Origin of the sequence: Propionispira raffinosivorans DSM 20765, from assembly GCF_000381065.1 — a bacterium.
Classification (GTDB): Bacteria; Bacillota; Negativicutes; order Selenomonadales; family Selenomonadaceae; genus Propionispira; species Propionispira raffinosivorans.
Genome location: NZ_KB905851.1, coordinates 57,672 through 104,758 on the forward strand (window position 1 = coordinate 57,672; position 47,087 = coordinate 104,758).

A 47,087-nucleotide genomic window follows, 5' to 3' on the forward strand; every position below is an offset into this window, starting at 1 on the left:
GGCAGTATATCAAATGCGATTGTTGTTTTAATTGTTTTGGCGGCAATTTATGTAAAAATGAACGATGCTGGTGCGGATGCAATTTTTCGAGGTTCGGATATCTACATTGTGGTAGGAGCCGTACTGGCACTTGTAGTACTTAAGATTTTTTACAGTCATAGAAATAAAAAATAGGCTAAAACAAAATAATAGAGAAAATTAAAAAAAAGTCAAGTGGATAACTTTGCATTATTACAAAGTTATCCACTTTTTTATCCACAAATAACCTCTGATTGTGGATAACTATGTGAGAATAGTAAAAAAACTGCAATAAAACAGATATATAAGCTGTGGATAAGGAGTTATCCACAGCTTATATATCTGTTGATAACTTTAGAGATATATTTTATATTTGCGTTGTTCATAAATCAAGGCTAAAATTACAAATACATAAGTGCAGTAAATTACAAGAATTTGTTGTAAAATAAGACATATAAAATAAAATTTTAGGCATGGTGAATATATGGATGAAAAAATTGAAGAATTTAGCGAAAAAACACTGAATTGTATTTTACGTGAAACTGTAGATGCAATGGAAAACAGTAAAACACAAATTTTTGACATTTATGAAGGGGCTCGCAGTGAAGTAGAACATATTCAAATGGATATCAAAGAAGTGAAAGAAAAAGTATATGAAGTAATTGAAAAAGTAGATCGATTGGAAATTGAGGAACAAGCCGCTAAACAAAAACTGGTTCGTGTGAGCAGAAATTTTAAATCTTATACGGAGTCTGATATTCAAAATTGTTATGAAGCTGTCAAAGATGTCCAGATTCGGCTGGCTATTGCCCGCGAACAAGAAGAGCATTTACGTCATCGCCGCGATACACTGGAAATTCGGCTGCGGAAACTTGCAGCAACCGTGGAAAAGTCAAAACATCTGGTTGTTAAAATTGGGGTCGTTTTAGGTTATTTGAGTTCACAAATCAATGCGGTTGTGACACAGATTGAAATGCTGAATCAGGATAAAATGCTTGGGGTGCAAGTAATCAAAGCCCAAGAAACTGAACGGCTGCGTGTTTCCCGTGAGATTCACGATGGACCAGCTCAAACGATTGCAAATTTGATTTATCAATCCAGTATTTGTGAACGGATGATTGATATTGATTCCGATGAAGCAAAAGCCGGGCTTCAGGAAATTCGTCGTCAAATTCGTCATTGTTTAGGTGAAGTTCGCCGTATCATCTTTGATTTAAGGCCTATGTCCTTGGATGATTTGGGGCTTGTAGCGACGGTGGATCAATTTTTAGGGAAACTAAAAACACGTGGCAATTTGTCAGTGGCTTTTAATGTTGAAGGTATAGAAGTTAAAATTAATCAATATGTTGAAGTAAGCATTTTTCGGATTATTCAAGAAGCGTTAAATAATATTTATCGGCATGCGGAGTCTCCTTCAGCAGAACTTCGCTTGATTTACGGAAAAGAGTATATGTCAGTTGTCATTAAAGATATTGGCAAAGGATTTTTAGTTGATCAGCCTCATGATAACGAGGAACAAAATGGTTGTTTTGGTCTTATGGGAATGAAAGAGCGGGCTGCGATAATTCACGGGCAGCTTTTAATCGATTCAAAGCCAGGCTGTGGTACAGAAATCCGTTTGCTAGTACCGTTAAGTGAAGTTTGTGAATCGGATATTAAATAGAAAATGAGGAATCGGCGTGAATAGGCAAAGACAGAAGAATATGCCGCTTTTACAGGCAATGCGGCAGTATGCAGATTCTGGTGTAGTGGGGTTTCATACACCAGGACACAAACAGGGGAAAGGTGTCCATAGCTCATTGCGTGATCTAGTGACGCCGCTTGGCTGGAAAATGGAAGTATCACTCATGGATGAATTGGATGACCTGCATGAACCAACGATGTGCATCAAAGAAGCACAGGATCTTGCCGCCGATTTGTATGGTGCGGATGCTACGTATTTTATTATCAATGGGACAACGGGAGCTATTCAGGCTATGGTGTTGGCTGCCTTGCATCCTGGCGAAAAAATTATTGTGCCGCGTAACGCACATCGGTCGATTATTGGTGGAATAATGTTAAGCGGTGCGATACCAATTTTTATTCAGCCTGAAATCGATGCAGAACTGGGGATTGCCATGGGAATAGCGACAGAAACCGTTGACGAGGCGATTACAGCACATCCTGATGCGAAGGCAGTACTTATCATTAATCCTACCTATTATGGTGTGGCATCGGATCTCCAGGCCATAGCGACGCTGGTACATGACAATAACATGCTGCTGCTTGTAGATGAAGCACATGGACCTCATTTGAAATTTAATGTATCTTTGCCCTTGCAGGCACTTGATGCTGGGGCGGATATTGTGGCACAAAGTACGCATAAAATCATTGGATCCATGACGCAATCTTCAATGCTTCATGCTAAATATGGACGAATTCATCCGGAACGATTACGGACGATGGTGAGTTTGGTCCAGTCGACGAGTCCCAACTACCTGTTGCTGGGGTCTTTAGATGCGGCGCGTATGCAGATGGCAGAAAGCGGACCACAGCTTATTGGCCGGGCCGTAGATCTGGCGAATTGGATTCGCCGTGAGATCACACAAATTAAAGGCCTTTACTGTTTTGGACCGGAACGGCTGCACCAGTCTGGTGCTTATGCGTTAGATGTTACGAAAATTACGGTTACAGTTCGCGATCTTGGTATAAGTGGTGCCTGTGCCGAACATATTTTACGACATAAATATAAGATTCAATGTGAATTATCCGATGTATATAATGTTTTATTTATTATTTCACTCGGTGATAGTGAGGTCGAAGCGAGACTTTTAGTGAATGCCTTGCAGAATCTGGCGGCAAGTCAGCAGCACAATAGGCAGCGTTTTACACAACCAATGGCTTTGCCAAAAATCCCCAGACAAAGATTGGCACCTCGTGAGGCCTTGTTTTCTGATACGGCTGTTCAGCCTTTTGATACGAGTGAAGGGTGTGTGGCAGGTGAAGTCATTACTTTTTATCCGCCGGGAATTCCGGTTATCTGTCCAGGTGAAGAGATTACGAAAGAAATTATTAATTATATAAGGGCCATGCAAAAAATCGGGTTAAAAATAGTCGGACCGCAGGATGCAACGCTCAAAATGATAACAATAATCAAATGAAAAATTTAAGAAATAATGTGGTGAGATAGATATGAAGGGGAAATTAATTATTATTGAAGCTGGGGACGGCTGTGGTAAGGCAACTCAGACAAAAGCTTTATTTGAACATTTGCAAAAAGATGGCCAGCGGGTTCATAAAATTGAGTATCCAGATTATGCCAGCGAATCATCTGCGTTGGTTAAGATGTATTTGAATGGTGATTTTGGTAAAAAAGCGGAAGACGTTAATGCTTATGCGGCATCTACATTTTATGCGGTAGACCGTTACGCATCTTTTCGGATGAAATGGAAACAATGGTATGATGCTGGGGATATTATTATTGCAGATCGTTATACGACCTCGAATATGGTCCATCAAGCTGTTAAATTTTCCGATCTGCAGGAACGAGAAGATTTTTTGACGTGGCTTTGGGATCTGGAATTTATTAAGCTGGGCTTGCCAGTTCCATCCATGGTGATTTTTTTAGAGATGGCACCCGAGTTTAGTGAAAGGTTGATTACAATCCGTTCTGATAAAATGCATCAAGTGAAAGACATCCATGAACAAGATCAAGCCTATTTGCAGCGATGTCATGCTGCTTATTGCCAATTGGCAGAAAAATATGGCTGGTTTACGGTTTCTTGTGTCAACAATGAAAAATTAAAAAGTATTGAAGAAATTCATGGCGAAATTTATGCGTTGCTACCAACGCTATTACTAAAATAACAACGCGGTCAAGCTAAGAGGAATTCCTGTAATTTAGAACCTCTTTTATTGCTTATTTTGTTGAAAACAATTATAATTTAACTAGAGTGGGGTTTTCTGATATTTCGTAAATGGTAAAATCAGAAGAAGTGTCCACATCCCTATAGTCATTATCATGATAAAGGATGTATATTATGAAAATAGATGGTTTAGGCGCGCAACGGACAATCCCGATGGGAGACCGTGATACAGGAACAAAGGTAGCAAAAAAGAACAGTGATTTTTCATCGGAGCTTACACGTAATCAGGATGGACTTTCCTTAGAAAAAATGAATGAGCTGCTGGCGAAAATTGATGAACAGGGTGCAAAACTAACTCAAACACCAACGTATGATGAACTCAAGTCCTATCGTGATTTAGTTAAGACATTCGTAGGTGAAGCTGTTTCACGCATGTATAGCATGCAGACACAAACCGGCTGGGATCGACAAGGACGGCAAAAGGTCTACACAACGGTACGTAAGGTTGATGGTAAAATGGAAGAAATGGCAGAAGAAATACGTTTGGGGCAGTCTACCCAGCTTAGCATTGCTGCGAAACAAGATGTGATCCGTGGCATGCTTGTGGATTTATACATGTAATGGAAATTATGTGGGAGAAAATCATTGGGCATATAGAAATTATTCAGCGTTTAAAAAATTTGATTCAAGAAAATCGCATGCCGCATGCGCTGTTATTTGTGGGGCCAAAAGGGATCGGCAAATTTTTAACCGCACAGATAACAGCTGCGGCACTTTTTTGTAATGGAAAAGAAAAACCTTGCGGTTTATGTCCTTCGTGTCAGGCTCTTTTGACGGATACACATCCTGATTTTTATACAGTAGAACCGGATGGACAAATGATTAAGATTGAACAGATCCGCCACTTGCAGACGGAAGTGGCTCTAGCGCCGTATCTGGCTGACAAACGTATTGTGATCATTGATCAAGCGGAAACAATGAACGTTCAGGCGGCGAACAGCTTGCTTAAGATACTAGAAGAACCAACCGGTAATCTTGTTTTTATTTTAATTGCCAATAATCGGCAATCACTTTTAGATACGATTATTTCCCGGTGTATGATGGTGCCATTTCATGCATTGGAATTGTCTTGTTTGGCGGGGGCTTTAGAACAAAGGGGTATCGCGGCAGATGATGCAACAGCTCTGGCGGCATTGGCTGAAGGCAGCTTGGGAAAAGCAATTGATTTACAGGATAATGGTGGATTGGAGCTGCGACGTCAAGCTTTGGATCTTTTGGTGCAGCTTCAGCAAATGGATATGGATGCTGTCTGGGCCTGTGGACAGAAATTGGGAGAACTTGATCGTCAAACGCTGCAGGAATTTGTGTTGTACTTAAATATGCTGCTGCGTGATTTTCTTGTTTTACAGGTGGATGAGCAAAGCAATAAATTATACAATCAAGATGTAGCTTCAGTGCTTTTGGAGCAGAAATTATATTGGTCAGAAAATAAATTATTACGGGCGATGAAAGAAATTACTGTTGCGCAAAAGATGTTGAGCTCAAATGCGAATGCACGGCTCGTCATGGAACAGTTTTTGATTAAGTTGCGCGATTTATGATAGAGGAGGCTGCGTTGTGCAGATAGTAGTGGGAGTACGCTTCAAAGAAGCGGGAAAAATATATTATTTTGATCCAGGACAACTTGTGCTTGTACAAGATGATGATGTTATCGTTGAAACAGCACGTGGCATAGAATATGGAATGGTGGTTATTGGTCCTCGTGAAGTAAAGGATGAAGACATTGTTTTACCTTTAAAAACTGTGCAGCGTAAAGCTACACCGAGTGACCGTACGAAAGTTAAAGAAAATGAAGTTAAAGAAAAAGAAGCTTTTACGATTTGTGAAAAGAAAATTGTAACGCATGCTTTACCAATGAAACTGATTGATGTTGAGTATACGTTTGATGTGAATAAAATTATTTTTTATTTTACAGCGGATGGCCGTATTGATTTTAGAGAATTAGTAAAAGATTTAGCAGCTGTTTTTCGTACACGTATTGAACTTCGGCAGATTGGTGTACGTGATGAAGCCAAACTTATGGGCGGGATTGGTTGCTGCGGCAGATCATTATGCTGTTCAACCTTTCTTGGCGATTTTGAACCAGTTTCCATTCGTATGGCAAAAGAGCAGAATCTGTCACTGAATCCAACGAAAATTTCGGGGATTTGCGGCAGATTAATGTGCTGCTTGAAATATGAAAATGACTGTTATTGCAATAAATGTCCAAGTAAGAAAATTACGGCACCAAAGCCGGGGACTCGTGTTATTACGGTTGAGGGTGAAGGGAAAGTAATTTCGATTCACAATCAGCGTAAAACGGCAACCATTTTACTCGATGACAGTAAAACAGTAGTAGCTTCCTGGGAGGATGTAATTTCAAAAGATGAAGCTTGATCTCAAAGATAATGAACGACTAGATGACTTAGTAATCCAAGGATTGAAAATCATTCAAAATGAACGACAGTTTTGTTTTTCATTGGATGCAGTCTTATTGGCTCATTTTGCTAAAGTAAAAAAAAGAGCCCATGTTCTTGACCTTGGAACGGGAACTGGGGTTATAGCTTTATTGCTTTCGACACGGCAGACAGAAAAAATCGATGCCTTGGAGTTAAATCCGGTAATGGCAGATTTGGCAGCGCGTAATGTAGAAATCAATGCTTTACAAGAAAAAATTATAGTTCATGAAGGCGATTTGTGTAACATTCGGAATATTTTTCCAGCGGGGTTTGTCGATCTGGTTGTTTCAAATCCTCCGTATCGTCCCTTAGAACAGGGCGATTTGAACCTTTTAAGTGATGTAGCAAAAGCGCGGCACGAAGTGACAGCAACGCTGCAGGATGTTGTCAAAGCCGCGCGGTATTGTCTGAAATTTCGCGGCCGTTTTGCAATGGTACATTTGCCAGAACGAATCGGTGAAATTATTATAGCGATGCATGAGGCGGGTATTGAGCCAAAACGTTTACGTTTTGTTCACCCGAGACTTGGTAAAGCACCGAATATGGTTCTGATTGAAGGTATCGCTGGAGCAAAACCAGGCGGTATGCTTGTGGAACCGCCATTGATTGTTTATGGAAGCGATGGCAGTTACGCAAGGGAAATAGTTGAGTATTATCAGGAAAGATAAACTGGGGTGGCTGCCTAATTTCTTTGTAAGAAAGAGATTGGGCACATCCTGTTTTTTTATTAGGAGGAACTATGGAAACGAGTAATAAACCGGGAATATTATATCTATGTGCAACACCAATCGGTAATCTGGAAGATATGACATATCGGGCTGTGCGCCTTTTGGGAGAAGTGAATCGTATTGCAGCGGAAGATACGCGCCACACACGTAAACTTTTAACGCATTATGATATTCACACCGCGTTGACAAGTTATCACGAGCACAATAAATTTACAAAAGGACCGGAATTAATTGACTATTTACTGACTGGTGAAGATCTTGTATTAGTAAGTGATGCCGGACTCCCGGGAATTGCTGATCCAGGAAGCCATTTGGCCCAGCTGGCCATTGCTGAAGGTATTCAAGTTACACCGCTTCCTGGGGCAAATGCGGCACTTTCGGGGCTGATTTGTTCAGGACTGGATACGACAGTTTTCACTTTTGTCGGCTTTTTACCAAAAACAACGAAAAAAAAGCGTGAAATTTTAGCGAATTTGCCGAAACGACCGGAGACATTGCTCTTTTATGAATCACCGCATCATTTAAAAGCTACATTGAAAGAACTTACGGATGTACTGGGTCAAGATCGCCCAGCGGCGGTGGGGCGTGAGCTCACAAAAAAATTCGAAGAATTTATTCGCGGTTCGTTAGGATCTATCGCAGCATATTTTCAGGATAATCAGCCGCGGGGGGAATTTGTGATTATTGTTGATGGTTATAATAGTGAAGCCAATACAGACAAAGTTGCTGAAACAATTGAACCAGCAGACTTGGTTGTCCAGCTTATGACGGATGGTTTGGATAAAAAAATTGCGATGAAACAGGCTGCGCAGCAACTGGGAATTCGTAAACGTGATGTATATCAGGCTGTTTTAGCAGCAGAAAAAAGAAACCCAAAAGGATGATTTCCATCCTTTTGGGTTTCTTTTTTTCTGTAGTAGTACAAAGAGCAGAGTAAAGGGAACTTTATTTCTCCGATTGTAATGCATCCACGCATTCACCGCAGACATTTTTGTTTTTGAATTTTGTCACATTGTCGGCATTACCGCAAAAAATGCAGGCACATGACGGTTCATATTTGCGAAGAATAATACGATCTTGATCAACATAAATTTCCAAGGCGTCTTTTTCTTCAATTGCAAGAGTTCGACGCAATTCAATCGGGATAACGACCCTGCCTAGTTCATCTACTTTACGAACGATACCAGTTGATTTCATAGTTGCGACTCTCCTTTTTAATAAATAATTTTGACTACCTAGTATTCAAAATGTTAGGTTAAGTAAATAATACCATATATTACAAACACTTTCAACAAAATAGTTTACAGAATTTATAGACTTTAGTGAAAATAAATTGTGGTACGGCAGACGGATAGGCTGGATGTAATTTCTTTAATGCATTATATAGAGATGTGTTTTGAAATTTTTTTTATAAAATTTTTGTTCAGCGGGGCAATTTGCTTTATAATAGAAGAACGACGTTAAAAATGTTTGCGTAATTTATTGGAGGAGGACTTATTTTCGTGGAAAAAAAATCATTTTATATAACCACACCTATTTATTATCCTAGTGCCAAATTACATATTGGTCATGCATATTGTACGACCATTGCGGATTCAATTGCTCGCTACAAAAGATTGGCTGGATACGATGTCATGTTTTTGACGGGTTCCGATGAACATGGACAGAAAATTCAGCGCAAAGCCGAAGAAGAAGGTATTACGCCGCTTCAATATGTCGATAAAATTGTCGCAGGTTTTCAGGATTTATGGCGACGTCTTAATATTTCGCATGATGATTTTATTCGAACGACAGAAAAACGCCATCATAAAGTTGTTCAGGAAATTTTTAAAAAAATTTATGAAAACGGTGATATTTATAAGGGTGCTTATAAAGGTCTATACTGTACCCCTTGTGAAACATTTTGGCTGGAACGTCAATTGGTTGATGGAAAATGTCCAGACTGTGGGCGAGCTGTGGAAGAAGTGTCAGAAGAAGCTTATTTTTTTAAGATTTCAAAATATGAGGATCGTCTGCTTCAATATATAGAGGACAATCCAGAATTTATCCAACCCGTATCACGGCGCAATGAAATGATTAATTTTATCAAACAAGGGATGGAAGATCTTTGTATTTCGCGTACATCGTTTAATTGGGGAATTCCTGTACCAATGGATGAAAAGCATGTAATTTATGTGTGGTTTGATGCTTTATCAAATTATTTGACCGCAGCGGGCTATTTATCGGATGCGGAAAAATTCAAGAAATTTTGGCCGGCAGATCTGCATTTAGTGGGAAAAGAAATCGTACGTTTCCATACTATCATTTGGCCGATTATTCTTATGGCACTTGATTTACCACTGCCTAAAAAAGTCTATGGGCATGGCTGGCTTATTGTTGAAGGCGATAAGATGTCAAAGTCAAAAGGGAATGTAGTAGATCCAGTTGGCTTGATCGAAGAATTCGGACCGGATGCGATTCGATATTTCCTTTTGCGCGAAATAAACCTTGGCATGGATGGAAATTTTTCGCGGGAAGCACTTATTCAACGAATCAATTCAGATCTTGCCAATGATTTAGGAAATCTTCTGCATCGTACGTTGAGTATGATTGGTAAGTTTAATAAGGGAATCATTGAAGGACCAGGCAAGGCAGATACCATTGATCAATCGCTGATTGATATGGCTATGCTGACCGTTAAAGAATATGAAATAAGTATGGAAAAAATGGAACTGAGTCCAACGATTAAAAATGTTTGGGCTTTTATCAGTCGGACCAATAAATATATTGATGAAACGAGTCCTTGGGCGCTGGCAAAAGATCCGGGCAATAAAGAACATCTTAATACGGTTTTATATAATTTAATTGAAAGCTTACGAATTATTAGTGTTTTGATTTCACCATTTATGCCAGTTACTGCGCCTAAAATATGGAATCAACTGGGACTTGTTCAGGATTTTAAGGACGTACAGCTCCAGGACATTAAAACATGGGGACAAACGCCAAGTGGTATCCATATTGGAATGCCGGAACAAATTTTCCCCCGTATTGAAATCGAACCAGCGGCAAGTATTGCTGTGGCCGAAAAAACCGCAGATGTGCCAGTCAAAGCAAAACTGGCAACGGTTGAAAGCAAGGATATTCCTACTGAGATTACAATTGATGATTTTGCTAAAATGGATTTGCGAGTCGTTAAAGTATTAGCCGCTGAACCAGTCAAAAAAACGGAAAAATTGTTGATGCTTACGGTTGATTTAGGTGGGGAACAGCGCACGATTATATCAGGTATTGCGAAACATTATGCACCCGAAGATTTAATCGGTAAAAATGTGGTTATGATAATCAATTTGAAGCCAGCTAAAATTCGCGGCGTTATTTCGCATGGAATGGTACTTGCTGCATCAGCGGGTGATGAACTCAAAGTAATTGCCGTAGATATGCCTGTCGGCAGTAAGGTGAAGTAAATCATGTTAATTGATACACATGCACATATTGATGACGAAAAATTTGCTGAAGACCGCGCCGAAGTCATTCAACGGGCGATTGACAGTGGTGTTACACGGATGATAAATGTTGGTGCGGATATTAAATCTTCAGCTCGATCAGTTAAATTGGCAGCTGATTATAACGAAATTTATGCAGCTGTCGGTATTCATCCACAGGAAGCTAAAACGATGATCAAATCACATGATGACTTACTGGCCAGCTGGGCACAGCTCCCAAAAGTTGTGGCGATTGGCGAAATTGGACTGGATTATTATTATGAAAATTCTGAGCGTGAGGTTCAGAAAAAAGTTTTTATCCGTCAGCTTGATCTGGCCCGGCAGATGCATTTACCAGTCAGTATCCATGATCGGGATGCCCATGGTGATACGATGGCAATACTCAAAAAAGAGGGAAAAGGCATCATTGGTGTTATTCATTGTTTTTCAGGCAGCTGGGAGATGGCACATGATCTTTTACGTAAAGGCTGGTTCATTGGGGTTGACGGTCCGGTTACCTTTAAAAACGCGGCAAAATTGCCGGAAATTGTTCAGCAGGTACCGTTGGATCGTTTACTAGTCGAAACGGACAGCCCCTATCTGGCTCCCGTTCCGAAACGTGGAAAACGAAATGAACCGGCCTATGTTAGGCATGTTGCGGAAAAAATTGCTGCTTTGCGTAATATCGAATTTGAAGTTTTTGCTAAGGCAACAACCGAAAATGCCCGTCATTTATTTGGCATACAATAGGTGGCTTCAACGGTGATTTTATAGCAGAAAAGACGATTTTATCAGCTTGATATAATAGAACATATGAGCTTTTTCCCACATAAATTTGATTATAATGAAGTCATGGGGACGATGATTGTTTGTGGAAGTGCTTATTTTACAAGGTTTCCATAAATATTATATATTTCTATAATAAACAAAATATGGTAAATAGCCCATGATAAATTGATGAAATTTATCGTGGGCTATTTTATTTTTGCAAAAATCAACAGGTATTCACCTCAAAAAACTTTCAATTATTAGTTATCTGGAGCTTTTGCTTGGAATGATTCGTAATTTAGCTAATAAAAATACTATAAAAAGATAATTGTAAATTAATTACTTATAAAGTAAATTAATGGTAATAATTAGAATAAAATGTAAATTAAATGAAGATAAATACAGAAAAAATTTTACATTAATACCAAATTATAGGCTATTAATTGTAAATATATGTTAAAAAAAGGCCTGAGATTTGACATATTTAAAAAAATCATGATATAATTCACAAGTTCTTCGAAAGGGGGAATTCAATGAGTATAAAAACAATCATTTCATCTCAAAAATCAAGACAAAAACTCGCAATATGTGCGGTGTTGATTTTTGTATTAACGTTGGTAACTGGTTTCGTTGAGGGACAGAAGACGATTGAAATTCTGGCAGATGGCGATACAATTACGGTAAATACATTGATGAGCAAACCGGAAACAATTATTAAGCAGGCAGGTGTCCATTTACAGGACAAAGACGAATATCGTCTGTCAACAAATCGGATCGAAAACAATACTATTATTACTATTTATCGTGCAGTACCTGTTACTGTGGAGTATCAAAACCAAAAACAGGAACTTATTACAGGAAAACCGACAGTGGGAGAATTGCTCAGTGAACTAGGCTATACCGGAGATATGTATCGTGTAGAACCGGGTCTAAATTCGAAAATACAGAAAAATCTGCATATAAAAATTGTATCTATCTCAGAAAAAATCAGTGAACGCGAAGAATCGGAAGTCTATCAGGTCGTACGCCAGAACGACCCATCTATGGAAAAAGGAACAGAAAATATTGTTCAAAATGGTGAAAATGGCATAAAAAAAATAAAAGTCAGAGAACATTTTAATGATGGTCAAAAAGCGGGAGAAGATGTCATCGAAGAAACAGTTATAACACCTTCTCGTCCGCAGATCATTAAAGTTGGTGCGCGTGATACAGTTCCAACATCACGTGGAGCGATGCGTTTTAGCCGGGCGATTTATATGGAAGCTAGTGCATATCTTCCCGGTGATGGCGGTGGAGCTGGAATTACAGCTACGGGCCTTGCAGCACGCCATGGCGTGGTTGCCGTTGATCCGAATGTGATACCACTTGGTACGCGATTGTTTATTCCCGGCTACGGGGTGGCGATTGCTGCTGATACAGGTGGTGCCATTCAAGGTGCTAAAATTGATCTTTGTATGGATGATTATGGTGAAGCGATTAGTTTTGGCCGCCAAAGTGTTAAAGTATATATATTGGATTAATATGAATCAGGGCATATTTGATATGCCCTGTTGTTTTTTTGTCTGTACTTAGGTAAACTATAGATATAGATCAAAAACAATGTGGGGATAGTTATGATAAAAGAAGTTCTAGTAGTAGAAGGTAAAATGGATGTTGTCGCTATCAATAAAGCGGTAGAGGCAGATTGTATTATTACAGGCGGCTTTAGTTTAAAAAAGTATATGCTTGATCATATTCGCCAAGCATATGAAAAACGTGGTATTATTATTATGACGGATCCGGACTCTGCGGGAGAACGAATTCGTGCTTATTTGAGTAAACAGTTTCCTGAGGCAAAACACGCATTTGTGCCCAAAAAAGATGCAACCGCTAACGGTGATATTGGTATTGAACAGGCCTCACCGGATGCAATTCGTACGGCACTGGAAAAAGTTAGGACATTAGGTTGGAATCCAATCACGGTGTTTACTGGTGCTGATTTGATAGCAGCAAGGCTCAGTGGATCGACATGTGCTTCAGAAAGACGTGCTAAAATGGGAGAAATCCTTGGTATTGGTTATGCGAATGCTAAGACATTTTTAACAAGATTAAATCATTACGGCGTGACAGAGGCTGAGTTTGAAAAAGCTTTAGACTTATTAGACGCTCAGGATGCAAGTGAAGGGGAAAAGACTGAATGATTCAGCCAATCATCGCAAAACGCGACGTAACAAAACATATATTAAAATCATTTAATATCCATATGAGTAAAAAATTAGGTCAGAACTTTTTAATTGATGAATCAATTGTTGATGGTATTGTGGATGCTGCGGATATCCAAGAAGGGGAAACCGTGCTTGAAATCGGGGCGGGTATCGGGACTTTGACGCAAGGTCTTGCCGAAGCAAAAGCCAATGTTATTGCAGTTGAACTCGATAAACGCCTGCCTGATGTTTTAGCGCATACGCTGGATGGATATGAGAACGTCAAGATTGTGCAAGGCGATATATTAAAGGTGAATATTCCCGAAATTACGGGCGGCGGCTCCTTTAAAGTAGTAGCTAATCTGCCGTATTATATAACAACACCAATCGTAATGGCTCTTTTAGAACAGCGCCTGCCGATGACTAAACTTGTGACGATGGTGCAAAAAGAAGTTGCTTTACGTATGGTGGCAAACCCTGGTAAAAAAGACTATGGTGCCTTGTCCGTTGCTGTCCAGTATTATACGAAACCGAAAATTGTATTGGATGTACCGCCGTATTCGTTTATTCCGGCTCCGGATGTTGATTCAGTTGTTATCTGCTGTGAGGTTCGTCAAAAACCGCCAGTAGACGTAGCTGATGAAAAAATGTTCTTTCGAGTGGTAAAAGCGGCTTTTTGTCAGCGTCGCAAGACATTGAATAATGCCTTGAAGACGATGGGAATCGATAAGGAAACGGTTATGGAAATCTTGCAGCAGTCAGGAATCGATGGCGTTCGTCGCGGCGAAACTTTATCTTTAACAGAGTTTGCCGTTATCGCCAATCAAGTTTCAGCTAACCAAAAACAATAAAATAAGACATTATAACCGTGCTGAGAAGTTTATCTTTCTAGTGCGGTTTTTTATTTTACAGGAGATAAAAAATGAATTTTGATGCGAGTATGTTATAATGAAAAATAGATAAAATTCAAAGGTAACGAGGCTGAAAAATATGAATATTATTGATGCACATTTGCATTTTTTCCCGAAAAGTTTAAAGTTTGATCAAAGTGCGAAACAGGCTGGTGATCAAGCAACGATAGAAAGTTTAACGGCAGCAATGGAAAAAAACAAGATTGTTTTGGGGATTGGAATGGGAACTACTCCAACGGTAGGTATACTGCAAAACCCTTTAATATTACCTTTTGTGAAAGAGAGCTGGCCCTCTTTTTTTGCACAGTGTCTGGGCGTAAATGCCGATACGATAACAAATATAAATAAAAGGGACGTACTGTCGGCCTTCGAAAATAAAATAAAAGAACCAACGACGGTTGGCATCAAGATCTATGCAGGGTATCAGCACTTTTATGTAAGTGATCCCGTCTACCATCCGTTTTATGAATTGGCAGAACACTATGATGTACCAGTAGTTATTCATACGGGGGACACAGCTAATTCGCAAGGCTTGCTCAAATATTCACATCCGTTGACCATTGATGAGGTTGCGGTTAACTTTCCTCGAACGACTTTTGTTATGGCACATTATGGAAATCCTTGGATTGTGGATGCTACGGAAGTTATTAAAAAAAATCCCAATGTCTATGCCGACTTATCAGGACTGGCGGAAGGGAATTTTTCAGTGGGCTGGTTTTTCAAAAATTATCATGCTTATGCAGACATGCTTGTGGGCTGGCTCACCTATTTGTCACGTTATGACAAATTAATGTATGGTTCAGATTGGCCGCTGGTCAATATGGGCACGTATATTGAACTCATTAAACGAATTATTCCACAAGAGCACCATGAAGCGGTGTTCTTTAAAAATGCGAAACGTATTTTCAAAAAAATTAATGTTTTGCCGATACTCAATAAGTAATCGGAATTTTTAGGAGAAGAGGTATTATATGAAATTTGTTTCATGGAATGTCAATGGCTTGCGAGCGTGTTTGGCGAAAAACTTTATGGAAGATTTTCAAAAAATGAATGCGGATATTTTCTGTCTGCAGGAGACGAAACTGCAAGTGGGACAGGTAACGCTGGATTTGCCAGAGTATCATCAATATTGGAATAGTGCTATAAAAAAAGGTTATTCAGGGACGGCTGTTTTTACAAAACAAGAACCATTGTCCGTTCAGTATGGTTTAGGAGTTGAAGAGTACGATCAGGAAGGACGAGTTATCACACTTGAATTTCCCACCTTTTATTTTGTGACGGTTTATACACCGAATTCACAGCGTGAATTGGCAAGGCTTGCTTATCGAATGCAATGGGAAGAGGCTTTTCGCGAATTTTTATTGGAACTTGACCAACGCAAGAGTGTTGTTGTCTGCGGTGATTTAAATGTAGCACATCAGGAAATTGATTTGAAGAATCCTAAAACAAATCGGCATAATGCTGGTTTTACGGATGAAGAACGCGCAGCCATGACGGTTTTGCTGAAGTCGGGATTTACGGATAGTTTTCGTTATCTTTATCCAGAGCAAGCAGGAATCTACAGCTGGTGGTCTTATATGCGTAAAGCGCGTGAGTCAAATGCTGGTTGGCGTATCGATTATTTCCTGGTGTCCGATCGATTGCAAGAAAAGATCCAAAATGCCTCTATTCATAATGAAGTTTATGGCAGTGACCACTGCCCGGTTGGGCTTGAGATAATTCTATAAAAATAAAAGAGGTCTGGACTTGTAATATATTTTACGAGTCTAGACCTCTTTTTTTTAACCTATATAGAACGAACGCATTAAAGAAATTACATCCAGTCTATCAGTCTGTCAGGAATGGGTAGGGCATCGTTTGTTGACGATTGCCATATAAAAATGTTTACTGCCATATATATGGCAGCATTGCTGTGGCGCTATTAAATATCCCAGTGTAGTTTGTCGGGAGCGGGCGTTGCATGATCAATATCATTTAAAATCCAGGCAGCGTTGTCATGCGTTGCCGAGAAAGCCTCCTGGAGCTCATCCTGGTGCGATTTTGGTATATCCATAAAGGATAAGGCCATGTGCATAAAATCTTTCGCTATAAGCGTTGTGCCGCGTTCTGCAGCAATCTGTGCTTTGAAACGATAGCCGTAATAAAGATAGCTGTTATGTGGGATCGGCAGCGGTTCAAAAATTTCGATTTTTTCCGTGATTTCAGCCTCAGCAATGTTCGTTTTTTTCTGTAAGTGCAGCGTTAGCCACCGGTCGGCCCAAAGCTCACCGCGCAGGATATATTTATAAAGATAATCGGTTGATTCAGCGAGTTCAATCGCCAGATTGATATAATCCAAGGCAGTCTCAAGTGTCGTTTCATTTTCACGCAGGCAGGCACTGAGCTTTTGCAGGGCGAATACTTTTTCTTCGACATCTTCTGAATTTTCTTCGTCAATTTCAATGTCCACTATCGACCGGAACAGCTCGATTGCCAAATCTTTTTTTTCATATTCTGGCATAGCTAAAAAATGAGCCATACGAGCGCGGGCATGCCAGTCGTCAAAACCTTGTGCGAATAGTGATTCTGGTGGATGCGCGGGACTTTCAAGGATCATATGGACTAACTTGTGGAAATCATGACTGTTCATCTATAATCACTCCTATAAATTTTTTGTATTATGGTTAAATTATATCATATTTAAGGCGAAATGGCAGTTTATTGGATGTTCAATTACGGTACACATACCGATTATTTCTAGCGTAAATAAACCATGTATGTTCTGACTGTAAAAATCATTGCATGTTTATTTTCGTATGAAATTTTAGTTTCTTTTAATGAGTATGTGAATAAAAATACATATAGAATGAATAAGATGAAGCGAATATGAACTATGAAAATATTTAGAAAATTATGCAATAAAGTATTATAAATAAAGGAAAAGTATGGTTAAATAAGTTCAAAAAATCACAATATAAGTTCATAAAATAACTTACGTAATTATGCATGTTATGACTAGTTATGCATGGAAATTAATGCTATAATACATTTGAATGAAGCGCTTACATAATTAAAATTTATTTTTCAAAGTTACTTAAAGGGATATAAAGAATGTTGAATTTTAAAGAATAGAGGCGGAAATGATGTCAGAGAGAGAAATTGAGTATGACCCAACTGGTTTTACATTAAAAGAAGCAATCAGTGAAGCAAAGCGCTGTTTGAATTGTGTAAAACCAGCTTGCCGCAAAGGCTGCCCAATCGAAAATGAAATCCCGGCGTTTATTAGAGAATTAGCGACGGGGAACCTGGGACAAGCTAGTGCAGTTATCGCAAGACGCAGCAATCTCCCCGCTGTTTGCGGACGTGTTTGCCCAAGGGAAAGACAATGTGAAGGTGCCTGCGTATTGACAGAACAAGGCAAGGGTATTAAAATCGGCAAGCTGGAACGTTTTATTGCCGATATGGATGGCGAACTTGAAATAACACCACTGCCAAAGCTTTGGGATGAAAAAGGGCGTGTTGCGGTGATTGGGTCCGGCCCGGCGGGACTCACTGTGGCGGGAGATTTAGCCAAAGATGGTTTTAGAGTGCGGGTATTTGATGCTCAGGCAGAACCAGGTGGGGTTTTAATGTATGGAATTCCAGCTTTTCGTTTGCCCAAAGATGTTGTGCGACGGGAAATTCATAAAATAGAAAAATTAGGAGTTCAGTTCAAAACCAATATAATGATTGGTGAAGCACTGACCTTAGATGATATATTTAAAGAAGGTTTTGATGCAATTTTTATTGGGACAGGCAATGCAATGGCTAAAACACTTAATATTGAGGGACAGCATTTAACAGGCGTTTTGCAGGCGACCTATCTTTTACAAATGGTGTCACTGGCAAATCAAGGCAGTGTTGACAAAGATGAAATACCTGTGCAGGAAGGTGACCATGTTGTAATCATTGGGGCTGGTAATACGGCTATGGACGCAGCTAGAACTGCGAAACGACAGCATGCTGCTACGGTTACGGTAGTTTGCCGTGATGCAGAAGGGAAAATGGCAGCACTGCCATCGGAAATACAAGTTGCTAAAGATGAAGGCGTAAACTTTATTCCGTTGCGGAATCCTTGTCAGCTTATGGGAGATACTTGTGTTACCGGGGTTGAGTGTGAAATCCGTGCGATTAAGGTTCCTGGTGAAAAACCGGAAGGCACTGGCGTTAAGGAAATCATTCCGGCAAACAAAGTAATTATTGCAATCGGTCAAAAGCCGGCTCGGCGTATTATAGGAACGACGAAGGGCATCGAAGTGGACCCGGGTGGTTGTGTAGTCACCCAGGATCGTCCTTATGGAATGACAACACGCCGCGGTGTATTTTCCGGCGGCGATGTGGCTCATGGTGCGGCAACGGTCGTTATCGCGATGAAAGATGCCAAGAAAGTTGCGATGGGGATTGAACAGTATGTTGAAGCGAAAAAATTAATGGAAGAATGCGGTCTTCGCATGAAAGATTAAACATAAAAAACGAAGCTGTGATCGATTGATCGCAGCTTCGTTTTTTATAGAGCTTGTTGGTAAGTTAGCATAGTGCTGAACTCACCTTTTTTACGGAGCAGTTCATGATAACTTCCCTGTTCAATAACCTGACCATCTTTTAATACCAGTATTCGATCCATTGAGGCAAGACCGCGCAGGTCATGTGTAATCAAAAGCATGGTACGGTTATCGAGCGTTTGAATAATCGTATCCATAATATGATGGGCTGTAATGGAATCGAGGCTGGCTGTTGGTTCATCAAGCAGCAAAATCGGTGCTGGCTGACAAAGAGCGCGGGCTATTGCCAGACGTTGGCGCTGCCCGCCCGAAAGCTGATTACCGTCTTCACCAATATCCGTATGGATACCATTTTGTAAAGATAAAATAAAATCATGCAGCTGGGCTTTTTGCAGTGCAGTCAGAATTTCTGCTTCCGTGCAGTCAGGATATAAAATTCGGAAGTTATCGGCAATGGTTCCCTGGAAAATATATGTATTTTGTGTGATAGCACGAAATGCTTGACGGACAGTTTCTCCAGTCATGGCATCATAAGGAACGTTATTTAAATAGAGCATACCAAAATTTTGCTCCCACAGCCGTAAAAGTAGATTAAATAGAGTACTTTTGCCACTGCCACTGGCGCCAACAATGGCGATTTTTTCACCTGCGGCAATGGAAAATGAAAGATTTTTGAAAACGGGGGCGTCAGGTTTATAGAAAAAATCAAGTTTGTCAATCAGCAGTGCTTTATTGCCTTGACAGTTCGGATGGGTCTTTGCCGTGGGATGTAAGGCAATATCAAGCTGGCTGATTTTAAATAGATTTTTTGCTGCATCCAAACCGGTCAAACAATAGTGCCATACCGAAGGCAGGGGCAGGACTGCTTCAAAAGAACTCTGGACGGCAAGGGTGAAGACAGCCAAATGAATGCCGCTGATTTGATTTGAGCGCACTAAAGGAATTAAGCAGGCTAAGATAGCAAGTAAAGTCCAATTGGCGATGAGATCGGCACCTGCATCGGCTAAAGCGGTGGTGCGAAAAACTTTGCGTTCTTGGGTGGTGATTTTGTTTGCAATCCTTTGACTGATGGCAAATTTTTTCTCATCATAATGGAAAACTTTTATGTCATTTAAGCCATGAATTATATCAATACATTCACTTTTATAAATACCTTTTGCTTCTCTTAAATAAGTGCTTCCTGAACGATTGAAATGATAAGCAAGGTAAGGGAGCCCCAGGCCTATCATAATAAAGGCCATAATGAGCCAGATCGCGGCTGTCGGACTATAGAAAAAAAGTATACCTGAGATTGTTGCCAGAGTTAATACAGCGGTAAGCGGTGGTGACAGCACTCGTAGATAAAAGTCTTTTAATACGTCGATTTCTTCAATGAGCAGGCCAAAAAGTTCGCCACTTTTATAACCGACAAGTTTTGCGGGGGCAATTTTCTCTAAACACGCATAACAAAAGATACGTAAGTTTGTTAAAATACGAAATGTGGCATCATGCGAAATATAGCGCTCAGCGTAGCGTAACACAGCTCGTGAGATACCAAAAAAGCGTACCGCGACAATTGCAATCGATAATTCATAAATCATCGGATGTAAGGCCGCTCGGGCAATTAGATAAGCCGCGGATGCCATGAGTCCGATTGAAGTAAGCATACAGAGCCAGGCAGCCAATAAAGCAAGCAGCATAGTCGGTAATGCCGGTGCAAAAAGCTTCAACAATGTTATACATGTTTTCATAGGTTCCTCCGATCGGCAGCTGTCATAGTGAAATAGCGACCACCTTTTTGCAGTAATTCGGCGTGGGTACCGATTTCCACAAGTCGACCCTTTTCGATGACAAGGATTTTGTCGGCATTTTTTACAGAGTCTAAGCGATGGGCAATTGTAAGTACAGTTTTTTTATACGTTAGATCTGCAACGGACTGGGCGATGATTTTTTCTGTTTTTGTATCAAGTCCAGTGGTCATTTCATCAAGTAAGATGAGCGGGGCATCTTGAAGAAAAGCCCGGGCAATTGCGATGCGGCGCATCTGTCCGCCGCTGAGTGGCTGTCCGCCATCACCAAGCTTGGTTTGATAAGTCTCTGGCAAAGTTAGAATGAATTCATGGATAGCTGCCGCTTTAGCTGCCGCTATGACATCATTTTCGTCAGCTACCGTGTTTCCAAGAACGATGTTATCGAAGACCGATGCACTAAAAATATGCGGCATTTGTGGAACATAAGCGATGCGGCTGCGCCAATATACTGGATCAATGGAACAAAGCGAAAGATCATTAATTTTGATTTCACCCTTCTGTGGTTGTACCAATTGGAGCAGCAACTGGAAAATAGTTGATTTTCCCGCACCGCTGCCGCCAACAATGGCGATATGTTTTCCGGCTTCAATCAAAAAGGTGAGACCGCGCAGGGCAATTTCGCGTTCTTGTTGATAACGAAATGAGATATCTTCGAATTGAATCGAAAAAGGAACGGTAGTTTTTTCGATTCGCTGTAGGTTTGTGTGGGGAATATTCAGTGGCTTTTTTAAAATCCGATAGATCTGATCCGCCGCCGTAGTTGCTGTCATCGCTGCATGGAAAGCAGCTCCGCTTTGCCTGAGAGGTTGATAAAATTCTGGTGCAAGCAGCAATACTAAAAAAGCAGTTTCAAATGCCAGATTCCCCTGCAATAAGCGCAGACCAATGCCAATGGCGATCAGGGCAATGCTTAGTGTTGAGATTAATTCCAAAACAAAAGAGGATAAAAAAGCCAAACGGAGAACTTTGAGGGTAGCATCACGAAAATCGTTGCTCAAACGAGTGACTTCTTTGATTTGATTTATACTTTGATTAAAAATCTTTAGGGTAGTAAGTCCTTCTAACAATTCAAGAAAATGGATGCTTAAGGTGGAAAGTGTTTTCCATTGTTTGGCATTCGCATTGCCGGCCAAGCGACCGATTAACATCATAAATAAAGGAATAAGCGGTGCTGTCAGGCAAAAAAGTAAAGCGGAAATCCAATCCATCGGTAAAACCGCTACTAAAATGAGCGGTGGGATTATGCCTACTGTAATGACTTGTGGTAAAAACTTTGTGAAATAATCATCAAGTCCTTCAATTCCATTCGTGAATAATGTAACTAAACCTCCGGTTTTTTCCTGTGACATTTCTCCGGGACCGGCTGTTACGATATGATTAAGCAGGCGATTTCGCAGCTTTTGCTGGATAGATAAGGATATGTCGTGTGCAGTCAGCTGATTTTGCCAACGGACGAAGGCTTTGGCAAACATAAGGAAAAGCAGCATCGCAAAAAACGGTGCTGCTTCCTTCAAATTCATGTCTGCGAGAAAAACTCCGTTGATGATCTTCATGAGTGCATACGCAATGCTGATTGTGCAAACAGCATTTGTGATACTAAGCATAAAGAGCAGAACAAATTTCTTTTTATAGGGTTTTATTTCTTTAATTAAATGTTTATTAAGCATAAATTAATACTCCAAATGTTTCCCAGAAACGCGCTTGCGGAAAATCCAATACGTCCAGCCTTGATAAATCAATACGATAGGGACAAGTACAAGTGCGGCTACTGTCATGATACCTAAAGTATACTGTGAAGATGACGCATTGTAAATAGTTAAGCTCCAATCCGGATTGAGGCTCGATACCATGAGTCTTGGAAAAAGACCTGCAAAGAAAGCAAGCGTTGTAAAAACAATGGCCAAAGAACTTAACACAAAGGCCGGTACATATTTTTCAGTAAAAACGCAGCCGTAACTGGCAAGAAAAACAATGGCTGCTGCACATAGTGAAATAGCAGCGAGCGTGCTGGAAAATAGACTTGTATTTGTATAAGTTAAAATCATACAAAGGACAAATACCAAAGCTGCTGGTATTCCTACTTTTTGTGCCATTTGGCGAAGCGCAGCTATCGTTTTGGCTGATTCAACACGAAGCATCAAAAATACAGCTCCATGGAAGGTGAAGACCAATACGAAAGTCAAGCCGCCGACGATTGTATAAGGTGTTAACAAATCAAAAAAAGTGCCAGTATAAATCATTTTTTCATTAATTGCCAAACCTTGGATCAAATTGGTTACGGCAACACCCCACAGTAATGCGGGAACAGCACTGCCGAAAAATATCATCCAATCCCAAAAGCTGCGCCAGCTTTTGTTTTCATGTTTGCTGCGAAATTCAAATGATACACCACGCATGATAAGCGCCAGCAGCATCAAAAATAATGCCAAATAAAAGGTACTGAACATTGTTGCATATACATGAGGGAATGCGGCAAATAATGCACCGCCAGCTGTGATCATCCAAACTTCGTTACCATCCCAGACTGGACCGATTGTGTTGATGATGATACGGCGTTCCTGATCTGTTTTTGCGATAAATGGTAATAGGATTCCAACACCGTAGTCAAAGCCTTCCAAAAAGAAAAAGCCGATGAATAAAACAGTGATTAAAACAAACCAAATAATAGTGAGATCCATTATGCAGCACTCCTTTCTTTAGGAACTTCAGGACCTTTTTTTATAAACTTCAAAATGATATAAATTGTGACAATGGCCAAAGCAAAATATACAACAGTGAAGCCAATCAAAGAAATCCAAACTTCAGTCGGAGTGATATTCTGCGATACGGCATTGGCTACTTTTTGTAAACCGACAACCATCCAGGGCTGTCGCCCGCCTTCTGTGATATACCAGCCGGTTGAATTCGAGATAAACGGCAGTGGAAGTATGACGATTAATGCTTTTAGTAATACAGGGTAGGCTTCAATTTTATTTTTAAAAGCTAAAAGTCCGCCCACTAGAACTAAACCAGTCATGATGAGACCTGCTAAAATCATGATTCTGAAACTCCAGAACAGACCCGTGATGTCCGGTATGTAATTGCCGGGCCCATATTGCTTTTCAGCAGCGGCCTGCAGAGGTTTGATCCCTTTTATTTCTCCTTTTGGTTCATTATAGACCAAGAAAGAAAGTACATTTGGTATTTCGATATTCGATGAATTTGTCTGTGTTTTTGTGTTGACGTCAGCATAGACAGTAAATGGTGCAGGGTCTTGCGTTTCCCATAATGCTTCTACAGATGCCAGCTTCATAGGTTGTGCTTTACCAATATATTGTGCTTGCAAATGACCGGTTCCCATAACTGCGACTAAACCAAGCAAGGAATAGATGATGCCGGCTTTTAAAGAAATACGAAACGTTTCAAGATGCTTTTGTTTGAGCAATTGATACGCACTCACAGAAACAATGAGTATTCCACTGGTTACAATACCAGAAGATATGGTATGGCTAAGTTGACCAAAAACATACGAATTTGTAAGTAATGCTAGAAAATCTGTCATTTCAGCGCGTCCGTTATTGATAATAAAACCAACAGGATGCTGCATAAATGAATTTGCTACTAAGATCCAATAAGAAGATAAACTACTGGCAAAAGCAACGAGCCAGATTGTTAAACAATGGATTTTTTTTGGCAGCTTATCCCAGCTAAAAATCCATACTCCTAAAAAGATCGATTCAAGAAAAAATGCACTGAGTGCTTCGAGAGCTAGTGGGGCACCAAAAATATCACCCATAAATCGCGAATATTCCGACCAATTCATGCCGAAATGAAATTCTTGAACAATCCCGGTAACAACACCCATAGCGAAGGTTACAAGAAAAATTTTACCCCAGAAATGGGTAAGTTCGAGGCAGCGTTGATTGTCTGTCTTCACATAACAAGTTTCTAAAAGTGCAATGAAAATCGTGAGTCCCAACGTTAATGGGATGAATAAAAAATGATAGATTGTTGTGATTGCAAACTGCCAACGTGATAAGGTTACTACATCCATACAATTCACTCCTTTGAAGATATTAGACTTGCATATAATAATTATAGAGCACTCTATTAGGAAATACAATAAAAATTATCTATAAATATGGATTATTGAAAAGGCTGTAAAAAAATAGCACATTTTCTATGAATTATTTCAAAGAAAATGTGCTATAGCTAAATTAAGATTTTGGATTAACCTTGGATACCGACTACGTCATAGCCTTCTTCTTCAATCGCTGCTTTAATAGAGGCATCGTCAGCACTGCCTTCAATTAGAGCATATTTACCAGAGAGATTTATTTCTTTTACTTCGGTTACACCAGCAAGTTTTGTCAATGCATCTTTTACATGAGCGGTACAATGCGCACAGCTCATGCCTTCGATTAAAATCTTTTTCATGGAACAGACCACCTTTTTTATTATTTTATTTATAATATGGATTTATTATGCGTGAAAATTACGGAGCCTTAAAGCATTTGCTAAAACGGATACGGAGCTTAAACTCATTGCGGCTGCAGCGATCATGGGGTTTAAGAGAGGCCCGCCAAATACATGGAGTATACCCATAGCTACGGGTATACCGAGTATGTTATAAGCAAAAGCCCAAAAGAGATTTTCCTTGATGTTTTTCATTGTAGCTTGGCTGAGCTTGATGGCTGTAGCAACATCCATCAGGTCACTATGCATCAAAATGATATTGGCACTTTCAATTGCAACATCCGTTCCGGAACCGATCGCAATACCTATATCTGCTTGGACGAGTGCTGGAGCATCATTGATGCCATCACCGACCATAGCGACTTTTTGACCAAGAGCCTGTAAATTTTTGACGGTATTGGCTTTATCTGCAGGCAAGACATCCGCAAACACGGTGTCAATGCCAACTTGGCGGGCAATTGCTTCCGCGGTTTTTTTGTTATCGCCAGTGATCATTGCCGTTTTAATATGCATCGAATGCAGTTTTTCAATCGCCGCTTTACTCGTTGGCTTTATGACATCAGCAACAGCAATGAGCCCTTTAAATTCATTGTCGATCGCAATATACATGGGTGTTTTTCCGTTATCGGCTAAAGTCTCAGCCGTTTTTATTACGTCTTCGGGAATGGTGATCTTTTTTTCATACAGCCAGGGCTGATTGCCGAGGAGTATATAGTGTTTATCAATTGTTGCTTCAATTCCATAACCGGGAATCGTTTTAAAAGCAGATAGTTTTTTGAGCGTGAGGTCCTGACTTTTGGCATATTGGACAATTGCCATGCCCAGAGGGTGTTCCGACCCTTGTTCAGCACTAGCCGCAAAGGTTAAAAGAAAATCTTCAGTCATGCCGATTGGCTGAATGTCTGTGACGGTTGGTGTGCCGCTGGTAATGGTTCCGGTTTTATCAAAAACAATCGTTTGAATGGCATGAGCTGTTTCGAGTGCTTCTCCGCTTTTTATCAAAACTCCATTTTCGGCACCCTTTCCCGTACCAACCATAATAGCGGTTGGGGTTGCTAATCCTAAAGCACAGGGACAGGCAATCACTAAAACGGCAATAAAAATAGTCAGGGCAAAAATTGTAGATTCACCAGCTAACAGCCAGGCACTTGCCGCGATTAGTGCTAAAATCATAACAATGGGAACAAAATAAGCTGAAATAGTATCCGCGAGTTTAGCAATAGGCGCTTTTGAGCCTTGAGCGTCTTCAACAAGTTTGAGGATACGTGCCACAGCGGTGTCTTTCCCAACTTTTGTGGCACGATATTTGATGAAGCCTGTTTTGTTGATGCTGGCACCGATTACGGTGTCTCCAATATTTTTTGCTGCAGGAATACTTTCCCCAGTCAACATGGATTCATCGATAGCCGCGCTGCCTTCAATGATTTCACCATCGACAGGCAGTTTCTCACCGGATCGTACAATCACGATATCCCCGACTTTTACTTCATCGATAGAAATGGTTTTTTCGCTGGTACTTTGAAAAATAACAGCCGTTTTTGGAACAAGCTTCATTAAGGACTGCATTGCTAGCGAGGTTTTACCTTTCGATACGGCTTCAAGATATTTGCCAAACGTAATCAGCGTCAAAATAGTACCAGCCGATTCAAAGTAGAGGTGCATGACATATTCGACCTCACCTTGCAGGATTTTTAAGATTCCAAAGCAGCCATAGCCGATTGCTGCCAATGTGCTGACAGCTATGAGTGAGTCCATATTGGGATTCAGTGAAACCATGTTTTTTAGACCAATTGTATAATATTTATAGCCGAGGGCCATGATCGGTAGAGTTAGAAGCAGCTGCAAAAAAGCAAACGGTACGGGAGAAATCATGGGATTAATGCTTTCGGGCAAGGGGAGACCCAGCATATGGCCCATTGAAACGAATAAAAGCGGTATGACAAATATAATAGAAAAAAGCAGCCGCTGTCGAATCGGTTTTACTTTATCTATGGTTTTCCCCTGTGCATCTTCAAGATTAATCAGTTTATAGCCAGCTGCCGCAACAATGGTTTTGATAGAATTTGTCTGGACAAGATTTTCATCGAGTGTGATCGTTAATGTTTCAGCCGCAAAATTTACGACGGACGATTGTACGCCATCAAGTTTTTTTGTAACGCGTTCTACGCGGTTGGCACAAGCTGAACAAGTCATACCTTCCACTTTAAAGGCTTTAATTTTCATACAGACTCCTTCTTTCTTTATTTTGCAAGTAATTTTTCCAGAATGCGATTCAGTTCTTCAATTTTTTCATCCGGATTATTTGCCATACAGGCTTCTTTTACACAATGCCGCAGATGACCTTGCAAAATGGCTAGTTCAGCCTTTCTTAATAAAGACTGGGCAGCTAATACCTGATTTGCTACATCGATACAATAGCGGTCATCTTGGATCATTTTTATGATACCGTCGACTTGACCGCGAACGGTTTTTAAATATTGTAGTGCAGTCGTTCGTTCTTCACTCATCATATACCTCCCCCCCAGGGATGGGGTGCTCTATTTGATATTGATTATCACATTTTATATTATTTTTGTCAAGTATTACAAAAATAATATAAAATTTTATGGTTTTTTGTCTGTGCTTTCGTTAAATTGCTTGCGGCATGGCAAAAAAATTGCTAATATTTATATCTATATAATATAATTTTAAATAGATATAAATATTAATGGGTGATGAATGTGCTAAAGACATTAAAGGTAGATGCTTATGCAAAAATCAATTTAACACTTGATATTTTAAGCAAGCGTCCAGATGGTTATCATGATGTTTCGATGGTGATGCAATCGATCGGTTTATGTGATCGAATTAAGTTTAGCGAAGAACCAAAAGGCAGCGGGATTACTTTGGTGACCAATGTGCCTGGGCTGCCTTGCGGCGAACGTAATTTAGCCTATCGAGCTGCCAAATTAATGATGGATACGTATCATATTGAGCAGGGTATCCATATGAATCTTACGAAGCGGATACCAATTGCGGCAGGGTTAGCTGGCGGCAGCAGTAATGCTGCTGCCGTGATTTTGGCAATGAATGAAATGTTTTGTCTTGAACTTTCACGTGAGGAACTTTGTTCTGTGGGTGAAAAAATTGGTTCCGATATTCCTTTTTGCCTTTGTGGTGGAACAATGCTGGCAGAGGGACGTGGTGAAAAACTCACCCGCCTGCCCGTTATGCCGCAATGCTATGTGATTTTGGCAAAACCACCGGTTAAAGTTTCAACGGCCTGGGCCTATCAAAATTATCAAAAGGAACAAGTTAAAGAGCATCCAAAGACAGATGAAATCCTGTCTTGCCTTGCTGAAAAAAATCTTGTCGGAATTGGCAAATTATTGTGTAATGTGCTCGAAAGTGTTACTATTAATAGGTATAAAGAGATAGATATGCTTAAAAAGCTGATGCTGAAGCATGGCGCGATGGCGAGCCTTATGTCTGGCAGTGGTCCGACGGTATTTGGACTCACTGAAGACGCCAAAACAGCAGAGCATATTGCGGAACAATTGAGAAAACTCACGAATGCAAGAATATTTGTTACCAAAACAGTTTGTGGAAATTGAGGGATTAACGATGGAGAAAAGATTAGCACCAATTAGATTAGATAGTTATCAGCCATTACGCGAAGTCGTTTGTGAAACGCTGCGTGAGGCGATTCGAAAAGGGGTGCTGAAGCCTGGAGAGCGTTTAATGGAAATTCAGCTGGCTGAAGAATTAGGTGTTAGCCGTACTCCGGTTCGTGAAGCAATCCGCAAATTAGAACTGGAAGGTTATGTAATCATGATGCCCCGTCGCGGTACATATGTAGCAAATCTTTCAATTCGCGATGTCAATGAAGTTTTTGAAATCAGAACATCTTTGGATTCTCTTGCCAGTGGTCTTGCAGCTGAACGAATTACAGAAGAAGAACTTGAACAGTTACAGCGACTGCTCGTCTTAATTGGTGAATATATTGAACAAAATGATATGGAAAAGATTGTTGAGACGGATACAGAGTTTCATGATGTTTTATATCAGGCAAGCCGGAACATGCGTCTGGTTGGCATAATATTTAATCTGCGTGAACAATTGACCCGTTTTCGAGCTACATCAATGGCCTATCCGGGACGGTTAAAAGAAACATTGGAAGAACACCGCCGATTGGTTGAAGCGATTGCGCAGGGGGACGTTCTTGAAGCACAAAATGCAGCTGAAGATCATATGGAAAAATCAGAACATACGCTCCTGATTAGTATGGAAGCGATGAAAACAAAGAATAAAAAATAGGTTTAGGGAGCATAGGTACGCGTGCCTATGCTTTTTTATGCTTATTTGATAAACACGTAGAGAAATCAGGGCATAAATTCTTAAATGGGGCTTGCCAAATGGCAAAATAATTTTTACAATAGTAAAGTGACTTAATTTGCAATAAAAGCAAACGATCTTTATTTAAGGAGCAGCACGCAGCGTTTGTTTTTATCTTACATAAAACGAACAGAACACAAGTATACATAGTACACGAACGAGATAAAATATGTATGGTTATTGAATCGTTCAAAAATGGGGCTCTAGTGGTTGGGAGATTTAAGCTAACATAGAGTCTTTCGTGTTTTGGACCATGTATTTTTTGATTGGACATAAGAAGTGGAGGAATAAAAATATATGACAGAATTGTTGACGGTTGTTTTGGCTGCCGGTAAAGGGACCCGGATGCAGTCGACTTTACCAAAAGTCTTGCACCAAGTTGGCGGCAAGGCGATGTTACAGCAAGTATTAGATGCGGCAAATGATGCTGGTTCAAAAAGAAATGTCGTGGTTGTTGGGTTTGGTGGTGAAACAGTAAAAACAGCAATTGGGACACAAGCAGAATTTGTTGTGCAGACTGAGCAGCTAGGGACTGGACATGCTGTTGCACAAGCAGCAGATTTGCTCAAAAACATCGATGGTACAGTAATGGTGTTATGTGGAGATACACCGCTATTGACAGGAAACTTGCTGAAAAAATTATATGACGAACACAAAAAAGCGGGTGCGAAAGCCACGGTTCTTACAGCAATTATGCCAGATGCAAATGGTTATGGTCGCATCATTCGTACAAAAGCTGGTGCTGTAGAAAAAATTGTTGAACAAAAAGATGCAGCACCGCAGGAACTTCTTGTTAGAGAAGTTAACTCCGGAATTTATTGTTTCGAATGCAAAGTTTTATTTAAGGCGTTAGAAAATTTAAATTGTGATAATGCGCAAGGTGAATATTATCTAACCGATGTTTTAGAAATTTTAAATAAATCTGGCGAAAAAGTGTGGGCTGTGACAGCCGATAATTATGAGGAGACGCTGGGGATTAATTCAAGGGTGCAGCTCGCAGGCGCTGAAAAAATAATTCGTCAGCGCAAAAACATTGAGCTTATGAATCAAGGTGTTACAATTTTGGATCCCGACAGTACGTTTATTGATAAGAATGTGCAGATCGGAAAAGATACAATTATTTATCCATTTACCTGGCTTGAAGGAGAGACTGTGGTTGGCGAGCATTGTGAAATTGGTCCAAACAGCCGTTTTACAAATACCAAAATCGGCAGTTTTGTAACCGCTCATTTTTCGTATGGTCACGATTGTGAACTTGAAGATGAAGTTATCGTAGGACCGTATGTCCATCTTCGTCCGCAAACAAAAATCATGAAAAAAGTAAAAATCGGCAATTTTGTCGAAGTTAAAAATTCTACCGTCGGTGAAGGCAGTAAGCTGCCACATTTGAGTTATATCGGCGATGCGGATATTGGGTCAGGTGTCAATATGGGCTGCGGGACAATCACCGTTAATTATGATGGTAAGAAAAAGTTCCGTACGGTAGTTGGCAATGATGCTTTTGTCGGTTGTAATTCCAATCTTGTCGCTCCTGTATCAGTAGGCGATGGCGCTTATGTTGGTGCAGGGTCCACCATTACAAAAGATGTTCCACCGGCGGCTTTGGCAATTGCCAGACAGCGTCAGCGCAATATTGAAGGCTGGAGCGATAAGCGCAGTTAAGGATGCAAATCGGTCTGCTTAGCAGACTGTTGTATTTATATATTTTATGGTTTGAATAAATTATAATTAAAGAGTATGATTTGGAGGATTTAAACAAAATGACGCTAGACACTGAGAATTTATGCATTCTTACAGGTAATGCCAATCCGAAACTTGCCAAGGATGTTGCAGCGCATATCGGCGTGGAATTATGCAATGCTTATGTTGGCCATTTTAATAATGGTGAAACACAGGTGATGATTGACGAAAGTGTACGCGGTAAGGATGTATTCATCATTCAGCCTACATGCCAGCCAGTCAATGACAGCTTAATGGAACTTTTAATCATGGTAGATGCATGCAAACGTGCTTCCGCAAATAATATTACAGCGGTAGTGCCTTATTATGCATATGCTCGCCAGGATCGTAAAACACGTGGACGTGAACCTATTTCCGCGAAGCTTGTGGCAAATTTAATGGCAACTGCCGGTGTAAATCGAGTTATTACAGTAGATTTACATGCAGGACAAATTCAAGGCTTTTTTGATATTCCGGTTGATCATCTTGCAGCGGTACCGGTTCTTGCCGATTACCTCAGCAAAAAAGAATTACAGGATGTCGTTGTTGTTTCTCCAGATTTAGGCGGTGTAACCCGTGCTAGAAAGCTAGCTGACCGCTTACAGGCACCAATTGCTATCATTGAAAAACGTCGCCCAAAACCGGGCTGTGCGGAAGTAATGAACCTCATTGGTGATGTAAAAGGTAAAACGGCAGTTATGATCGATGATATTGTCGATACGGCTGGTTCTTTATGCGAAGCAGCAAAAGCACTTTCTAATATGGGAGTGAAATCCGTATATGCCTGCTGCACACATGCCATTTTAAGTGATCCGGCTGTTCAAAGGATCGAAGATTCTACGATTGAACAGTTGATTATTACCAATAGTATTCCATTACCGAAAGATAAAGAATCGAAAAAAATTGTTACTTTATCCATTGCTGATGCTTTAGGAGATGCTATTGTCCGCATTTTTACTCGTCAGTCGGTGAGCCAATTATTCGACAAATAATGCATAGAGATATTGTCTAGGGGGACGCATCCTTTGTCCGAGAAAGTTTCTCAGACGAAAGATGCGTCCTTTTTATTGTTTTATTTAAAAACATTTGCTTTTCAGGAAATTTACATGAAAATGTAAATTGACTATGATATAATAAAAAACGTTGTTTATTGTAATGTGGTGAAAGAAATTTAGCAGGAGGATTTTTTGTGGACTTAAGTATAATTGAACTTATAAAGACAGTCATTCTGGGGATTGTCGAAGGTCTTACCGAATGGCTGCCGATCAGCAGTACGGGACATATGATTCTGGTCAATGAGTTTATGAAACTCAATGTAGAAACTAAATTCATGGATATGTTTCTTGTTGTGATTCAGTTGGGAGCCATTTTAGCGGTTGTAGTGCTCAATTTTGAAAAACTCAATCCATTTTCTTCGCGTAAGTCTCGGCTTGAAAAGAGCCAGACTTTTTCTTTATGGTATAAAGTTATTTTTGCTTGTATCCCAGCGGCTGTGATTGGGCTTGCATTTAATAAATATATGGAAGAACATTTTATGAATGCACAGGTTGTTGCCTTTACTTTGATTTTATACGGTATTTTATTTATTGTAGTTGAAAATTATAATCAAAACAGACGACCACAGATCAACGATCTTGTGGCGCTGGATTACAAAACAGCCGTTATTATCGGTATGTTTCAAGTATTGTCACTTGTTCCGGGGACTTCGCGTTCTGGTGCTACTATACTAGGTGCCATTATTTTTGGTACTTCGCGGTATGTTGCGGCGGAATTTACTTTCTTTCTCGCAATTCCGATTATGTTTGGTGCCAGCTTTTTGAAACTTGTTAAATTTGGCTGGAATTATACGGCTTCGGAAGTCTTGATTTTGGTAATTGGTATGATCGTAGCATTTTTTGTGTCGATTTTGTCAATTAAATTCTTGATGCGTTATATCAAAAATAATGACTTCAAAATTTTTGGCTGGTATCGCATCATCTTAGGTCTGTGCGTGGTGGTATATTTCTATTTTGTAAAATAAAAAATGTTCAGATAGAGGGAAAGTGAAAAGTTGCAGCGGACTTTTCACTTTCCCTTTTTTATCTATTAATGTTTTTGTGGTACAATATAGAGTAAAAGCACCAAGAAAGAAGGAATGCGTTTTGCTAGGGCAAAAATTATTCGTGATCGTATTTTTGCAGATAGTTTTTTTACTGAATATGAACTCTTTGGTCAGTGCGGCTGGCAGTGATTTGCTGGCTGGGGATGAAACCCTAATCGACCAGGCAGCAGCGGATGTTACGGGTGATGCTGTGACCGATCAGATTCTATTATATGGAAAAGCACAAGGCAATGGCGGCGGATTTTCAAATATAAATGTGCTTGTTCAAGATGGGGCAAATCCAAATTCGGTTTATAAAACGGCTTTGTCTGGTGTAAACGGAGAAACTGGTCGGGTTTTTGTTTGCGATTTAACCGGTGATGCGGTGAATGATGTTTTATTTGCAGTGAATGATGCAACGACGGGGATTCGCTGTTTTGGCAGTGAATTCAAAAATCATCAGGCCCAAATTTTATTTACTTCAGAAGAAAAGACTGTAAAAAGCGGGGAACTTATATTGACTGGTGATAACAATGGACAAACACTGAATGTTCGTTCAGGAACTAAAATCCAATTGCGGTTGAACGAAAATCCGAGTACGGGTTATGTTTGGCAGTGGAATGAATTCGATCAAAATCATTTGCAATTATTAGATCAGCAGATGCTTGTGCCGGATAATTCACCAGCTATGGTTGGTAAACCGGGGCTGCGGGTGTTTACGCTTTTGGCACAGAACAGTGGTGATATAACAATTGATTTATCTAATTTTCCGATGTGGAAAACACAGGCCGAAGCGGCTGATAATTTTAAAGTGACGATTCATATCATTTAATCATCACATAGTTGGAGGATTTTTTAGTGAAAGTAATAGTGGGTCTCGGCAATCCGGGCAATGAATATAATCAAACACGTCACAATGTAGGTTTCATGTTGATCGACGCGTTAGCAGAGCATTTGAATATAACAATTTGGAAAGATAAATTTTCCGCAAAAATTGCGGAAGGACATATTGGCAGTGAGAAAATCCTGTTGGTAAAACCACAGACCTTTATGAATCTCAGTGGGAATGCTGTACAGCCCCTTTTGAACTGGTATAAACTGGGTGTTGAAGACTTGGTTGTAGCACATGATGATATGGATATCGAAATCGGCACGATGCGTATTCGTCGTAAAGGCAGTTCGGGCGGACATCGTGGTATTGAGTCGATTTTAGTAAATATTGGCGATGAAAATTTTGCCCGGATACGGATTGGCGTTGGTCGGCCCTTGCCGGGATGGACTGTAGTCAACCATGTTTTAGCGAAATTTGTCGACGATGATTGTGTTAAAATCAAGGAAGTCATCCAGTCATTATTGCCAGCCATTGAATGTATTGTCCAAGAAGATGTCGATAAGGCGATGAATAAATTCAATCCCAAAAAAGTTAAAAAGCAAAAATTGCCGAAACAAGAAACGACGACGGTTCAGACTGGACCCGAAACACCGGAAGGTACTGGTGAAAAACTATGATTACAGCATTGTATGCTGGTGAAAATGGTGAAATTTTTGATGCACCTGGCTATTTAGGCATGGGGCGTATCGGGGCTGAAAATGTACTACTACGTGAGGAGGACCTGATTTTACTTCCGGAAAGTGCAGACTTAATGTTTTTGCCCGATCGTTTGGCCGTAGGAAAGCAAGACGGTCAGGTTATGCCGATTACTGGTCTGGCGGTAGCCGCTATTTTACCAGCAGGCTATACAAGAACCCATATGCCGGCTTACCAAAAAGCGGAAACAGCAGAGCATTTGGCTCTTTATGGGTATACAGCGGTGGTCCTTTATAAAGAAGAACTTTATGTAGCCGCGATTTATACGGATGAAAATTCAAAATGGGACCCGGCACACTATAATACAAATGAATTGAAAAAGTTAGTCAGCCGAACGAAAAAAGATCTCAAGGGCAATCGTATTGTCGAACAAGTGGGCAATTGTTCCTTGAAGTGGCATTGTTGTACGGCGCAAAATTTGTTTTATCGGCGCTGGGAAGCGGGAATTCCCACGTCGCCGACTTGTAATGCCAATTGTTTTGGCTGTATTTCTTTACAGCCGGCGGAGTGCTGCCCTTCACCACAAAGTCGGATTACCTTTAAACCAACACCACAGGAAATTGCTGAGGTTGGTATTTATCATTTGGATAATGCTCCGGAGGCAATTATTAGTTTTGGACAGGGGTGTGAAGGCGAGCCATCTCTCGCTGCGGACTCTATTGCAGCAGGAATAAAAATCATTCGGGGTAAGACACAGCGCGGACAAATTAATATCAATACGAATGCCGGTTACACGCAAGGCATAAAACAAATCGTTGATGCGGGTCTTGATACAATGCGCGTCAGTATTATCAGTGGCTGTGCGGAGAGTTATCAAGCGTATTATCGCTCAAGCTATGAACTAGAAAATGTGATTGCATCGATTCGTTATGCTAAGGATCATGGTGTATATGTATCACTTAATATGTTGTTTTCACCGGGGTTTAATGATCGAGAAGAAGAAGTCATTGGCTGGAAAACATTTCTTGAAAAAACACAGGTTGATATGATTCAGGTCAGAAATCTCAATATAGATCCGGATGATTTTTTGGCTGTTATGCCGCCATTAAAGGGACAAATGGTAGGAACAAAATCATTTTTAAATGAACTCCATCAGGCCTTTCCGAAAATTGTTATTGGTAGTTTCAGTCATTATATTGATAAATAAAAACATTGTGGTGATATTAGAAACAATATAAATATATTTGACTTTTTGACTTTTTTAGCTATAATGAAGGTATAAGAAAATGGAAAAGTGAAAAAATATTGCCTATGCTAATTAAAAATTATTTAAGGAGGTAAACTTTATGTTTGGAATGGTGCCATTTGGTTTAAGAAACAATGCTTCAAAACGCAAAGAATCGTTAGAACGTATCATGGATTATATGTTTGAACAACCGTTGGGTCCGCTCAGTAAAGTAAGTTCCATTTTTTCATCTTTTAAAGTAGATGTTAAAGATTGCGGGGGCTCCTATGAAATTTTAGCAGAATTACCGGGCATTAATAGAGAAGATATTGTTTTGGATTATGATAAAAATTACCTTTCAATTACAGCAAATCGCAATGAAGATCGTGAAGAGCATGATGAGGATGGCAAATATATTTGTCGTGAACGTCATACTACTAAAATGGAACGTTCTTTCTATATTGATGATATTGATGAAAGCAAAATCAAAGCAGAATTAAAAGAAGGTATTTTAAAAGTAGTCTTGCCCAAAAATTCGGTTGAAGAAATTAAGAAGACAATTCCTATTGAATAAAATAGGCTAACGTAGGAAAAGCTCCGGGTGAATCGGTATTGATTTACACGGGGCTTTTTTTCGTGATTTGACTTTTAAGCAGGGGCTTGCTATGATAAAATGATATTTAATCAGAACATTATAGGGGGAGCGGCGCTAGGCGGTTTCTATATTTTTTCAGGGAGTGGAGTTTATTTTGACCAAAAGAAGTGATTTATTTTATACCATGCTTTTGTTTTTGGCAGCAATAATTTGGGGCAGCACTTTTGTTATAACCAAAATAGCAGCCGGATCATTACCAACGGCAGTTATTTTAGCGATTCGATTTACGGTAGGAGCCATTTCAATTGCAGCTTTTTGTGGAAAAGATTTATCTAAAATTGATTCTGCTTATTTAAAATGGGGAATTCTCTTAGGTATTATCACTTTTTTTTCGTATGGTGTCCATATTTTTGGTTTAGAACTCGATACTACACCAGGGAAAAGTGCTTTTTTGACCGCGATTTATTGTGTCTTGGTACCTTTTGTCTATTGGTTATTTCGGCAGGGCCGTCCCGATGGATATAATTTCGGTGCAACTTTTTTATGTTTAATCGGAATTGGTTTGGTATCGTTGACGGATGGTCTGACCATTTTACGGGGTGATATTTATACGCTGCTAGGCGGGATCGCTGGAGCCGTAGAAATTGTCCTTGTCGCGATGGCTTGCAAAGGCCGGAATCCTTTGGTTATGACGTGCTTGCAGCTTGTATTTGTAGCTGTTTTTTCGTGGATTTTAGTATTTTCGCAAGGGTTTCTGCCCGATAGTTATGTCATGAATGATATTTGGGGCATTGTTTATTTAGGGCTCTTTGCTACGGCGGGATGCTTAGCTTTGCAAAGTATTGGGCTTACATATACCAATCCATCCTCGGCAGCCATTATATTAAGTTTAGAGTCGGTGTTTGGGGTGCTCTTTTCGGTTTATTTTTATGATGAAGTTATTACCTTGAAAATGGTGCTAGGGTTTAGTTTGATTTTTGTGGCAGTTATTATTTCTCAAACAAAATTGAAATTCTTAAAGCTCTTTAAAAAATCACAGCCTGTTGAAATTCATCGAATTGGCTAAAGCTTTTATTTTAAATAAAAGCTTTAGAAGAGACATAATATTCCTTTTTATTTTCAGGAATATTATGTCTCTTTTTTTATCGTAGGTATTTATTTATATGATATACTATATGTATAATCTCTTTTGGGTAAAAATAAGTAGATTTTAAAAATTATTTCGTGGTCAGAATTAGATGGAAAATGAAGAAGGTGACTTAGATTAAAAATAACAGAAAATTTTTTAATTTAAAAAATAATTTTTTATTACTTACATTTGTTGTTATTTCAGTATCGTTGCTCGTAACGGATTTTTTGATCAGCGATAAAATATCCACGATTACATATGAGAATTTACAGACAGAAGCTATCGAAATAGCGACAATTACAGCCAGTACTCCAGCTGTAATTGATAATTTGGCAGGACAGGGCGATCCACAAGATTTGCAGCGGTTTGCAAATCGAATTTCTGCAATCAGTGGCGTCCGGTTTGTTGTAGTTATGGATATGAATAGGAAGCGAATGTCTCATCCCGATGCGAGCAAAATTGGGACGTATTATGAAAATAATGATGCCAATGAGGCTTTTTTAGGAAATCCGCAAACATCCATTGACTCAGGTTCATTAGGGGAATCTCTGCGCGCCTTTGCACCGGTTTACACAGCACAAGGGAAACAGGTTGGAGTCGTCTTAGTTGGTATCATGCTTGATGAAGTAACTTCAGCGGTAACTCAAAGTCGCGGCAGTGTTGTTTTTGGCAGTATTTGCGGGCTGGTAATAGGAATTCTTGGTGCCGTATTTTTAGCACGGCAGATCAAAAAGTATACCTTTGGTATGGAACCATTTGCCATTGCAAAAATGTTAGAAGAACGCAATGCTATTTTGGAATCAATTCGCGAAGGGGCCTTTGCGATTGATCAGGAAGAAAAGATTACGATGATTAATAAGGCAGCGATGCGAGTACTCAATAATGCAGAACTAAAGGGCGATCTAATTGGAAAAAATGTTGAAGATTTCATTCCCAATACAAGAATGCAAAATGTTTTAAAAACCGGCAAAGCTGAACTCGACCAGGAACAAAATTTAAATGGATTAACTATTTTGACAAGCCGTATCCCCGTTTATGTAAATAATGAGATTGTAGGTGTCGTGGCTACCTTTCGTGATAAAAGTGAAATGCAGAAATTGGCTGAGAAATTAATGGATGTTAAAATTTATGCAGAAGAATTACGTTCACAGACTCATGAATTTATGAATAAACTTCATGTAGTTGTTGGAATGATTCATCTGGGAAATTATGATCAAGTTAAAGATTATGTGGCGCAAATAGCCCATACATATCAAGTTGAAGTGGGGGCAGTTGTGAGAGCGATCAAGGATCCTGTATTGGCTGGTTTTTTATTGGGAAAGTTGAGCTTGGCACGTGAGGCTGGTGTCAAAATGAAGCTGACGGAAGATTCATTTGTACCAGATTTATTTGAGGCAGATATTGTTCATGACCTTATTACAATTATCGGAAATTTAGTGACAAATGCGTTGGAGTCATTAGAAAAAACAGCTGTCAAGGAACTTTTTGTGAAGATTTTGCATGAAGATGATCGCTTATTTATCGAAGTAAGGGATACCGGACGAGGTATGGATCAAAAGCAAATCAAGTTTATCTATGAAAATGGATATTCAACGAAAGGCGAAAATCGAGGGATTGGTTTATACATAACAAAACGCAGTTTAGCTCATTTGCAGGGAACGATCTATGTTCTTTCAGAACTGGGTCAGGGAACTACTTTTTATGTAAGTTTGCCATATAGGAGTAAGGAGCGATTTTTTGATTAAGGTAATAATAGTTGAAGATGATCCTATGGTTGCAGAGCTTAATAAACGATATATTGAATTAGTCGAGGGCTTTGAAGTGCAAGCCGTGCTTCATTCAGCTGATGCAGCTTTGCAAATGTTAGATACGTGTGCAGTAGATCTTGTTTTACTCGATATATTTATGCCGGGGATGAATGGCATTGACTTGTTGATGAAAATAAGAGAAAAAGGAAAAAGTATTGATGTGATCGTAGTAACTGCAGCTTGTGATAATGCGACGATTATGCGGGCCTTACGTTTTGGCGCGATTGATTATATTATCAAACCTTTTGAATTCGACCGCTTAAAAGATGCTTTGGCCAATTATAAAGAATTAATTCAGGTGATGCGTGAGGATGCTGTGATTCAACAGAAAGATTTAGACCATTATATTTTGTATAAAGATCATGCGGTCAATGTGCAATTGCCAAAAGGGATTGATCGCAATACGCTGAAACGGGTTTGGGATAAGATACAAAGCAGCCAGCAAAAAATATTTTCAACAGAGGAAATTGCTGTACAAGTTGGGATATCACGTGTTTCAATGCGCAAATATTTGGAGTTTATGAAAGAAATCGATGTTTTAAAACTTGAACTTATTTATGGAACGATTGGCAGACCAGTTTATAAATACCGTTGTGCCAGTATGGGAACACAACTTATTACGCGTTACTTTTAGTCGCTATACAAATTGTATTGTAATTAATAAAACAGCAGGACCACAGGAAACCTTACTGAAAAGGGCTCCTTTGGTCCTGCTGTTTTGTTTCACTGACTTTAATTACAAAATAGTTTGAAAATTTACATAATGTATACAGGGTATCAATAATAAGGTATTTTTAACTTAGATAAAGAACGCTTCGAGGATACATCCTTCAACAGGTACATATAATATGCTCGATCCCCGATGCGGATTCTAAATTATTGGAGGTGCAGCCCTTGGGTAAAACGCTGGATAAAATCATAGATATGCAAAAAAAATCGGAGAAAATAATGCAAGGCGGTGGTGCTTCGCGTATTGCCAAGCAACATGAAAAAGGAAAAATGACAGCTCGTGAACGCATTGCTATGTTTTTTGATGAAGGAACTTTTATTGAGTTAGATCAGTTTATGAAACATCGCTGTACAAATTTCGGTCAGGAAAAGAAGGATCTGCCGGGTGAGGGCGTAGTATCAGGCTATGGAACAGTTGATGGACGCCTTGTTTATGCCTATGCACAAGATTTTACCGTAGAAGGTGGTTCACTGGGTGAAATGCATGCGGCTAAGATTTGTAAAGTCATGGATCTGGCTATGAAGATGGGCGCACCGGTTATAGGAATTAATGATTCTGGCGGAGCTCGTATTCAGGAAGCCGTTGATGCACTATGTGGTTATGGAAATATTTTCTTGAGAAATACCCATGCATCAGGTGTCATACCGCAGATTTCTGTAATCATGGGACCATGCGCTGGTGGTGCAGTATATTCACCAGCTCTCACTGATTTTATTTATATGGTTAAAAATACCAGCCAAATGTTTATTACAGGTCCAGCTGTTATTAAATCGGTTACAGCAGAAGAGGTTACAGCTGAGCAGCTTGGCGGAGCAATGACACATAATACAACTTCAGGGGTTGCGCATTTTGCCGCAGAGAATGAGACAGACTGCATTAATCAAATTCGCTATCTGCTCAGTTTTCTGCCAAGCAATAATATGGAAGATGCTCCAATTATTGAAACGGATGATGATGCTGGACGACTTGATGAAGAATTAAATACGTTGCTGCCGGATAATCCGAATCAGCCCTATGACATGAAAGATATCATTGCGACGATTGTCGATAATGGAGAATTCTATGAAACTCATGAACATTATGCCCGTAACATCATTACCTGCTTTGCTCGTTTTGATGGCAGATCCGTGGGGATTATTGCCAATCAACCGGCTGTAATGGCTGGTTGCCTTGATGTAAATGCCTCCGATAAATCAGCTCGCTTTATTCGTTTTTGTGATGCTTTTAATATTCCAGTTGTCAATCTTGTTGATGTACCAGGATTTTTACCGGGTACAGATCAGGAATATGGTGGTATCATTCGCCATGGCGCAAAAATGCTTTATGCTTATTGTGAGGCTACCGTACCTAAAATTACGGTTATTACTCGCAAAGCATATGGCGGATCTTATCTTGCCATGTGTTCACGCGATTTAGGTGCAGACCAAGTCATGGCCTGGCCAACTGCTGAAATTGCAGTTATGGGACCAGCAGGAGCAGCTAATATTATTTTCCGTAAAGATCCGGATGTGGCAGCAAAAACAGCTGAATATATTGAGGAATTTGCTACACCTTATAAAGCAGCAGAACGTGGCTATGTTGATATGGTTATTGAACCAAGTGAAACGCGATCGAGGATTATTACAGCACTGCATATGCTTGCCAGCAAACGCGAAAGTCGACCAGCTAAAAAACATGGGAATATACCATTATAATTTATCGGGTTTGAAAAATTTTACAGGCGGGTCGGGCTGGATACATTTACTGCGAACAACGAAATAGTAAAGGTCGGACCTGCATAATGAACAGGGGGTGCCAATATGGGGATATTTTCATTCTTATTTGGTGAGGATAAAGCAAAACTAAATAAGAAAAAAGTACAGACTGCCGCAAACACGGATCTGCCCGTTGTGAAGCCCGCGGTGGGGCTGTCGAATGAGCTTGTCGCTGTGATTTCTGCTGCAGCATATGCTATGCTGACAGCAGAACACGGTCAAACAGCGTTTAAAATTACTCGTATCAGCAATGCTTGGGTAACGGCAGGGCGACAGCAAGTAATGGATTCTCATAGAGTTTGTAAATCTTAAATAGGAGGTTTTTTATATGAATAAAATGGATCTTAACATCACAATTAACGGTGTCTCTTATGCGGTGGAAGTTGAAAAAACGGGAGGCAGTTCTACGGTACCGTTAGCGCCAGTAACTCCGAGTATCGTGGCTGTACCTGCTGCTCCAGTCGCTGCGAAAGCCCTTGCACCAGCATCAGAAGTAGCTGTTTTGGCCGGCGATACTGCAATTCCAGCACCAATGCCTGGTAAAGTTAGTAAAGTAAATGTTAAAGCAGGGGATCAAGCTAAAAAAGGAGATGTCCTTTTGATTTTAGAAGCGATGAAGATGCAAAATGAAATTTCCGCTCCGGTAGATGGCACGGTCAAGGCAGTGAATATAAGTGGCGGCGATAATGTAAAACCGGGACAGGTTCTAGTAATTTTAAGTAACTAAAATATGAGATTTAGTAAAGTGCTGCAAGATATACTGAATTTTGCATTTTACACGATATAAGGAGGAAGAACAATGGAGTCTTTACTATTACAATACCCTTGGTTAGATGAATTATTGATGGGGTTTATAGGTCTTACGTGGAAACATGTAGTCATGTGGGCGATCAGTGCCTTACTTATTTATTTGGCAGTAAAACGCGATTATGAGCCGAATTTGCTTTTACCAATTGGTTTTGGTGCTTTGTTGGCAAACATACCAAGCTCATCCGCTATTTCTCAGGTAGTCGGCGAAGAAGGCTTTTTGTGGGTCTTATATAAAGGTGGAATTGCCAATGAACTATTTCCTATTTTAATCTTTATTGCTATTGGTGCCATGTGTGATTTTACACCATTGATTCGGCGCCCTATCGTAATGCTGTTTGCCGCAGCCGCTCAAGTAGGTATCTTTGGAACCGCAATTTTGGCAACGTTGATGGGATTCTCATTTGAACATGCCGCTTCCATTGGTATTATTGGTGCTGCGGATGGTCCGACAACAATTTATGTTGCCAGCCGTTTTGCCCAAGAACTCCTCGGACCATTATCCGTGGCAGCGTATTCTTATATGTCATTAGTACCAATTATTCAGCCACCGGTTATTAAGGCTTTGACAACAGAATCGGAACGTAAAATAAAAATGGGTTATTCGGAGGAAGATGCTGTTTCGAAAACCACGCAATTTTTGTTCCCGCTCATGATTGTACTTATTGCGGGGATTGTAGCTCCTATTTCGGTTGCACTGATTGGCAGCTTGATGTTTGGGAATATTCTAAAAGTTTCCGGCGTTGTTGAAAATCTTTCCAATGCAGCACAAAATGAACTTTCGAATCTCGTAACCTTGCTTTTAGGTATCACAATCGGTGGTACGATGTCAGGTGAAAACTTTTTAACGGTTCAGGTAGCTATGATTATGGGACTTGGCGCGGTTGCCTTTGTATTTGATACTGCTGGCGGCGTATTATTTGCTAAGTTATTAAATTTATGCAGAACGGAAAAAATAAATCCAATGATCGGTGCCTGCGGAATATCGGCTTTTCCAATGTCTGGCCGTGTTATTGCCAAAATGGCTTTGAAAGAAGATCCAAGTAATTTTATCATCCAGCATGCAATCGGTGTTAACGTAGCTGGACAGGTGGCTTCGGTTGTTGCTGGTGGCTTAGTGCTGGCACTTATACCGGCGCTTGCAAAATAAAAAGTGAGGTGTTACAAATGGATGGAGCAGTTTTGAAATCGGTTACTATGATGGCTATTGCCTTACCAACCATGTTTATTGTTATCGGTGTTTTTATGTTAGCCACTACATTGCTGCATAAAGCTTTTCCGGCTTCGGATGACGAAAAAGACGATTAATCGTGCAGTAACGTTAAATACTAAAATGTAAATTTATGAAAAATGATGGTAGTCGAGTTTTCTATAAAAGGGAGAATTCTAAGATGTAATAGATACTAGGTAATTGTAATATAAGGAGGCATACTTCTATGGAAGCACTCTCTAGCGCAGCTATAGCTTCATTAGTTGGTATTGTAATTGTAGTTGGTATATCTATGTATAATGAAGATCTGAATGTTGGTATTATTGCCATAGCTTTTGCTATCGGTATTGGTTCTCTTTTTGCAAATCTTTCAGCAGTTAAAATCATGCAGGCTTGGCCAGTTGATTTGTTTATGGTATTAACAGGTGTAACATTTTTATTTGGTATTGCCACAACAAATGGAACAATGGAAAAACTGACGGCTAAGGCCATACGTTTGGCTAAAGGCAATACAGCTTTAATTCCCTTAATAATTTTTATCTTAATTACGATTATTACGACGATTGGCCCTGGGAATATTGCTACGGTAACGCTTATGGCACCTGTAGTTATGGCTATAGCGAATCGCATTGGCATGAAAGCATTCTTAATGACGCTGCTTGTCGTTGGAGCTGCGAATGGTGCAGCTTTTTCACCAATTGCACCAAGTGGAATTATTTCTAACTCCTTTATTGCCAAAATGGCGCCACAGCTTGAAGCTATGGGACAGCATATGGGCGATTTGAATATGTTAGCTTGGAAGATTCATTTAAACTCTGAAATTGCTCAGCTAGCTGCCAATATCGGTGGGTTTTTAGTACTTGGCGGGTGGACTTGGATCAGAAATCAACGTACTTCGAGTTTGAGCATTGATGATATTGCTCCAAAACCAGAACCTTTTGATAAAAAACAATGGATGACTTTGGGCTCTATTGCGATACTGGTACTTTTAGTTATTCTGCCAAGTTTATCGTTGACGAAACCATTTTTCACACCAATGATCATGAATCTTATTGGTAATGGTAAGGTGACAAATGTAGGTGCTATCGCCTTTTTACTTTCATCGATTCTCTTAGTTTTAAATGCTGGTGACAGCAAAGCGGCTGTTAAGGCTGTTCCTTGGTCGGTTATTATTATGGTAGGCGGCATGGGGATCTTGATCGATGTTATGGATAAAGCCGGCGGATTAAATGCGATGGTAGGTCTCATTGCAAATGTATCTAATACAACCAGCATAAACGGTGTATTGGCTGTTGCGACAGGATTTATTTCTTCCTTTTCCAGTTCTTCCGGTGTAGTAATGCCAATGTTTTTACCGCTGGTTCCAGGACTGGTTGATCAACTTGGTGGTGGAAATGCCATTGCCATGATTTCCTCAATTGATGTTGGTTCCCACTTAGTAGATACATCACCATTATCACTTTTTGGTGCAATGTGTATTGCCTGTGCAGATGATAAAGAAGATAAGGGGAAGTTATTTCGTCAATTGTTGATTTGGGGTTTCTCCATGTGCATTGTTGGCGGTATTCTTTGTTATGTATTCTTCGGGTTACTTGAACTTTAATAAAATCTATACATGAGGGAGTGCTGAAATGAATATTTCGCACTCTCCTTTTATCAAAAAAAGCTTAAATGAAAGTGGTGGACTATATGAGTGCTGTAGTAAAATCAATATCTATATCTACAAAAAAAAATAGATGGGTCATGATGGTTAGCATACTGTTTTTTACGGTATTGCTGGGGTTTAATATTATGAACTTTATTATGCTGCATATTTTTCAGCCGCTTGGATTCGCTTTTGATGCTCTTTTTATATTTGTGTTATTTAATCGGATTAATGCAGAGTATATTTGTGAAATAGAAGCGAAGTCATTAGTCTTCATAAAAAAAAGTTTTTGGGGTACAAAAAAATATGAGGTTTTGAATCATTCCATTATGGGAATCTATTTATATCAGCCTAAATTAATCGATATTACAAATTTTAGAAGAACATATAGGATGCAATCGGCACTTGATCCGAGAAATGTATGGACTGTTGCTTATACGGTTTCTGGCAAAAAAAACAAAATAGAAAATTGTCGAATTTATTTTAAACCGGATCAAAAATTTTTAGCTGAGCTTACTAAAAAACTGCCAAATAAAATCATGGAAAATGATGAAAAAGCAGTACTGGCCGATTTGAATAGGGTCTAAGGCGAGCCGTGCTATAGTTGAATTATCAAAACAGGTACAATGAAGCAATAAGCTAGGAGGCAAAAATTATGAGTAATGATAAAGTAAAAGCTGACTTGGCTGCCTATGAAGCCAAAGTAGAAAAAGCAATCGCGAAATTCCCGGAACGGGCTAATATTCCAAAACAGCGTATTTATACACCGCTTGATATTCAAAATACAGATTATGCCGATGAAATCGGATTCCCAGGGGTATATCCTTTCACTCGTGGCGTACAGCCTACGATGTATCGTGGTCGTTTCTGGACAATGCGTATGTATGCAGGGTTTTCCACTGCCGAAGAATCCAACAAACGGTATCGCTATTTGATTGAATCCGGTGCTACAGGTCTTTCCTGCGCATTTGACTTACCAACGCAGATCGGTTATGACTCCGATGATGATATCTCGGAAGGTGAAGTTGGTAAAGTAGGGGTTGCTATTGATTCGCTCGCAGATATGGAACTTCTTTTTGATAAAATTGATCTTGGTAAAGTTTCGACTTCCATGACGATCAATGCTCCAGCATCCGTACTGCTTGCTATGTACATAGCGGTTGGTGAAAAACAGGGTGTTAGTGCAGATCAACTAAAAGGAACCATTCAAAATGATATTTTAAAAGAATATTCAGCTCGTGGAACGTATATTTTCCCACCAAGACCATCCATGCGTTTGATTACAAATATCTTTGCTTATTGTGCA

General features: G+C 39.8%; 46 protein-coding genes. 37 read left to right on the plus strand and 9 right to left on the minus strand.

Annotated features, from left to right (window positions below; genetic code table 11):
* The first annotated feature begins 36 nt into the window (after window positions 1–36).
* From F606_RS23475 to rsmI, 9 genes are all read left to right on the plus strand, one after another.
* Window positions 37–174, plus strand: a complete 138-nt coding sequence (locus F606_RS23475) for a hypothetical protein (protein ID WP_211210066.1) — start codon at window positions 37–39, stop codon at window positions 172–174.
* A 328-nt stretch (window positions 175–502) separates the two neighbouring features.
* Window positions 503–1,681: a sensor histidine kinase gene (locus F606_RS0111200; RefSeq protein ID WP_019553980.1), complete on the plus strand. Its 1,179-nt coding sequence runs from the start codon at window positions 503–505 to the stop codon at window positions 1,679–1,681.
* A gap of 40 nt (window positions 1,682–1,721) precedes the next feature.
* A complete protein-coding gene (locus F606_RS0111205; RefSeq protein ID WP_019553981.1) occupies window positions 1,722–3,158 on the plus strand; it encodes an aminotransferase class I/II-fold pyridoxal phosphate-dependent enzyme in 1,437 nt (478 codons plus the stop codon).
* A gap of 31 nt (window positions 3,159–3,189) precedes the next feature.
* Entirely contained in the window at window positions 3,190–3,864 is a 675-nt protein-coding gene (locus tag F606_RS0111210) for a dTMP kinase (RefSeq protein ID WP_019553982.1), read from the plus strand.
* Between the two features lie 173 nt (window positions 3,865–4,037).
* Window positions 4,038–4,484 carry a YaaR family protein gene (locus F606_RS0111215; RefSeq protein WP_019553983.1) on the plus strand — a complete coding sequence of 149 codons (447 nt, stop codon included), beginning with the start codon at window positions 4,038–4,040 and terminating at the stop codon, window positions 4,482–4,484.
* Window positions 4,484–5,464, plus strand: a complete 981-nt coding sequence (holB, locus tag F606_RS0111220) for a DNA polymerase III subunit delta' (protein WP_019553984.1) — start codon at window positions 4,484–4,486, stop codon at window positions 5,462–5,464. The genes F606_RS0111215 and holB overlap by 1 nt, the downstream gene beginning before the upstream one ends.
* A gap of 16 nt (window positions 5,465–5,480) precedes the next feature.
* Entirely contained in the window at window positions 5,481–6,299 is an 819-nt protein-coding gene (locus F606_RS0111225; protein ID WP_019553985.1) for a PSP1 domain-containing protein, read from the plus strand.
* Window positions 6,289–7,029 (plus strand): tRNA1(Val) (adenine(37)-N6)-methyltransferase, encoded by a 741-nt coding sequence (locus F606_RS0111230; protein WP_019553986.1) that lies wholly within the window; start codon window positions 6,289–6,291, stop codon window positions 7,027–7,029. The genes F606_RS0111225 and F606_RS0111230 overlap by 11 nt, the downstream gene beginning before the upstream one ends.
* Window positions 7,030–7,100: 71 nt before the next feature.
* The gene (gene rsmI, locus F606_RS0111235) at window positions 7,101–7,973 is read left to right on the plus strand and encodes a 16S rRNA (cytidine(1402)-2'-O)-methyltransferase (protein WP_019553987.1); all 873 of its coding nucleotides are present in this window, start codon (window positions 7,101–7,103) and stop codon (window positions 7,971–7,973) included.
* Between the two features lie 61 nt (window positions 7,974–8,034).
* Here rsmI and F606_RS0111240 read toward each other — a convergent pair whose 3' ends face one another.
* Window positions 8,035–8,286 carry an AbrB/MazE/SpoVT family DNA-binding domain-containing protein gene (locus F606_RS0111240; protein ID WP_019553988.1) on the minus strand — a complete coding sequence of 84 codons (252 nt, stop codon included), beginning with the start codon at window positions 8,284–8,286 and terminating at the stop codon, window positions 8,035–8,037.
* Between the two features lie 305 nt (window positions 8,287–8,591).
* On the opposite strand from F606_RS0111240, the gene metG reads away from it, so the two are divergent.
* The 7 genes from metG (at window position 8,592) to F606_RS0111275 (ending at window position 16,139) form a co-directional block, all read left to right on the plus strand.
* A complete protein-coding gene (metG, locus tag F606_RS0111245) occupies window positions 8,592–10,532 on the plus strand; it encodes a methionine--tRNA ligase (protein ID WP_019553989.1) in 1,941 nt (646 codons plus the stop codon).
* Between the two features lie 3 nt (window positions 10,533–10,535).
* Entirely contained in the window at window positions 10,536–11,300 is a 765-nt protein-coding gene (locus F606_RS0111250) for a TatD family hydrolase (protein WP_019553990.1), read from the plus strand.
* 551 nt (window positions 11,301–11,851) lie between these two features.
* Window positions 11,852–12,838, plus strand: coding sequence for a resuscitation-promoting factor (locus tag F606_RS0111255; RefSeq protein ID WP_019553991.1), 987 nt, complete (start codon window positions 11,852–11,854; stop codon window positions 12,836–12,838).
* A gap of 93 nt (window positions 12,839–12,931) precedes the next feature.
* Window positions 12,932–13,498 carry a ribonuclease M5 gene (gene rnmV / locus F606_RS0111260; RefSeq protein ID WP_019553992.1) on the plus strand — a complete coding sequence of 189 codons (567 nt, stop codon included), beginning with the start codon at window positions 12,932–12,934 and terminating at the stop codon, window positions 13,496–13,498.
* Entirely contained in the window at window positions 13,495–14,352 is an 858-nt protein-coding gene (rsmA, locus tag F606_RS0111265; protein ID WP_019553993.1) for a 16S rRNA (adenine(1518)-N(6)/adenine(1519)-N(6))-dimethyltransferase RsmA, read from the plus strand. The genes rnmV and rsmA overlap by 4 nt, the downstream gene beginning before the upstream one ends.
* Before the next feature lie 139 nt (window positions 14,353–14,491).
* A complete protein-coding gene (locus F606_RS0111270; RefSeq protein ID WP_019553994.1) occupies window positions 14,492–15,355 on the plus strand; it encodes an amidohydrolase family protein in 864 nt (287 codons plus the stop codon).
* 28 nt (window positions 15,356–15,383) lie between these two features.
* Window positions 15,384–16,139: an exodeoxyribonuclease III gene (locus tag F606_RS0111275; protein WP_019553995.1), complete on the plus strand. Its 756-nt coding sequence runs from the start codon at window positions 15,384–15,386 to the stop codon at window positions 16,137–16,139.
* A gap of 194 nt (window positions 16,140–16,333) precedes the next feature.
* On the opposite strand, the gene F606_RS0111280 is transcribed toward F606_RS0111275, so the two are convergent.
* Window positions 16,334–17,041, minus strand: a complete 708-nt coding sequence (locus F606_RS0111280; RefSeq protein ID WP_019553996.1) for a hypothetical protein — start codon at window positions 17,039–17,041, stop codon at window positions 16,334–16,336.
* A 490-nt stretch (window positions 17,042–17,531) separates the two neighbouring features.
* Here F606_RS0111280 and F606_RS0111285 point away from each other — a divergent pair, with 490 nt between their 5' ends.
* Window positions 17,532–18,893 carry an NAD(P)-dependent oxidoreductase gene (locus tag F606_RS0111285; RefSeq protein ID WP_026329359.1) on the plus strand — a complete coding sequence of 454 codons (1,362 nt, stop codon included), beginning with the start codon at window positions 17,532–17,534 and terminating at the stop codon, window positions 18,891–18,893.
* Window positions 18,894–18,937: 44 nt separating this feature from the next.
* Here F606_RS0111285 and cydC read toward each other — a convergent pair whose 3' ends face one another.
* From cydC to F606_RS0111320, 7 genes are all read right to left on the minus strand, one after another.
* Window positions 18,938–20,662 carry a thiol reductant ABC exporter subunit CydC gene (gene cydC, locus F606_RS21030; RefSeq protein ID WP_019553998.1) on the minus strand — a complete coding sequence of 575 codons (1,725 nt, stop codon included), beginning with the start codon at window positions 20,660–20,662 and terminating at the stop codon, window positions 18,938–18,940.
* A complete protein-coding gene (gene cydD / locus F606_RS0111295) occupies window positions 20,659–22,389 on the minus strand; it encodes a thiol reductant ABC exporter subunit CydD (RefSeq protein WP_019553999.1) in 1,731 nt (576 codons plus the stop codon). The genes cydC and cydD overlap by 4 nt, the downstream gene beginning before the upstream one ends.
* Window positions 22,390–22,392: 3 nt before the next feature.
* Window positions 22,393–23,400: a cytochrome d ubiquinol oxidase subunit II gene (gene cydB / locus F606_RS0111300; RefSeq protein ID WP_019554000.1), complete on the minus strand. Its 1,008-nt coding sequence runs from the start codon at window positions 23,398–23,400 to the stop codon at window positions 22,393–22,395.
* Window positions 23,400–24,755: a cytochrome ubiquinol oxidase subunit I gene (locus F606_RS0111305; protein ID WP_019554001.1), complete on the minus strand. Its 1,356-nt coding sequence runs from the start codon at window positions 24,753–24,755 to the stop codon at window positions 23,400–23,402. Before F606_RS0111305 ends, cydB begins: the two co-directional genes overlap by 1 nt.
* 176 nt (window positions 24,756–24,931) lie before the next feature.
* On the minus strand, window positions 24,932–25,138 hold the full coding sequence (locus F606_RS0111310) for a heavy-metal-associated domain-containing protein (RefSeq protein WP_019554002.1): 207 nt from the start codon (window positions 25,136–25,138) through the stop codon (window positions 24,932–24,934).
* 45 nt (window positions 25,139–25,183) lie between these two features.
* Window positions 25,184–27,400, minus strand: coding sequence for a heavy metal translocating P-type ATPase (locus F606_RS21035; protein ID WP_019554003.1), 2,217 nt, complete (start codon window positions 27,398–27,400; stop codon window positions 25,184–25,186).
* Window positions 27,401–27,417: 17 nt separating this feature from the next.
* On the minus strand, window positions 27,418–27,687 hold the full coding sequence (locus tag F606_RS0111320; RefSeq protein WP_211210067.1) for a metal-sensing transcriptional repressor: 270 nt from the start codon (window positions 27,685–27,687) through the stop codon (window positions 27,418–27,420).
* A 204-nt stretch (window positions 27,688–27,891) separates the two neighbouring features.
* Between F606_RS0111320 and ispE the strand changes: the two genes are divergently transcribed.
* From ispE to F606_RS0111425, 20 genes are all read left to right on the plus strand, one after another.
* The gene (ispE, locus tag F606_RS0111325; RefSeq protein WP_051083345.1) at window positions 27,892–28,770 is read left to right on the plus strand and encodes a 4-(cytidine 5'-diphospho)-2-C-methyl-D-erythritol kinase; all 879 of its coding nucleotides are present in this window, start codon (window positions 27,892–27,894) and stop codon (window positions 28,768–28,770) included.
* A gap of 10 nt (window positions 28,771–28,780) precedes the next feature.
* Window positions 28,781–29,473, plus strand: a complete 693-nt coding sequence (locus tag F606_RS0111330; RefSeq protein WP_026329360.1) for a GntR family transcriptional regulator — start codon at window positions 28,781–28,783, stop codon at window positions 29,471–29,473.
* Between the two features lie 375 nt (window positions 29,474–29,848).
* Window positions 29,849–31,213: a bifunctional UDP-N-acetylglucosamine diphosphorylase/glucosamine-1-phosphate N-acetyltransferase GlmU gene (gene glmU / locus F606_RS0111335; protein WP_019554007.1), complete on the plus strand. Its 1,365-nt coding sequence runs from the start codon at window positions 29,849–29,851 to the stop codon at window positions 31,211–31,213.
* A gap of 98 nt (window positions 31,214–31,311) precedes the next feature.
* Window positions 31,312–32,262, plus strand: coding sequence for a ribose-phosphate diphosphokinase (locus F606_RS0111340; RefSeq protein WP_019554008.1), 951 nt, complete (start codon window positions 31,312–31,314; stop codon window positions 32,260–32,262).
* A gap of 197 nt (window positions 32,263–32,459) precedes the next feature.
* Window positions 32,460–33,290, plus strand: a complete 831-nt coding sequence (locus F606_RS0111350) for an undecaprenyl-diphosphate phosphatase (RefSeq protein WP_019554010.1) — start codon at window positions 32,460–32,462, stop codon at window positions 33,288–33,290.
* Window positions 33,291–33,468: 178 nt separating this feature from the next.
* The gene (locus tag F606_RS0111355) at window positions 33,469–34,182 is read left to right on the plus strand and encodes a protease inhibitor I42 family protein (RefSeq protein WP_211210068.1); all 714 of its coding nucleotides are present in this window, start codon (window positions 33,469–33,471) and stop codon (window positions 34,180–34,182) included.
* 26 nt (window positions 34,183–34,208) lie between these two features.
* The gene (gene pth, locus F606_RS0111360; protein ID WP_019554012.1) at window positions 34,209–34,859 is read left to right on the plus strand and encodes an aminoacyl-tRNA hydrolase; all 651 of its coding nucleotides are present in this window, start codon (window positions 34,209–34,211) and stop codon (window positions 34,857–34,859) included.
* On the plus strand, window positions 34,856–36,085 hold the full coding sequence (locus tag F606_RS0111365; RefSeq protein WP_019554013.1) for a radical SAM family protein: 1,230 nt from the start codon (window positions 34,856–34,858) through the stop codon (window positions 36,083–36,085). The genes pth and F606_RS0111365 overlap by 4 nt, the downstream gene beginning before the upstream one ends.
* Before the next feature lie 139 nt (window positions 36,086–36,224).
* Window positions 36,225–36,677 (plus strand): Hsp20/alpha crystallin family protein, encoded by a 453-nt coding sequence (locus F606_RS0111370; RefSeq protein ID WP_019554014.1) that lies wholly within the window; start codon window positions 36,225–36,227, stop codon window positions 36,675–36,677.
* A 175-nt stretch (window positions 36,678–36,852) separates the two neighbouring features.
* Window positions 36,853–37,764, plus strand: coding sequence for a DMT family transporter (locus F606_RS0111375; RefSeq protein ID WP_019554015.1), 912 nt, complete (start codon window positions 36,853–36,855; stop codon window positions 37,762–37,764).
* 197 nt (window positions 37,765–37,961) lie between these two features.
* A complete protein-coding gene (dcuS, locus tag F606_RS0111380) occupies window positions 37,962–39,572 on the plus strand; it encodes a DcuS/MalK family sensor histidine kinase (RefSeq protein WP_026329362.1) in 1,611 nt (536 codons plus the stop codon).
* A complete protein-coding gene (locus tag F606_RS0111385) occupies window positions 39,565–40,269 on the plus strand; it encodes a response regulator (protein WP_019554017.1) in 705 nt (234 codons plus the stop codon). The genes dcuS and F606_RS0111385 overlap by 8 nt, the downstream gene beginning before the upstream one ends.
* A gap of 290 nt (window positions 40,270–40,559) precedes the next feature.
* Window positions 40,560–42,059 (plus strand): methylmalonyl-CoA decarboxylase subunit alpha, encoded by a 1,500-nt coding sequence (mmdA, locus tag F606_RS0111390; RefSeq protein ID WP_033368341.1) that lies wholly within the window; start codon window positions 40,560–40,562, stop codon window positions 42,057–42,059.
* 105 nt (window positions 42,060–42,164) lie between these two features.
* Window positions 42,165–42,431: a hypothetical protein gene (locus F606_RS0111395; protein WP_019554019.1), complete on the plus strand. Its 267-nt coding sequence runs from the start codon at window positions 42,165–42,167 to the stop codon at window positions 42,429–42,431.
* 16 nt (window positions 42,432–42,447) lie between these two features.
* Window positions 42,448–42,846, plus strand: a complete 399-nt coding sequence (locus tag F606_RS0111400; protein WP_019554020.1) for a biotin/lipoyl-containing protein — start codon at window positions 42,448–42,450, stop codon at window positions 42,844–42,846.
* 72 nt (window positions 42,847–42,918) lie between these two features.
* Window positions 42,919–44,076 (plus strand): sodium ion-translocating decarboxylase subunit beta, encoded by a 1,158-nt coding sequence (locus F606_RS0111405; RefSeq protein ID WP_019554021.1) that lies wholly within the window; start codon window positions 42,919–42,921, stop codon window positions 44,074–44,076.
* Between the two features lie 17 nt (window positions 44,077–44,093).
* Window positions 44,094–44,234 carry a hypothetical protein gene (locus F606_RS23360; protein WP_019554022.1) on the plus strand — a complete coding sequence of 47 codons (141 nt, stop codon included), beginning with the start codon at window positions 44,094–44,096 and terminating at the stop codon, window positions 44,232–44,234.
* Window positions 44,235–44,362: 128 nt separating this feature from the next.
* The gene (locus F606_RS0111415) at window positions 44,363–45,739 is read left to right on the plus strand and encodes an SLC13 family permease (RefSeq protein WP_019554023.1); all 1,377 of its coding nucleotides are present in this window, start codon (window positions 44,363–44,365) and stop codon (window positions 45,737–45,739) included.
* 86 nt (window positions 45,740–45,825) lie between these two features.
* Complete coding sequence (locus F606_RS0111420; RefSeq protein ID WP_019554024.1) at window positions 45,826–46,368, plus strand: hypothetical protein; 543 nt, start codon at window positions 45,826–45,828, stop codon at window positions 46,366–46,368.
* A gap of 68 nt (window positions 46,369–46,436) precedes the next feature.
* On the plus strand, window positions 46,437–47,087 hold a 651-nt coding region (locus F606_RS0111425), incomplete at its 3' end, for a methylmalonyl-CoA mutase family protein (protein WP_019554025.1).

What these genes read in the sequence shown, in the direction of transcription:
- F606_RS0111420 (WP_019554024.1), top strand. Translation starts at nt 45,826, where the DNA reads ATGAGTGCTGTAGTAAAATCAATATCTATATCTACAAAAAAAAATAGA.
- rnmV (WP_019553992.1), top strand. Translation starts at nt 12,932, where the DNA reads ATGATAAAAGAAGTTCTAGTAGTAGAAGGTAAAATGGATGTTGTCGCT.
- F606_RS0111200 (WP_019553980.1), top strand. Translation starts at nt 503, where the DNA reads ATGGATGAAAAAATTGAAGAATTTAGCGAAAAAACACTGAATTGTATT.
- F606_RS0111330 (WP_026329360.1), top strand. Translation starts at nt 28,781, where the DNA reads ATGGAGAAAAGATTAGCACCAATTAGATTAGATAGTTATCAGCCATTA.
- F606_RS0111355 (WP_211210068.1), top strand. Translation starts at nt 33,469, where the DNA reads ATGAACTCTTTGGTCAGTGCGGCTGGCAGTGATTTGCTGGCTGGGGAT.
- mmdA (WP_033368341.1), top strand. Translation starts at nt 40,560, where the DNA reads ATGCAAAAAAAATCGGAGAAAATAATGCAAGGCGGTGGTGCTTCGCGT.
- F606_RS0111280 (WP_019553996.1), bottom strand. Translation starts at nt 17,041, where the DNA reads ATGAACAGTCATGATTTCCACAAGTTAGTCCATATGATCCTTGAAAGT.
- F606_RS0111415 (WP_019554023.1), top strand. Translation starts at nt 44,363, where the DNA reads ATGGAAGCACTCTCTAGCGCAGCTATAGCTTCATTAGTTGGTATTGTA.
- F606_RS0111240 (WP_019553988.1), bottom strand. Translation starts at nt 8,286, where the DNA reads ATGAAATCAACTGGTATCGTTCGTAAAGTAGATGAACTAGGCAGGGTC.
- holB (WP_019553984.1), top strand. Translation starts at nt 4,484, where the DNA reads ATGGAAATTATGTGGGAGAAAATCATTGGGCATATAGAAATTATTCAG.
- rsmI (WP_019553987.1), top strand. Translation starts at nt 7,101, where the DNA reads ATGGAAACGAGTAATAAACCGGGAATATTATATCTATGTGCAACACCA.
- F606_RS0111310 (WP_019554002.1), bottom strand. Translation starts at nt 25,138, where the DNA reads ATGAAAAAGATTTTAATCGAAGGCATGAGCTGTGCGCATTGTACCGCT.
- F606_RS0111370 (WP_019554014.1), top strand. Translation starts at nt 36,225, where the DNA reads ATGTTTGGAATGGTGCCATTTGGTTTAAGAAACAATGCTTCAAAACGC.
- ispE (WP_051083345.1), top strand. Translation starts at nt 27,892, where the DNA reads ATGAATGTGCTAAAGACATTAAAGGTAGATGCTTATGCAAAAATCAAT.
- F606_RS21035 (WP_019554003.1), bottom strand. Translation starts at nt 27,400, where the DNA reads ATGAAAATTAAAGCCTTTAAAGTGGAAGGTATGACTTGTTCAGCTTGT.
- cydD (WP_019553999.1), bottom strand. Translation starts at nt 22,389, where the DNA reads ATGCTTAATAAACATTTAATTAAAGAAATAAAACCCTATAAAAAGAAA.
- F606_RS0111270 (WP_019553994.1), top strand. Translation starts at nt 14,492, where the DNA reads ATGAATATTATTGATGCACATTTGCATTTTTTCCCGAAAAGTTTAAAG.
- F606_RS0111255 (WP_019553991.1), top strand. Translation starts at nt 11,852, where the DNA reads ATGAGTATAAAAACAATCATTTCATCTCAAAAATCAAGACAAAAACTC.
- F606_RS0111250 (WP_019553990.1), top strand. Translation starts at nt 10,536, where the DNA reads ATGTTAATTGATACACATGCACATATTGATGACGAAAAATTTGCTGAA.
- F606_RS0111365 (WP_019554013.1), top strand. Translation starts at nt 34,856, where the DNA reads ATGATTACAGCATTGTATGCTGGTGAAAATGGTGAAATTTTTGATGCA.
- F606_RS0111210 (WP_019553982.1), top strand. Translation starts at nt 3,190, where the DNA reads ATGAAGGGGAAATTAATTATTATTGAAGCTGGGGACGGCTGTGGTAAG.
- glmU (WP_019554007.1), top strand. Translation starts at nt 29,849, where the DNA reads ATGACAGAATTGTTGACGGTTGTTTTGGCTGCCGGTAAAGGGACCCGG.
- F606_RS0111275 (WP_019553995.1), top strand. Translation starts at nt 15,384, where the DNA reads ATGAAATTTGTTTCATGGAATGTCAATGGCTTGCGAGCGTGTTTGGCG.
- F606_RS0111205 (WP_019553981.1), top strand. Translation starts at nt 1,722, where the DNA reads ATGCCGCTTTTACAGGCAATGCGGCAGTATGCAGATTCTGGTGTAGTG.
- F606_RS0111405 (WP_019554021.1), top strand. Translation starts at nt 42,919, where the DNA reads ATGGAGTCTTTACTATTACAATACCCTTGGTTAGATGAATTATTGATG.
- F606_RS23360 (WP_019554022.1), top strand. Translation starts at nt 44,094, where the DNA reads ATGGATGGAGCAGTTTTGAAATCGGTTACTATGATGGCTATTGCCTTA.
- F606_RS0111400 (WP_019554020.1), top strand. Translation starts at nt 42,448, where the DNA reads ATGAATAAAATGGATCTTAACATCACAATTAACGGTGTCTCTTATGCG.
- F606_RS0111230 (WP_019553986.1), top strand. Translation starts at nt 6,289, where the DNA reads ATGAAGCTTGATCTCAAAGATAATGAACGACTAGATGACTTAGTAATC.
- cydC (WP_019553998.1), bottom strand. Translation starts at nt 20,662, where the DNA reads ATGAAAACATGTATAACATTGTTGAAGCTTTTTGCACCGGCATTACCG.
- rsmA (WP_019553993.1), top strand. Translation starts at nt 13,495, where the DNA reads ATGATTCAGCCAATCATCGCAAAACGCGACGTAACAAAACATATATTA.
- F606_RS0111340 (WP_019554008.1), top strand. Translation starts at nt 31,312, where the DNA reads ATGACGCTAGACACTGAGAATTTATGCATTCTTACAGGTAATGCCAAT.
- F606_RS0111285 (WP_026329359.1), top strand. Translation starts at nt 17,532, where the DNA reads ATGATGTCAGAGAGAGAAATTGAGTATGACCCAACTGGTTTTACATTA.
- F606_RS0111215 (WP_019553983.1), top strand. Translation starts at nt 4,038, where the DNA reads ATGAAAATAGATGGTTTAGGCGCGCAACGGACAATCCCGATGGGAGAC.
- cydB (WP_019554000.1), bottom strand. Translation starts at nt 23,400, where the DNA reads ATGGATCTCACTATTATTTGGTTTGTTTTAATCACTGTTTTATTCATC.
- F606_RS0111305 (WP_019554001.1), bottom strand. Translation starts at nt 24,755, where the DNA reads ATGGATGTAGTAACCTTATCACGTTGGCAGTTTGCAATCACAACAATC.
- F606_RS0111320 (WP_211210067.1), bottom strand. Translation starts at nt 27,687, where the DNA reads ATGATGAGTGAAGAACGAACGACTGCACTACAATATTTAAAAACCGTT.
- F606_RS0111395 (WP_019554019.1), top strand. Translation starts at nt 42,165, where the DNA reads ATGGGGATATTTTCATTCTTATTTGGTGAGGATAAAGCAAAACTAAAT.